Here is a 57,671-nt window from a genome sequence, read left to right on the forward strand (position 1 = left end):
CCCAAAGCGCGTGAATCGAGCCAGGCAGGTAGAACAGAATGCACAGCAGGATGTTCAGGAAGAACTGCACGCCAATCCCAACCGTCAGAAGCACTGCAATCGGCGGGAGAAAAATGGCAAGGAGAATACGGATAAGGCTCGACACGGTGCTTCCCTGATCAATGGAGTGCTTTTGCACTTCGATGAACCGTAACAGCCGCGCTTAAGTTCCAGCGAGCTCCACTCCAATGGAGTGTTCTTCCGCGAACAAACTCGATCCTTGGCCCAAGATGAGGCCCCTCGTCGAGCCGTGAGGCATCCATGTTGATCGAGGCTATCCACTATCTGACGACGCCGGCATCGCGCGCGCAGCGGAGGCTCGGATATCTGAGTGAGAGCGTTCGGCTGCTGTCACGTTCGCGCCGTTGCCGTCTGGCGTGGGCGGATCACCTTGCGGCGGCCCGATCCGCTATCATGCAGTCTTGTGCGGATCTCGTCCGCCGTCGCACCGCCGTGATCTTAGGCTCGGGCCTTCTCGACGATGTACCCTTGTCGTATCTGGCCGAACGCTTCGAGCGTGTGATCCTGGTGGACATGATCCATCCCTGGCCAGCCCGATGGATGGCGCGCCGCCATGCGAATGTCAGCCTGCAGATCGTGGATCTCAGCGGATGCGCGAACTGGCTGAGAGGGGAGGGGGAGCGGCATGCCGATCCTCTTGCCGTATTCGACAGCGACGATATCGATCTCGTCGTCTCCGCCAATCTACTCTCACAACTGCCGATCCTGCCCGTGGACTGGTTCGAGTCCCGTGGCATTCCGCTTCCCCATGGGTTGGGAGCCGAGATCGTCGCCATGCATCTCCGGGGTTTGGCGGGTCTGTGGGCACATGTCTGCCTCATCACCGATACCGAGGAGCTGACAGAAGACCGCGACGGCCGCGTCATCGAGCGGTTCGATCTTCTCCACGGCGTCGCTTTACCGCCTTCCGATCATTCCTGGATTTGGGAGATAGCGCCATTCGGAGAGATTGGACGCCGCCGCAGGCAGCGCCATCACGTCCGTGCCTATTGCGATTGGCGTGGATGAAAGAGCAGCAAGACTTTTGTCTGCGGCAAGAAAAAAGCCGCCCCACATGAGAGGGCGGCTTTTGTAAAACTTCATCCGATTGTCCGCGCCTGGAATAGGCGGCGGGTCCTTCGCGAACTATTCGACGGTGGAGGGTGTATCGTCGGCGTTCGTGCTGCCGCCCTCTGAGCCTTCCGGTCCCTCGAAGCGAGGACGACGGCGACGACGCGGCTTCGGTGCTGCCGGAGCTGAATCGTCCTTCGTCACCTCTCCGGCGAGATCGCGTTTCGGCTCCGCTTCGCCAGCGGGTTCGACAAAGCGTTCTGCCACCGGTGCAGCGGCCGGACGAGGAGCTGCCGTCAGGAAAGCCGGCAAGGCACTGACATCGTCTTCAGCGCGAAGATCGGGTTCCTCGCGGCGGCGGGAACGGCGAGGAGCCGTCTCCGAACGGCGGCTGTCACTGCGCGAGGATTCCGGGCGCGGGCTCTCCTGGCGCTGGTTTTCCTGACGCGGTGAATCCTGTCTCACAGGCTCGTTTCTAAGCGCAGGCTCCTGTCGAGGATTGTCCTGGCGATAGGCCTCCTGCCGGGGAGCTTCCTGGCGAGACACGTCCTGAGACACCTGGTCCGGCTTCGGCGCGGTGTCGTTGCCCTGGAACTCGCTGCGCTGGCTTTCGTAGCGGGAGCTGTCGTTGCGGTTCTGAGCGCGGTTGAAGTCCGTGCGCGGCTGATCCTGGCGGCCGTAATCCTGCCGCGTCTGCTCGTGCCGGGGATTATCCTGCCTCGGATTATCCTGCCTGGCATTCTCGCCACGGAAGGAATCCTGCCGGTTATACTCCTGGCGGCCACCGTCGCTACGGTGGCCCTCATAGCGCGAACCGTCTTGGCGCGAACCGTCTTGTCGGTTCCCGTCCTGCCGGCCGCCTTCCTGGCGCTGACCGTCCCGATTGTTCTCGAAACGTTGGGGGCGGTCGTTACGATTCTGGAAACGGTCGCGCCGCGGGCTTCGCTGGTCGGACTGGGAATCCTGGCGGTGATCGGGGCGGGAATCTTGCCGGGAATCCTGCCGCGAGTCTTGGCGTGGCGCTTCGTAGGACTGAGGCTGCGGCTGCTGCGCCGGATCGCCGTATTCCTCGCCGTAGCTGTTGCCGTAACCGTTGGCGGCGTAGCCCTGGCTCGCGCCCTGGCCCTCGTCTTCGCCATCCTCGTCGTCATCGTAGCCGTTGCGGGCGTAACCGCCATTCTGCTGGCGGTTCTGCTCCTGGGCACCGGAGATGATGCGGAAATAATGCTCGCCGTGCTGGAAGTAATTCTCGGCCGCCACCGGATCGCCGCTCGCTTGCGCATCACGCGCCAGCTGGGCGTATTTGTCCGCGATGTGCTGAGCCGTCCCGCGGATTTTTACATCCGGCCCGTTGGACTCGTAGGAACGCGTCAGCGGATTGGGACCTTTGGGGCGGTTGCGACCGCGCATCCGTCTATTCTGGTTTGGTCTCATCGGTCTCGATTGACCCTCGTTCAAATCGGAGCGTCTGATGATGCGGCGGGGCTACGAGCGAAGGAGAATGAACCCGCTCGGGCTCTTTCCTGTCCTCGTAAGATCCGGTCGATGGTTCCGCGATCGATTGTGCCGTGCTCGCCGTATGTCCGGCCAACCGATTCCCACGCTCACATCTCGGCGTCGATCGGATGTCTGGAACTCAGTTCATCAAGCTTCCACACGGAATCTCGTGCGTATCGGCTCGATGGTGGGGAGATCGTCTAAAAACATCGCGTGCTAGACGCCGCCGACATTTCTACCTCGATCCGCCTTAACGGACCGTTCGCGACCTGACTGTGACATTAGCGGCTCCCCAAGCCCACAACAAGCTTTTTTTCCGAGCCTTCTCGCGGTTTCCGGTGGTCAAAGGCCCGATAATGTGACGACGCGGGCGTGACCGGCCAGATCGTGCCGGATCGAACCTTGCGCGAAGCCCGCCTCATGGCCGATCCGGACGACGTCCTTCGCCTGATCGTAACCGACCTCGAACACCAGGGCCCCATTCGGCGCGAGCAGGCGCCGGCCATCCGACGCCCCGCTCACCTCCGCGGTGATCCTCCTGTAGGCGGACAAGCCATCCTCCCCGCCATCGAGGGCGCCAATGGGATCATGGTAGCGAACTTCGTGGGAGAGCGTCGGAATGGTGGCGCTCGGGACGTAGGGCGGGTTCGAGAGAATGACGTCGAACGGCTTGCCGAGAGCGGAGCACCAATCGCCGGCAAGGAAAGCGGCACGCCGTCCGACACCGTTCAACCGGGCGTTGCTGCGGGCGCAACCGAGCGCTTCGTGCGAACGGTCGACGCCCACTCCGAAGGCCTGTGTCCATTCGCTCAAGAGCGCGATCAGGATGCAGCCGGATCCGGTTCCGAGATCCAGGAGGCGTAGGGGCCGGTCGCGGGTGGCATCAAGCGACAGTGCGGCATCCACCATCGTCTCGGTATCGGGCCTGGGAACCAGGGTCGCGGCGTTCAGGATGAAGGGAAGACCCCAGAACTCCCACTCGCCGAGGATGCGGGCGACGGGCTCACCCGCGAGGCGCCGTTGCATCGCCTCGCCGAGCCGCTTGGCGCCCTGCTCGCCCAGAGTCTCCGCGCCGGAAAGGACGAGCTCGGTCTGAGTGATGCCAAGGACATGGAGGAGAAGGAATCGGGCATCGCTGGCACCGCCATCGATCCCGGCCTCGCGGAAAGCCGCCGTGATCCGGCTGAGCGCCTGCGAGCGAGACAGCCATGGGTCGATGCCTGTTCCATCCGCCCCGCCGCCCGTCACGCGAGAGTCACTCAGACCATCTTCCGTCACGCCATGCCTTCGGCGGCCATGAGTTCGACCTGGTGCTCGGTGATGAGGGCATCCACGAGTTCGTCCAGCGCTTCACCCGCGAGAACCTCTTCCAGTTTGTAGAGGGTGAGGTTGATGCGATGGTCGGTGACCCGCGCCTGCGGGAAATTGTAGGTGCGGATACGCTCCGAGCGATCTCCCGAACCGACCTGCGACTTGCGGTCTGCTGCGCGAACGGCGTCTTTTGCCGTCCGTTCGGCATCGTAGAGCTTGGACCGCAGGAGCGACATGGCGCGCGCGCGGTTCTTGTGCTGCGAGCGCTCTTCCTGGACGAAGATGACGATGCCGCTCGGCATATGGGTGATGCGGATCGCCGATTCCGTCTTGTTGACGTGCTGGCCGCCGGCACCCTGGGAGCGCATCGTGTCGATCTTCAGATCGGCATCGTTGACGACGATATCGACCTCCTCGGCCTCGGGCAGGACCGCCACGGTGGCGGCGGAGGTGTGGATGCGTCCCTGGGCCTCGGTATCGGGCACACGCTGGACCCGGTGGGCTCCGCTCTCGAATTTCAGCTTGGCGAAGACGCCCTTGCCCTTCACCTCGGCGATGACTTCGCGATAGCCGCCGACCGTGCCTTCGCTCTCGGAGATGACATCGACCTTCCAGCCCTTCAGATCCGCGTATTTCGCGTACATCCGGAACAGATCGCCGGCGAAGAGCGCGGCTTCGTCGCCACCGGTCCCGGCACGGATTTCGAGAATGGCGCTCTTCTCGTCGGCGGCGTCCTTGGGCAGCAGGATGACCTGGAGCGCCTTGTGTGCCGCCTCGAGCCCGGCTTCCGCATCGGGCTTTTCGGCGGCGGCGAGCGCACGCATCTCGGCATCGCCCCCCGGCTCGTCGATGAGGGCCTCGATTTCGGCGAGGTTCGTCGCGGCTGCGCGGTAAGCATGGATGGCCGCCACCACGCCGTCGAGTTCGGCGAGTTCCCGGGACAGCTGGACGAAGCTGTCGGAATCGGCCGAACCTGCGCTGAGCGTGGCGGTGACGATGTCATGCCGCGTCAGAATGGCGTCGAGACGGTCTGAAGGAATTGGGGTCATCGCCCGGAGGATACTCTCAACTGTGGAAAGGGAATGTCGAACGGACGTGCGAGAAGCTCAGCTGCCGGCGTAAGCGCCGTCACGCTCGCTAGATAGGCACGCCGTGGGCCTTGGCGAAGGCCGTTAGGACCGGCCGCAGGGAAGCGCTGTCGCTGGAACGCTCCATCTCGGCATCGATCACCGCCGCCACGGCCGACGCGTCGATTCCAAGAACCATGGCCTTCACCGGGCCGATGGCGGCGGGCGACATCGACAGGTTGCGGAAGCCGAGGCCGATCAGGGCCATCGCCTCCAAGGGCTTGCCGCCGATCTCGCCGCAGATGGTGACGGGGCAGCCGGCGGCAGCCGCCCGCTCGGCGATGAGGCGGAACGCACGCAGGGCCGGCACGCTGAGCGTGTCGAACCGGTCGGCGACGCGGCGGTTTTCGCGGTCCACCGCGAAGAGGAACTGCATCAGGTCGTTCGAGCCCACCGACAGGAAGTCGGCGACCTTGGCGATCTCGTCGATCTGGAAGAGGAGTGAGGGCACCTCGACCATCACGCCGAGGCGGCAATCGCTCGGAAGGATATGGCCGTGACGGCGCAGATGCGCCTTCTCCCGGTCGACGATGGCCTTGGCGCGGACGAACTCGTCCACTGTCGCCACCATCGGAAACATGATCTTGAGAGGCCGGCCGGACGCCGCCCGTAGCAGCGCGCGCAACTGCACCCGCAACAGGGCGGGGCGGTCGAGGCCGATGCGGATGGCGCGCCAGCCGAGAGCCGGGTTTTCCTCCTCGAGGGCCGGCATATAGGGCAGGATCTTGTCGCCGCCGATATCCAGGGTACGGATCGTCACGGGCAGGTCGCCGGTGGCGGCGAACACCGCTTCGTAGAGCGATTGCTGCTCGGCGGCCGAGGGCATCCGCTGCGCCACCATGAACTGCAATTCCGTGCGGAACAGGCCGATGCCCTCCGCGCCGGTCTCATGGAGATGGGTGAGGTCGACCAGCAGTCCGGCATTCAGCTGCAGGCCGATGGCGACCCCGTCCCTGGTGACGGCGGGGAGGTCGCGGAGCGCCCGGTACTGTTCCTGACGGCGCGCGCGCAGGCGGACCTGCTCGGCATAAGCCGCCTCGATCTCAGGCCCGGGACGGACCTGGATCTCGCCGGTGACACCATCGACGATGATGGCGTCGCCCGCATCGCAGAGGGCCGTGGCATTGGCGATCTCGCCCACCGCCGGGATGCCGAGCGCCCGTGCGACGATGGCGATGTGGCTCGTCGGGCCACCTTCCTCCAGCACCACGCCGCGCAGGGAGGCGCGGTCATAGTCGAGGAGGGCGGCCGGCCCCATGGAGCGGGCGACGAGAATCGCGTTTTCGGGAAGCTCGCGATGCGTGCCGTTGCTCTCCGTTCCGATCAGCGTGCGCAGAAGACGGTTGGCGAGATCGTCGAGGTCGTGCAGGCGGTCGCGCAGATACGGATCGCTCTGACGCATCATCCGGGCGCGGTTGTCCGACTGGACGCGCTCTACGGCGGCTTCCGCGGTCAGGCCGGAATGGACCGCCTCGCGCATCCGGCGCAGCCAGCCCTTGTCGTGCGCGAACATCCGCACCGTCTCCAGCACCTCACGCGATTCGCCGGTGCCGATGCTGTCGCCGCGTTCCACGAGGTCGTCGATGGCCGAGCGGACCTCGCCGATGGCCTCCTCCAGGCGCTCGACCTCGCGCTCCAGGTTTTCGGCGATGAGCTGTTTCACGATGATGCGCGGCTCATGCAGCACCACGTGGCCGAGGCCGATGCCATCGGCGAGCGCGACGCCGCGCTGGCTCACGGCGCGGCGCGCGGCCGAGCCCGCACCTGGGGCCAGGGATTGCAATTCACCCGAAGCGATCATCTCGGACAGCACCATCGCCGTCGTCTGGAGCGCCTCGATCTCTTCCTCCGAATAGACCCGGTAAGTGAGGTTCTGCACCACGAGGACGCCGAGCGTGTTCCCGGCCCGCAGCAGCGGCACGCCGAGGAAGGCGTGATAGGCCTCTTCCCCGGTCTCTGGGCGATACGAGAAGGCGGGGTGGGACTGGGCGTCCGAGAGCGAGAGCGGCTCGGCGGTCTTGGCGATGAGGCCGACAAGGCCTTCATCGGCCCGCATCCGGGTCAGGTGGACGGCCGAACGGTTCAGTCCCTCGGTGGCAAACAGTTCGAGGGTGTTGTCATCGCTCAGGACATAGACCGAGCAGACCTCGGCGATGACGTTCGCCGCGATGAGGGTGACGATGCGGTCGAGGCGAGCTTGTGGACTGACCGGCTCCGCCATCGCTTCGCGGAGGCGGCGCAGCAGCAGGCGCGGTCCTCCGGGCGCAGCAGGCATGGTCTCCTCGATCCGAATTCAGTCCCCGGCTCCGCACGCGCAAGTTTCATGCGCGGCGGAGAGGGCAGGCGCTCAAGCCTGATCGAGGCCGTATAGCGAGTGGAGCGTACGCACGGCAAGCTCCGTATAGGCCGCGTCGATCAGGACCGAGAACTTGATCTCCGATGTGGTGATCGCGCGGATGTTGATTCCCTTCTGCGCCAGGGCCCTGAATGCCTTGGCGGCGACACCCGCATGGCTGCGCATGCCAACGCCGATGGCCGAAACCTTGACGACATCGGTGGCGCCCTCGATCTGGGCGAACTCGATGATACCGCTCTGGGCATCGAGAATCGTGCGGGCGCGATCGTAATCGGCCGAGGGCACCGTGAAGGTCATGTCGGTGGTCGACTGGTCGCCGGACACGGTCTGGATGATCATGTCGACGTTGATGTTGGCATCCGCCAGCGGTCCGAAGATCGCGGCCGCGATCCCGGGGCTGTCCTTGACCCGGCGAAGGGTGATCTGCGCCTCGTCCTTCGAGAAGGCGATCCCGGTGATGATCTGCTGTTCCACGATGTCGTCCTCGTCGCAGATGAGGGTGCCTGTGCGGGCGTTGTCGGGTGGGTCGAAGCTGGAGCGCACCGTGGTCGGCACGCGATGGACCATGGCGAGTTCGACGGAGCGGACCTGGAGCACCTTGGCCCCGAGAGAGGCCATCTCCAGCATCTCTTCGAAGGTCACGCGTTCCATGCGCTTGGCCTTCTGCACCACGCGCGGGTCGGTGGTGTAGACGCCGTCGACGTCGGTATAGATGTCGCAACGCTCCGCGCCGATGGCGGCGGCGATGGCGACCGCGCTGGTATCCGAGCCGCCCCGGCCGAGCGTCGTCACGCGGCCGGTCTCGGTATGGATGCCCTGGAAGCCGGCGATCACGGCGACTTCGCCGCGTTGGAAGCCGGCCTCGAGATTCTTGGGGTCGATGGCGGTGATACGGGCCGAGCCGTGGGCGTCCGAGGTCTCGATCGGGATCTGCCAGCCCTGCCAGGACCGGGCCTTGATCCCGTTCTTCTGAAGCGCCGCGGCGAGGAGACCAGCGGTGACGAGCTCCCCCGAAGCGACGATGGCGTCGTATTCCGCCTCGTCGTAGAGCGGGTTGGCGTCCTTGACCCAGGCCACGAGTTCGTTGGTCTTGCCGGACATGGCCGAGACCACGACGGCGACGTCGTAGCCGGCCTCGATCTCGCGCGCCACGTGGAGCGCCACGTTGCGGATACGGTCCACGGTCGCCACCGATGTGCCGCCGAACTTCATCACCAAACGGGGCATGTCGGGTCCGCGTCGATCCATTCCAGGCTGGCCGCCCGCTGCGGGCACGACGCCGGCGGCAATCGCCGCAGTCGTGTCCCGCCGCTATACCGGCCGGTGCCTGGGCGGGTACAAGGGCCCTTCGGACGTGTCAACAATCGGGCATGCGGGCGGGATGGCCCGCATCCGAGTCGGAAGGTCAGGCGAATGAATCCAGCGGCACCCTCTTCCATCGACGCCGAGGAAGTCGCGCGCTTCGAAGGGATCGCCGCGACCTGGTGGGCCGAGGACGGGCCGATGAAGGTGCTTCACCGCTTCAACCCCGTGCGCCTCGCCTATATCCGCGACGCGATCTGCAGAACCTTCGGCCGAGACCCGCGCGCGCCCTATCCGCTGAAGGGGCTGACCATCGTCGATGTCGGCTGCGGCGGCGGCGTCCTGTCCGAGCCCCTGGCGCGGCTCGGCGCCAGCGTCACCGGGCTCGATCCGGCCCCCACCAACATCGCCGTGGCGCGATCCCATGCGGAGGCCGAGGGCGTGGCGGTGGATTACCGCTCACAGACCATCGAGGAGGTGGTGGCGGCGGGCGAGCGGTTCGATGTCGTCCTGATCATGGAGGTGGTGGAGCACGTGGTCGACATGCCGGCCTTCGTCGCCAGTGCCTGCCATGCCGTGAAGCCGGGCGGTCTCCTGTTCGCCGCCACCCTCAACCGCACGATGCGCTCCTTCGCGCTGGCCATCGTCGGAGCGGAATACGTCCTCGGCTGGCTGCCGCGGGGAACCCATGACTGGAACAAGTTCGTGAAGCCGGAGGAATTGTCCCGCGCCATCGCGCGCGGCGGCCTCGCCGTCACCGATACGACCGGTGTCGTGTTCAATCCCCTCGACGGGAGTTGGCGACCGGCCCGCGACACGGCAGTGAACTACATGGTCGCGGCCGCCCGTCCGGCCTGAACCGGGTGCGCCCCTCCTCGTTGACGACGCGAATCGACGAGGAGACATTATGCTGGAAAAGCTTCCGCACGCGGTCGGCGCGGCCCTGTCGGGCTTGAAGGCCGGCCTCGGCAAGACTGCCTATCATCAGGATTTCGGGCCCTTGCCCGAGACGAGCTCGCTGACGAGTCCCGCCTTCGGCGATGGGGAAAGCCTGCCGGCGCGCTTCACCGCCGATGGGCCGGGTGTTTCGCCGCCGCTGTCATGGAGCGGCCTGCCGGCCGGTACGAGCCGTGTGGTGCTTCTGGTCGAGGATGCCGGCAGCCCGACTCCGAAACCCCTCGTCCATCTCATCGCCTGGAATCTCGCCCTGAGCGAAAGCCTTCCCGAAGGCGCTCTCGCCAGTGCCGCCGGCGAGGGGGCGCAGCATGACCTTGGGCAGAACAGCTTCTTCAAGGATCAATGGCTTCCGCCGGACCCGCCCACCGGACACGGCCCGCATGCCTACCTGTTCCAGATCTACGCCCTGAAGGCTCCGCTCGACCTGCCTGCGAGTCCGGGACGCGCCGCGCTCATTGGGGCCATGGCGGGTCGGGTTTTGGCCAAGGGCTGCCTGACCGGGCTCTACGAGCGCCGCTGACGGCGAACGCTTGCGCTGCTGCTGCCAATCGGTGCAAGCGCGCTCAAGCAAAAGGCGCTGCGGCTCAAGGGAGGATCGGCATGAAGGCTTTGCTCTGCACCAGGCTCGGCGGCCCCGAGGATCTCGCGGTCGGCGAGGTGGCCGATCCGGTCGCCGGTCCCGGCGAGGCCGTGGTGCGGGTGACGCTGGCGGCGCTCAATTTCTTCGATACGCTGATCATTGCCGGGCGCTACCAGGTGAAGCCCGATCTTCCGTTCTCGCCCGGCGGCGAAGCGGTCGGCATCATCGAGGCCCTCGGGGAGGGCGTCGAGGGTTTCAGGATCGGCGACCGCGTCATCGTCCACCGCACCTACGGCACCTGCGCCGAGCGCATCGCGGTGGGCACCCGGCATCTCACCGCCGTCCCCGATGCGGTGAGCGACGAGCAGGCCGCCGGCCTCACCATCACCTACGGCACCTCGCTCCACGCCCTGCGGGATCGCGCGCGGCTCCAGCCCGGCGAGACCTTGGCGGTCCTCGGTGCCTCGGGCGGCGTCGGTCTCGCCGCGGTGGAGCTCGGCGTGATCATGGGGGCCAAGGTGATCGCCTGCGCCTCCTCGCCTGAGAAACTCGCGGTGGCGCAGGCGCACGGCGCCGAGATGAGCCTCGATTACAGCGCGGACAATCTGCGCGAGGGGTTGAAGAAGCTCACCGAGGGACGGGGCGTCGATGTGATCTACGATCCGATCGGTGGCGAATACGCCGAGCCTGCGCTACGCTCGCTCGGCTGGAAGGGACGCTACCTCGTCGTCGGATTCGCGGCCGGCGACATCCCACGCATCCCCCTCAACCTCGCCCTCCTGAAGGGCATCGATATCCAGGGCGTGCATTGGGGCGTGTTCGTGGAGCGCGAGCCCGAGGCTCACCGGGCGAACCAGGAACAGCTCCTCGCCTGGGTGGCGGAGGGGCGCCTAAAGGCCAAGATCCACGGCACCTATCCGATGAGCGAGTACGAGAACGCGCTCGGCATCCTCAAGCGCCGCGAGGCCGTGGGCAAGATCCTGCTGCGGCCCTGAGGGGGCAAGCCCTCCTCCCCAGCGGATCTCGTGCCTGCTCAAGATCCGTCGAGCTTGTGGGGAGGAGTTGGAGGTGGGGGTGGTGGGGTGACCCTCAGCTTGCGGAGGCTGGCGGAGCCACCCCCACTCCTGACCTCTCCCCACAAGGAGGAGAGGGACGCGCTCTGCCTGCAAAAGCAGATGGGTGAATCCGGTAGCCGCCAGCGGGGAGAGGGGATGCGCACCGCCCCTCAATGGAAATCCCGACTGCGGTAGACGCGCCGGTCGGGCGGGGCCCCGAAATCCGTGGTTTCCGGCGGGAGGGTGAGGCCGCCCTCCCGTAGGGTCCGCAATTCCTCCGTCAGGTCGCGAAACTGCTCGGCCAGGAGATGGACCACCAGCCCTGAGCGCTGGATGCGGCCGCGCACGGCAAGGAAGCGCGCGCTCATGGCGATGCGCCGGTTGGCGTCGAACACCTTCTTCCAGACGATGACGTTGCAGATGCCGGTCTCGTCCTCCAGCGTCAGGAACACCACGCCCTTGGCGGTGCCGGGGCGCTGCCGGGTGAGGACGAGGCCCGCCACCGTGACGCGGGCATTCTGCGCCCATGAAGGGTCGTGGTGGGCCGCCGCCGGGATCGCGCCGATGCGGGCGAGGCGCGCACGGAAGAACGCCACCGGATGGCCTTTGAGCGAGAGGCCGGTGGAGACGTAATCCTCCGCCACATGCTCGGAGAGTGCCATGGCGGGCAGCTCCACCGCGGGCTCGGCCCGGAACAGCCCATCGTCGGCATGGAAGGCGAAGAGCGGCATCGGTGCATCGAGGAGATGGGTGCGCCGGTCGGTGGGGACGCCCCGCCCGGCGCTGGCCCGCATCGACGTTCCTTCCAGCGCTCGCACCGCCCAGAGCGCGGCGCGGCGGTCGAGGTCGAGGGAGCGGAAGGCATCCGCTTCCGCCAGGCGCTCGAGGGCGTTGCGGGGCAGCGTCAGGGCGGCCTGGAGGCCCTCGACGCTGGCATAGCCGTTGCCGCGCAGGGCCACGAGCCGGGCCATGGCGGCTTTCGGCAGGCCGCTCACCTGCCGCAGGCCGATGCGGACGGCGAAGCGGCGCTCCGGCCCACGCTGCTCCGAGGCCGGTTCCAGGGTGCAGTCCCATTCGCTGGCATTGACGTCGGGCCCGCGTACCTCGACCCCATGGGCGCGGGCATCCCGCACCAGCTGGGCCGGCTGGTAGAATCCCATGGGCTGCGAGTTCAGGATCGCGGCCAGGAAAACGTCCGGGTGCCGGCATTTCATCCAGGCCGAGGCGTAGACCAGCAGGGCGAAGCTCGCCGCGTGGCTCTCGGGAAAGCCGTAGGTTGAGAATCCCTCGATTTGCTTGAAGCAGCGCTCGGCGAAATCGCGTGGATAGCCGCGCCCGACCATGCCCTCGATGAACTTGGTCCTGAAATTCACGATCAGCCCGTTGTGCCGGAAGGTCGCCATGGCCCGGCGCAAGCCGTCGGCTTCAGACGGCGTGAATCCGGCCGCCGTGATCGCGATCTGCATGGCGTGTTCCTGGAACAGCGGCACGCCGAAGGTCCGCTTCAACACCTCCTCGAGTTCGTCCTTCCGTCCATGCTCGGGAGAGGGGGATGGGAAGACCACTTCCTCCTCCCCAGAGCGGCGCCGCAGGTAGGGATGGACCATGTCGCCCTGGATCGGGCCGGGGCGCACGATGGCGACCTGCACCACGAGATCGTAGAATTCCTTCGGCTTCAGGCGCGGCAGCATCGACATCTGCGCCCGGCTCTCGACCTGGAACACGCCGACGGAATCGGCCTTCGAGAGCATCGCGTAGACGTCCGGCTGCTCCGGCGGGATGTCGGCCAGGGTCTCGTAGGCAATGCCGAAATCCTCGCGCAGGAAGTCGAGGCCGCGTTTGAGACAGGTCAGCATGCCGAGCGCCAACACGTCGACCTTGAGAAGGCCGATCGTGTCGATGTCGTCCTTGTCCCATTCGATGAAGGTGCGGTCCGGCATCGCCGCATTGCCGATCGGCACGGTCTCGTCGAGACGCCCCCGCGTCAGCACGAAGCCGCCCACATGCTGGGACAGGTGGCGCGGGAAGCCGATGAGCTGGATCGCGAGGTCCACCGCCTGCCGGATCGCCGGGTTGGCGGGGTCGAGCCCGGCTTGCGCGATATGCTGGTCGGGCAGGCCGTCTCCCCATGAGCCCCACACCGTATCGGCCATCATGCCGGTGATGTCGGGGGTGAGGCCCAGCACCTTGCCGACCTCGCGGATCGCGCTGCGGGGCCGGTAATGGATCACCGTCGCGCAGATGGCCGCGCGCTCCCGCCCGTAGCGATCGTAGAGGTGCTGGATCACCTCCTCACGGCGCTCGTGCTCGAAATCGACGTCGATATCGGGCGGTTCGTCGCGGCTTTCGGAAATGAAGCGGGCGAAGAGCAGCCGGATCTTGGTCGGGTCCACCGAGGTGATGCCGAGGCAGTAGCAGACCACGGAATTGGCCGCCGAGCCGCGGCCCTGGCACAGGATTCCCCGGTTCCGGGCAAATTCGACGATGTCGTGGATGGTGAGGAAGTAACGGGCGTAATCGAGCTGGCGGATCAGGTCGAATTCGTGGGCGAGGGCCGTCTCGACCATCTTGGGAATGCCATCCGGATAGCGCAGCCGGGCCCGTTGCCGGGTCATGTATTCGAGATGCCCCTGGGCCGTCCTGCCGGGGGGGACGGTCTCGTCGGGATACTCGTATTTCAGCTCCTCCAGCGAGAACTCGCAGGCTTGCGCGATCTCGACACTGCGCGCGATCGCCTCCGGGTGGTCCGCGAAGAGCCGGGCCATCTCCTCCGGTGGCTTCAGATGGCGCTCGGCATTGGCTTCCAGGCGGTAGCCGGCCTCGACCAGGGTGCAGCCCTCGCGGATGCAGGTGGCGACATCCTGCAGGGGGCGCCGGTCGGGATGGTGGTAGAGCGCATCCGACACCGCCACCATCGGCGCGCCGAGGCGTTTCCCGAACCCGGCCAGCCGGCCGAGGCGGCGGCGCTCGTCGCCACGGTAGCGGTGGCTGACGCCGAGGAAGACGCGGCCCGGCGCCGCCTCCGCCAGATCGGCGAGGTGACGGGCGAAGGCCTCGTCCGCCATGTCCGGCGGCGAGCCGTCTTCCGAAGGCAGAAAATCCTCGGGAGGCAGAAAATCCTCCGGAGAAATGGCGATGAAGATCTGGCCCCTTGCCGCCGTGAGTACCTCCGCGATGCCGAAGCGGCATTCGCCCTTCTCCGAACGGCGGTTGCCATCCGTGAGCAACCGGCAGAGCCGGCCATAGGCATCCCGGTCCATGGGGTAGGCGACCGCCTCAAAACCTTCCTCGGTGACGAGACGGACGCCCGGCAGATACCGGACCGTCGCTTCGCCCGCCTTCTTCCGGCGCTTGGCCTCGGCATGGCCGCGCACCACGCCCGACAGCGTGTTGCGGTCGGCGATGCCGATGGCGTGGAACCCGAATTCGGCACCCTGCGCCACCATTTCCTGCGGATGCGAGGCTCCGCGCAGGAACGAGAAATTCGTGGTCACCGCCAATTCGGCATAGGGCGGGGTCATGCGCAGAAAGATGGGCCGTTCGCGCAATCCCCTCTCCCCGCGAGCGGGGAGAGGGCCGCGACGACCCCGTTGTCGGCGCGGCGAGGCGGCAGCCGAGGGTGAGGGGGCGCGTCCGAAGGAGCCTCATCCGAAGAGACCCCCTCACCCTCGCTCCGGCTTCGCCTCCGCTCATCGCAGTCACGGCAAGGTGCCTGCGATCCTCTCCCCGCCCGGCGGGGAGAGGGGAGGGCGCTCATCTCGGCACTCACGCGAACAATCCCTGCACGAACCAGCGTGCGGCCTGCTGCACCGTGTGGAAGCCTTCCCGGTAGACCCAGAGCCTCCGGCCGGATTCGTCCTCGACCACGTAATAGTCCCGGGCCGGTGCGGGGGCGTGCCACCAGGCGTCGGCGATGCGCTCCGGTCCTTCGGCATGGGCGATTCGGTGCAGACGTCGGCGCCAGCGGAAACGCTGGGGCGGCCCGTCGGGAGCCAGCGAGAACACCTCGTCGGCCATTTCGCTGCGAGGGAAGAGGACGAGGGGGCGGGACGGCACGGGGCCGCCCGGGCGCGCATTCCCCCGCCCGGCCCAGTCGAGGGCCACATGGTTCACCCGCCACGGTTCCAGAGCGTCGGCGCGTTCGGGGATATGGCTCGCTCGCGGGCTCACCCGGATCACCCTGGCCCTGATGCGCTGGCGCAGGGCATCGGCAAGGCGGGCGGTTCCGTTGCCTTCCGCGCGTCGATCGAGGCCCGTATCCGCGAGGGAGTCCTGGCGCGCTTCCAGCCGGCCGATGCCGGTCACGTCGAGCCGCACGGTCTCGAAGCCGAAGCCGGCATCGAGGGCCGGGCCGAGCCGGTCGAGGCGCAGGTCCAGCAGCCGACCGATCTGGATGGGGCACAGGGTCGGTTCCGACAGGCCGAGATCGAGGGTCTTCTCGATGCCGTCGACCCGATGCAGGCTCAAGCGCAGGGATTGCGCGCCCATGCCCGATGCGGCGAGACGGGGAGCGATCTCCCGCATCAGCCGGATGGCGGTGGCGACGATGCCGGTCTGATGTCCGATCGGGTCGAGGAAGCCCTGGCTCGCGCCGAAGGCGGCAGGCTCGGCCAGGGAGACCAGCGGTTCGGGCCTCCTCCCCAATGCCTGATCGAGGCGCAGGAGCAGGGTCTCGCCGAAGCGTCGGGCGAGGGGAGGGCGGGGCGCGTCGGCCAACGCTCCGATCCGGCGCAGGCCGAGGCGACGCAGCGAGTCCGAGATGGACGACTCGATCCGCAATGCGGCGACGGAAAGCTCGCGCAGGGACGGTGCATTGTCTCCGGGCGGCACGATGACGGGCCTCGCCGAACCGCCGTGGCGGGCATGGGCGAAAGCGCAGGCGGGCGTGTCGGCCAGGGCCAGCCGGGCGGGAATCGCATTGGCCGACAGGCGACCGGAAAGGTCGGCCATCAGGCCTTCCTCTCCGCCGAACAGATGGCTCGCCCCCTCCACGTCGAGGAAGAAGCCGGCAGCACCCTCTGCCGGTCCGAACGGCGCGACCACGGGCGTGTAGCGACGGGCCCAGAGGCAGAGCCGTGCGAGGGCGGCGGCATCGGCCTCCGGGTCGGCGGGGTGGACGGCGATGCCGGGGCCGATCCTCGCTCGGGCTCGCGCCAGGGGCTCTCCCGGGCGCAGGCCCAGGGCCCAGGCGGCGGCATCCACCGCCGTGATGCGCAGGCCTCCCGGGCCGATGGCGGCCACGACGGAGGGCGCGACCGCTTTTGGCGCCGCGTGTTCAAGCCGTGTTCGAGCGCGCCTGAGGCGCGTCAGCGGCCACTGCTCCAGCCAGACCGAAACGATGCGCGGCATGATCCCACTCCAGAAGCCAATCCCCGGTCCGTCCGTTGCGGCAGCGGTCGAGCCGTGCCCGCCAGCAGGGCCGCTCGATGCAGCCGAAGCGGTCCCGCAGGGCCGCCCCCGACCCGATCCGCCAGCGGGTCGCGGCCATGTTCGGGTTTTCCGCCTGCGGCGGCCGCAGGACGAGGAGGAGGCGGGAGGCCGCCTCGCCCGCCAGATGCAGCCGCCGGCTCTGTTTCAGCGGCAGGCCGGCATCCACCAGCCCTGCCACTGCCCTCAGGCCCTGAGACCGCAGGGCTTCCTCCACGGCGCGGTAGGCATCCGCGTCGTTCTCCACCTCCAGGATCAGCAGGCGGCCCGGATCGAGGCCGAGCCCGGCGAGGCCATGGCCGTAGGGCGTCGGATGGCCCTTGCCGATGACGAGGAGCGCCTCTCCCTCCACCCGCGCCAGGTGACGCGCCACGAGGGCGAGGGTGAAGCCCAGGGCCGCCGCCTCGTCGCCCTCGGCTTCCGGCGCGATCTCGTGCGGTCGCCCGAGAGTGAGGCCGTTGCCGGGAAGCCCCGAATCGATATGCGCGATTCCCAGGGGCAACGACTCGACGCGGAGGGCGTCGGAATGTCCTCCCCCGTGATCGCGCAGGGCGGCCATCGCAACCCTCCGGCGCCGCGCGAACTCGTCCGTGTTCGTCTCGCCCTCATCGCGCATTGTCCGTTGAGCCAAAGCCATCCTGTCCGCACCGTCGCCGGACGATAAGAACAAAACAAGAACACACTCAACAGGTTTCAGGGGTCTGAAAAATTTCCCAACGCAAACAGTCGTTTCCCCTGTGGACGGCTGTGGATGAGTGTGGACGGCCGAGAATCGGCAAGGCGTTCGAGCCCCTCGTTGTGGACTTGACCCCATGGCCGGACCCGGCATTGTCCCTCCGCCGTGCCGGACCCCCGGCGCATCAGCCGGGAGAGAATGCCCATGCGCCTCGACCAAGCCGCCCAGTGCCAGGCCCTTCATCGCCCGACCGGAAACAGCCAGAAGGCCGGTTCCCTGTTCGGTAAATCGCTGATCGGCCTGATGTTGCTCGTGGGCTCCTTCTCCGGGGCCGCCTTCGCGCAGGCGCCAGGCCAGGTCAGCCCCGGCCAGCCGGGCCGTGGGATGAGCGCCGCCCCGGCGACCGATGCCGCAGCGGCTCCGGGGCCCAGGGCCAGGACCAGGCGGGTCGTGACGCCGTCGCAGCCGATCCAGGTTTACGATGCGCGGATCGAGGGGGGAGACCTGCGGATCTCAGGCAGCGTGCGCAAGGCCGGCACCGTCGTCATTCTCGACGAAGACATCTCGGTGATGGCCGATTCGCGCGGGCGTTTCCTGTTCCGCCTTCCCTACCGGCCGCCTACCTGCGTCGCGGCGCTGAAGGCCGGTGAGGACGAGAGGGAGGCGGTGGTGGCCAATTGCGCGCCCACGGGCGAGCCCGGCCCCAAGGGCGATGCGGGCCCCGCAGGTGAAACCGGGCCGCAGGGCATGGCAGGGCTTGTCGGACCGCAGGGGATTGCGGGCCCCGCGGGCGAGGCTGGGCCGAAAGGGGAGACGGGACCGAAGGGCGAGGCCGGGCTCAAGGGGGAGACTGGCCCCCAGGGACCGATCGGTCCCAAGGGCGATATGGGTCCCAAGGGCGATGTCGGTCCCAAGGGTGAGGTTGGGCCAAAAGGCGATGTCGGCCCCAAGGGGGAAACGGGTCCCAGGGGGCCTGCCGGTCCTCAGGGCGAGCCGGGAGCGGCCGGCATCACGGCCAGCGCCGCCAACTCTAGCTTGCGTCCCGTCCGCAACGAGACGTGCTCGACAAGCGGCTGCGAGTTGAGCTGTGCCAGTGGCGAGGCCTTCGTCTCGGCCTATTGCCTGTCCTCGGGTAGCCCGTCCTTCGCCAATGGCGGCGCCAGCGCGTCCTGCCCGTCCGATGCCAAGGGCATGGTCGGGTTCTGCACGCGTCTATAGTTCCGGATCGGCCTCATCGAGCCAGTCCATCATTCCGGCGGCCGCCGCACGGCCGCTGGAAAAGGCTCCCTGCAGCAGGTAGCCGCCGGTGGGGGCTTCCCAATCCAGCATCTCGCCGGCGACGAAGACCCCCGGCCGCGCTTTCAGCATGAAGCGGTGATCGACGGCCTCGAAGGCGACGCCCCCCGCCGTGGAGATCGCCCGGTCGATCGGACGGGGAGCGAGCAGGCGCAAGGGAGCCGCCTTGATCAAGGCCGTGAGATCGCCCGCCGCAGACGGAAGCGCGCGGCCGGCCGCCTCGCGCAGCATTCCCGCCGCCACGGGGTCGAGCCCCGCATCCTTGCGCAGACGCGTGGCGAGGGACGCCCCCGGCTTGTACGTCGCGAGGCGTCGCATCAGCGCATCTTCGCTGAGGTCCGGCCGCAGATCGAGCACGAGACGAGCTTCGCCGCGTTCCTCGATCGCGTCGCGGATGAGGCGTGAGAGGGCATAGACCGCCCCGCCCTCGATCCCGTCCGCAGTGATCATGGCCTCGCCGCGCACGGTCTCGCCGCCGAGCCTGAGCACGACGCGCTTCAGAGGGGTCCCGGCGAAGCGTTCGCGGAACACGTCCGACCACGGCACGCCGAAGCCGACATTGGCGGGTTTGAGCGGCGAGACGGCGATGCCTGCCCCGGTGAGAAGCGGGACCCAGGTCCCATCCGAGCCGAGCCGTGGCCAGCTCGCTCCGCCAAGCGCCATCAGGGTCGCCTGGGGGGCCACCGTGACGCGTCCGTCCGGGGTCTCGAAAGCCAGGCTTCCATCCGCCTCCCAACCCAGGAAGAAATGCCGTGTGAGGATGCGGACGCGGGACGCATCGAGCCGCCCCAGCCATGCCCGCAGGAGCGGGGAGGCCTTGAAGCTTTTCGGGAATACACGGCCGCTCGACCCGACGAAGGTCGGCTGGCCGAGCCCCTCGCACCAGTCCCGCAAGGCTTGCGGAGGAAACGCGTCGACCGCCTTCGCGAAAGACGGATTCGCTGGGTGGTAGCGGCGGTGGAACGCCTCCAGCGGCTCGCTATGCGTGAGGTTGAGGCCGCCCCGCCCGGCGATGAGGAACTTGCGCCCCACCGAGGGCATCCGCTCGTAGATCGTGACGCGGTGACCGGCCTCGGCCAGAATCTCGGCGGCAGCGAGCCCGGCCGGGCCTCCGCCGATCACCGCGATGTCTCGTGACGTCAATCCTGTCATGGACGTTGGGAGGCCGTGGCGGAGCCCGACTGTCAAGGGCGGAGGTCGGTTTGTTGGCTCAGCCTGCCTCGGCTGCGACCAGGGCGAAGGTGAGGACATCCACTGAAGCCGCTCCTCCCCGCAAGAGCACCCGCGATGCGGCATTGGCGGTGGAGCCGGTGGTCGTGACATCGTCGATGAGTAGGATTCTTCGCCCCTGGAGCCTGGGCTTCGCCGATGCGGGGACCCGGAACGCGCCCTGGAGATTCGTCGCCCGCGCCGCGCGGCTGAGCCCGACCTGCGAGCGCGTCGCCTTCACCCGGGCGAGAAGCGAGGTCTCGCAGGGCAGGGACGCAATGCGGCCGATACCGCGGCCGAGGAGGGCGGCCTGGTTGAAACGACGGCGCCACAGCCGGGTCCAGTGCAGCGGCACGGGAATGAGGCAATCGGCCTCCCGCAGCAATTCGGCGCCCGCCGATGCCATCATCCGCGCCATGGGGGCGGCGAGATCGAGCCGGTCCTCGTATTTCAGGCGGTGGACGAGATCGCGCGCCACATCGTCGTAAAGCGCGACGGCCCTGGCCCGCCCGAAGACGGGGGGATCGGCGATGGCGCGCGGGGACAAGAGAGGGCCGAGCCCCAGATCGACGGGAAACGGCGTGCCCAGGCGCGGGCAATAGGGCTGTTCGATGAGGCGCAGGCTCGACCAGCAGCGGGGGCACAAAGCATGCGGGTCGGCGGTGGCGGCGCCGCAGCCGGCGCAGGTCGGCGGGTAGATCAGGCCGAGGGCGCCCGCCGAGATCGAACGGACACCCCGCCTGAGAAGCTGAGCGGCGGACACCATACTGCGTGCTTAGGTCCAGTTCGTCGCTTCGCGAAGACCTTACGCAACATTGTCCCGGCGAAGCGACGTCCGGAAAGCGGCGCCCTACTGTGCCGCGGGCTGCTGGCCCTGATTCTGCTGCTTGTCCTTCTTGTTGGCCCTGTGGTGTCCGATGGCGCAGCCGGCTGCCGCCCCCATCTTGCCGTGTCCGGCCATATGGCCGGCGACGCCGCCCACGAGCGCGCCCTTGATGCAGCCCTTGGCTTCGGCGGCCCCACTCAGCGAGAGTGTCGCGAGGGTGGACAAGGCGATTCCCGTCAGAAGTCGAATCATGAATCCGGTCTCCGGTTTCCGTTATGATGCGCCAACCTCCCGCCGCTCTGCCCCGTTCCGGCTGGCAGGATCACGTTTTCGCGCCAGCTATAGGAGCGAGATGACCAGCCCACCGCCACTCTTCGATACGGCCCTTGCCCGTCTCCGCCTCTCGCGCGCCATCCGTGCGGGCTATGCCGATTTCCTGTTGGCGCGACTCGCCGAGGATCTCGACGATCGTCTCGCTGCGGTGCTGCGCCTCTTTCCCGAGGCGCTCGACCTCGGGACGCCGAGTTCCGCCCCCGCCCGCCATCTTTTGCGGTCCGGCCGCGTCGGCGCCGTCACCCGTGTGGCGCCACTGGCAGAGGCCGCCGATGGTCTCGCCCTCGCCATCGGCGATCCGGAAGCGCTGCCGCTGGCGGCTTCCCGTTTCGATCTCGCCCTGTCGCTGCTGGCCCTGCAGCACGTCAACGATCTGCCGGGTGCGCTGGCCCAGCTGCGGCGGGTGCTGAAGCCCGACGGGCTGTTCGTCGGCTGTCTTCTCGGCGGCCGCACCCTCACCGAACTGCGCCAGTCCTTCGGACAGGCCGAGGTCGAGATCGAAGGCGGAATCAGCCCGCGCGTGGCGCCCTTCGCCGAGGTGCGCGAGATGGGCAGCCTGCTCCAGCGCGCCGGCTTCGCCTTGCCGGTGACGGATGTCGACACGATCACCGTGCGCTACGCCGATCCCTTCGCCCTGATGCGTGACCTGCGCGCCATGGGCCTCACCAACGTGCTCATCGACCGCCGCCGCACGCCCCTGCGCCGCGACACCCTCATGCGGATGGCCGCGATCTATGCAGAGCGGTTCGCCGATCCCGACGGGCGTCTGAGGGCGACGTTCGAAATCCTGTGGCTTTCCGGCTGGGCGCCGCATGAGAGCCAGCAGAAGCCGCTGAAGCCCGGCAGCGCCAAGTCCCGTCTCGCCGACGCCCTGGGCGTTCCCGAGATCACGCCCGGCACAACCAGCGATCCTTGAGGAGACGATGATGAAACAGCCCGGCCCGGACCATCCCATCACCATCGAGACGAGCCCTCTGCGCGTCCGCGTCATCCTAGACGGAACCGTGATCGCGGAATCGGGAGCTGCCCTCGTCCTCCACGAGGCGAGCTACGGGCCGGTCTATTACCTGCCCCGCGCCGATGCGCGCCGGGAGCATTTCACCCGCTCGGCGCGCAGGAGCCACTGCCCCTACAAGGGCGAGGCCAGCTACTACACGCTGACGGTCGGCGACACGGTTCGGGCCGACGCGGTCTGGAGCTACGAGACTCCGTTTCCCGCCGTTGCCGAAATCAAGGATCATCTCGCCTTCTATCCGGACAGGGTCGACGCCATCGAGGTGGGCTGAGTTCCGTCATACGCGGGATTGTCCGGCCTTCTCCCAGAAGGCCGATTTCCGCCCGTGTGCCTTGCGCAGGGCATCCCGATAGGCGGCGTGGTCCGGCCTGAGGTCGCCCGGTTCGAGCCGCTGCGCCAGGGCATCGAGGGCCAGGAGGTGGCGTGCGCCGTAACCGTAGGCGCTGGAGCGGCCCTTGCTCAGCATGTCGTCGATCATGCAGCGGTAGAGCAGGCTCGCCGCCTTCGGGCTCGCCTCTTCTAGAGCCTCCGCCGCGGGAGCGAGGATCTCATAGCGGTTGCCATCCCATGTTCCGGCCTTGTCGATGACGAGGCGGGCGGCGCGGTCGCGCTTTGGCCAATGCACGAGGAAATGCAGGGCGCGGTAGGGATCGTCGTGAGACGCCGCATGGTCGAAGGCGCGCTCCAGCGCCTCTTCGTCCTCGAAATCGGGAAGCTTGGCGACGTAGTCTTGCAGCATCTCGCGGTCGAGACGGGCTTCGAAACAGGCCCAGCGCTTTGCCTGGGCCTCGTCCCTGCGACCGAGAGCGTCGAGGATGCGGATTTCGAGGGAGGCCCGCTCACGCTGGGGCGCGTCCGGGTCGAAGCTTCCCGTCAGCATCTGCTCGCGGGTGACGACGACGATTCCGCGCTTCTGGGGCCGTCCGATCCAGTCGAGGGCCTCGGCGGCGCGGTTCGCCGAGAGCAGACGCTCCGCTACGGCCATCGTGTTGGGATGGTCGGGGGACATCGCCTGTTCCAGGGCGATGAAAGCCTCGACGTCGCCGCGCCGGTCGGCGAGGGCCTGGCGCATCCGCAGCAGGCGCATGCGCTCCATCTTCCGGTCCCAGCCCTGCGTGCTGAAGGCGGCCGAGCGGGTTGCCGGCTTGCCCGATCCCTTCGGTTCCGGCGGTGTCGCCGATGCGAGGGCCGCGTCGACCGGCTCCAAAGCGGTATCGGGCAGGCCCTCCACCACCGTGAGCAGCAGGGCATCGAGGATGCCGAACCCGTCCGTCTCGAGGAGCGGCACTAGTTTCACGGCCAATTGGGCGGCCTCGGCCGGAGGGAGCCGAAGCGCCAGATCGGCGGCGGCATGCGTCGCCCGTTCGTAGACGCCCACCACCTGGCCGCTGGAATCGTCGACGCGCTCGAGCACGCCCTGCGCCCCGCCGAGGAAACGGATCAACCGATTCAGGGCGGCGTCCACGTCGAGGGGAGCCAGTTCCGAGACGATGGTGGAGATCGTGGCGTCGAGATCGGCGGCGAAGCTGCGCCGTTTCTGCCAGTCGATGTAACCGTGGGCCCGTTCGAGGGCAGTCAACCGTCTGTCGATCAGGGCGGCGACGGCATCGGGCCCCTGCAATCCGGCGATCGCGGCGGTGACGAGCTTCTTGAAGGCGGGATTGCGCGCGGTCTCGTCGAGGACGAGGCCGATCAATCGGTCGAGCCCCAGCGGCGCCAAGGTCTCGGGCGACGGCGTGGTCTTGCGCGTGACGCGCTTCGGCTTCTCCGGCGCGACCGCGCTCGGCTTGGGGGCCGTCTTTACCGCTGCCTTGCGAGCCATGCTTTCCGTCTCCCGCCTCCGACGGACAACCTGTGGCGGCAGGGTGCAGCCATCAAGGTCCGAGGAGATCGACCAGGAACGGGATCAGCGGCGCATCGGCGGGCGGCATCGGCTGGTCCTTGAGTTCGCGCGGGCGCACCCATTTCAGCGCCTGCCCCTCCATGGAACGGGCCATGCCCTCCCAGCGGCGGCAGACATAGAGCGGCATCAGCAGGTGAAAGTCGGGATAGGCGTGGCTGGCGAAGGTGAGGGGGGCGAGGCAGGCCTCTTTCACCTCGATCCCGATCTCCTCGCGCAATTCGCGGATCAGGGTTTCCTCCGGCCGCTCGCCCGGCTCGACCTTGCCGCCGGGGAATTCCCAGAGACCGGCGAGCTGCTTGCCCTCCGGGCGCTGGGCCAGGAGGACGCGGCCATCCGTATCCACAAGGGCGACCGCCACCACGAGGAGGATGCGGAACGGAGGCGGCGTCACGGCGGAGTCTTGTGTCACGGCAGGATCGCGAAGCTGGCCGAGACCTCGGCACTCGTCTCGATCGTGCCCGCCGCGAGCGGCACCGTCACGCCGGAGCGTTTGGACCGCATCGGGGCCGCCGCCATCGCCATCGGCATCCCGCCGCCCTGGGGCGTCGTCTGGATCAGCAGGGGCGCTCCGAGCTTCACGCCGGCGGCCTCGGCGAGGCGTCCCGCCTGCGCCATCGCATCCTTCATGGCCGCTACCTGCACGGAGGCCTCCGCCGCATTCGGATCCTTCAGGCCGAACGCCACGCCCTCGATCCGGTTGGCGCCCGCGTCCAAAGCCTTGCGCATCAGCTCGCCGAGCTTGCCCATATCGGCCAGGCGCACCCGCACGCTATTGGCGGCGCGGTAGCCGTCCGGCTTCTCGGTGGTGCTGCCGTCGGGTTGGCGTACCTCCCGCGTCGCCTGCGTGAGGGTGACCGCCGTCGTGCCGATATCGCTCTCGCCGACGCCGAACCCGGCCGACAGCGTGATGAGCGCGCGGGCGACACTGCTCGCTCCGTCGAGGGCGGCAGCGGGCGTCGCGCCCTTGGCTTCGATCCCGATCTCAACCGAGGCGAAATCCGGTGGCGTCTCGGCACGGGCGCGGCCGGTGACGACGATGCGGCTCTCACGCTTGTCGTGCTCGTCCGCCCATGCGGGAAGCGCCAGGGCGGCGAGCAGAACGGATGCGACGGCGATCTGGAACCGGCGCGGAGCGTGCTCGGACGAGCGCCTCATGAACGGTAATCCCCGTTGATCTCGATATAGCCCTTGGTCAGGTCACAGGTCCAAACCCGCGCCGTGCCATTGCCCAGGCCGAGATCGACCGTCACGGCGACGTCCGATTCGCGCATGACGGCGCTCGCTGCCGCCTCGCTGTAATCCGGGTCGCGGGCGCCCTCGCGGGCGACGCGGACGTCGCCGAACCAGATCGCGAGGCGATCGCGGTCGGCGGGCTCCCCGGCCTTGCCCACCGCCATGACGACGCGGCCCCAATTGGCATCCTCCCCGGCAATGGCCGTCTTCACCAGGGGCGAATTGGCGATGGACATGGCGATGCGGTGGGCCGAGGCATCGTCCGTCGCGCCCTTCACGTTGACGGTGACGAACTTGCGCGCGCCCTCGCCATCCTTGGCGACGAGCTGCGCCAGCTCGATGAGCAGATCGTCCAGCGCCGCGCGGAAGCCCGACAGGCGGGCGTCGCCCGGATCGGTCACGGGAGCGTTGCCGGCGGCTCCGGTGGCGAACAGCATCAGCGTGTCGGAGGTGGAGGTATCGCCATCCACCGTCACGCAGTTGAAACTCGTCTGCGTGCCGGCGCTCAGAAGGGTCTGGAGCACGACCTGCGGCAGGGCCGCGTCGGTGAAGACGAAGCTCAGCATCGTCGCCATGTCGGGCGCGATCATGCCCGCGCCCTTGGCGATGCCGTTGATCGTCACCGTTGTCCCGTCGATCGTCGCTGTGCGCGTGCCAAGTTTGGGGAAAGTGTCGGTGGTCATGATCGCCTGCGCCGCCGCCGCCCAGGCCGCTGGGCCGGTCTCGGTCCGGGCCGCGCAATTGCTCAGCACACCTTCGAACTTGGTCGCGTCGAGGGGCTCGCCGATGACGCCGGTGGAGGCGATGAAGACCTCGTCGGGCCGGCATCCCGCCGCCTCGGCACCGATCTTCGCGGTGAGTTCCACGGCGTCCCGTCCACGCGCTCCGGTGAAGGCGTTGGCATTGCCGGAATTGACGATGAGGGCGCGGGCGCCTTCCCTCGCCAGGGCTTCGCGGCACCAATCCACCGGTGCGGAGGGGCATTTCGAGCGGGTGAACACGCCCGCCGCCTGTGTCCCCGGCTGCAACGCCAGATAGAGCACGTCGGTGCGCCCGGAATAGCGGATGCCCGCCTGCGCGGTGGCGATGCCGACGCCGGCGATGGGCGGCAGGTCCGGCACGGATTTCGGTGCGAGGGGCGAGACGGGGGGAGTTTTGGCGGATGACATCAGTCGGTCGGGCTCCGGCAATCCGCCGCTATCGATTCTCTGGCGGCGCGGCGGTGTTGCATCGCCCACCGCCGCCACGTCAACACCGGCGGGCGCTTTCGAGGGAACAGTCAAGCTCCTCGGGGATTTCCTGTATCCGACGCGACGGACATCTGCGGACGCCTTGTCCTGCAGTGCAAACGTGTCCTACGATGACGCGTCGCACAGAAGATACGTGCTGGAACCGGCTTGAGCCGATCCAGGCGCGCCCAGGCGGAAACGAGGAGTTTCGACCATGGAACCGACGGCTTCCACCGGTGGAGCCTACGGCGTTCAGGTTCTGATCGCTGGACGACAGAAGCACTGGCGCGACGAGGTGGCATCGCAGATCCGGCGTGCCGGATACGCCGCCACGACCGTCGATTCCGGCGTCGATGCGATGACGGTTCTGGCCCTCGGCCTCCCGGTCGACGTGCTCGTCACCGATATCAGCCTCAAGGGCGAGTTGTGTTCGACCAAGCTTGTCCTCGAAGCGCGCGCCCTTCGGCCCGACCTGCGGATCGTCTTCGCCAACGAAGCGCCGCGCGACCCTCTGCCCGAGGTGATCGAGGACGGCCATGACGACGTCTACGTGACGAACGAGGTCAGAAACGACGCGGTCGCCAGCACCGTACGCGAGGCTCTCGGAAACCGAGATTGATCTTCAAGGTTCTTCCGATCGGGTAACGAGAAGGGCGGCCGAGACATCACTGTCCCGGCCGCCCTTCTCGTTACATCGCCACGGCTCCAAGGCACGCTATGTCGGCGCGCCTTGGCGTCAGGGAGCCGTCTTGGTTTCCGCCGGCTTGGCGTCGGGCGCCCTCGTCTCCGTCGACTTGGTGTCGCCGGAATTGGGCTTGGCCTGACCGAGATAGACATATTCCGGCGCGGCGCGGAGCTGGTCCTTGTTGGTGTCGATCGTCGCCTTCATCGCCTTGTCGTCGACTCGGGCGAGCTTCAGGGCGCTCGGATCCACCGCCACGTATTTCGTGCCGATGCCGAGGAATCCGCCGACGCCGACGACCCAGGCTTTGATCGTGCTGCTCTCGTCGAGAACGATGTCGGCGATCTCGCCGATCGTCTCGTTGGCGCCGTTCTGGATGGTCAGGCCAATCAGCTTGGAGGTGACCCGGTCGGACGGCGCCTGTGCGACGAAGGTCGGACGCAGGTCGTTGTTGAGAGTGGCGGGGGCCGCCGGAGCCGGAGCCGAGCCCGCATTCTGCGGATCCGCCGTCTGAGCACCGGCAATCGACGCTCCAGCGAAGACGAGGGGCGTTGCGAGGGTCGCTGCAAGCAACAGGATGCGCATAGGGGCGTGTCTTTCCGCTCTGGGTTCGGTGGTCGAACTCGGTCCTCGCTCAAGCTGAGCCCTTGCGAAAGGTTCCACCCGCGATGCACCCGATAGTGGACAGTCCGGATCGTCGGACTAGTTTCCGTCAGGGCGAAAGCGGGCCGATTCCAGCCTCTGTCCGCCCAGGGAGCGACCCCCGATGACCCTACTTCGCCGACAGGCCCTGTTTCTTCTCGGCAGCGTCATCGCAACCGGTGCGCGCGCCGCGACCAGCGAGGGCAATGCGAGGGCCTTCGCCTTCGAGAAACCGGAAGGCGGGCTGATCGCTCTCAAGGATTTTGCGGACAAGCCGATCCTCATCGTCAACACCGCCACCGCCTGCGGCTTTGCCGGGCAGTTCTCCGGGCTTCAGGCTCTGTGGACGCGCTTCGGCGGGCGCGGCCTCACGGTGATCGCCGTGCCGTCGCCGGATTTCGGCAACCAGGAGCCTCTCGATGGCATTGCCATCGCCGAGGCGGCCCGCCGGAATCACGGCGTCACCTTTCCCGTCGCCGCCAAGACCCATGTGCGCGGGCCGCAGGCCCATCCGTTCTATCGCTGGGCCGCCGCCGAGAAGCCCGGTTCCACGCCGAACTGGAACTTCCACAAATACCTCGTCGGCCGCGATGGCGGCCTCGTCGGCGCCTATCCCTCGTCGGTGGAACCCAACGATCCGCGCATCGTCACCGCCATCGCCGGCGAGCTGAGCCAGAGCTGACGCCCCATGGGCGCGTCACCGAGGGATGTCGCGGGGTGGGCGAAGCGGCTCGACCCGCCGCGGGCGTGCGGCTTGTCGTCTCGTGCCTCCGCGCGACGAGCGTTCGTAGACCCCATCGGAACGTGAAGGAGCCGCGGACGGATAGTTCGACGCGAAGGGGTTGGCCGGTACGCGCTCGGGGCTTCCGAACAGGCTTCCGCCGGATTGCGCCCAGGCCGATGGGCCGGCCAAGATCGTCAGGAGGAAGGCTGCAGTCAGGTTCAGGCGCATCGCCGATTTCCTTTTCAGTCGGTCTTTGATGCCATAGCCCGGCTTCCCACATCCGGCGAGGCATCGTCCGATGCGCCGTCCTCCTGCGGCTCGAAAGGAAGAAACAGATGGACCCTCATGAATTCGAGCATGACGGCGCGCGTTTCGAGGTGCGCTTCGAGCGTGTCGCCGAGGGCTGGCTCGGCCATATCCACCGTGAGGGGGACGACGTCACGCATATCATGGCCTTCCCCGATGGCGCCGGCTACGATTCCGGCGATGTGCGCGGTTCGTTGATCGCTGGTTGCGAGGCGGCCGTTTCTCGCATCACGCAGGCTCCAGCCACCCGTCACTGAGTCGCGACGGAAGCTGGGGACGGAACTTGGGGACGGAACCTGGGACAGCCCCGCTCCGTTCGCCATGCCAAGCACTTGGCGCCAAAACGTCGGCGCCTCGAGGAGTAACCAGCATGTCCGAGATCACCTATCGCATCGTCGAGCACGATGGCGGCTTCGCCTACAAGGTCGGCGACGTCTTCTCCGAGACCTTCCCGAGCCACGACGAAGCGCTGCAGGCCGCCCAGGCCGCCGCTGCCGAACAGCAGGTGCCGGGCTCCACCGAGGGTATCCGCTACCAGGACGGCAAGGGCGACTGGCACGACGAAACAGCTCAGGGCAACGACCGTCCCACGGCGAAGGTCGTCGATTAATTCACGCTCAGTTCCCGCCGGTCTCGTCCTGTCGTGGGACGGGACCGGTACGGATTTCCGGTCGGCTCGCTCTGAGACCGCTGCCTCAGCCCTGACAGAGATGCTTGCCGCTCAGCCGGTTTTGGCGACCGGCTGTCTTTCGGTGGCGCTCCACTGCGCGGCCGCCACGTATCTCGTCGGGCCTCCTTCGCCGTTGCCGTTCTTACCGCTGTGGCAGGTTCGATTCCGGCCGGTGCCTTTTGCCTCGTAGAGAGCCATGTCGGCCGCTTCGACCAGCGCTACGGCCGTGGCGGCGGGGCCGCAGCTCGTCGCCACGCCGATGCTGACGCTGACGAAGCCGAGGTGATCGTTCCGGTTTCCGTGAATCAGGCCCTTCTCCGCGATGCTGCGGCGGAACCGTTCCGCGACCCCATAGGCCTCGTCGGGATCGCTGGTGTGCATCAGGACTGCGAATTCCTCGCCACCATAGCGGCTGACGAACGCACCCGACCCCGCAGCCGTCTTCGCCAGCAGGGCGGACACTTCACGCAGGCACGTATCGCCGGCGCCGTGGCCGTAATGGTCGTTGAACAGCTTGAAATAATCGACGTCGATCAGCATCACGGCGAAATGCCGGCCTCCGAGGCTCGCTTCCCAGAACTCGGAGAGCTCGCGCGCAAAAGCGCGCCGATTGGCGATGCCGGTAAGCGGATCGGTGGTGGAGAGATGGGCGAGGGTCGTGTTGTCTTCGGCCAGGCGCTTGGCGCGCAAGCTTTCCCGCAGGTTGACCAGGTAGTCACGCCGGTTCGCGGCTTCGATCTTGTAGGTGGCGACGAGGCTGAAGAGGATGCCCGTCATCATGTCGAGGCCGAGGACGCCGCCCACCGGCGCTGCGATGTCCGGCTTCAGATACAGTCCCGCCGCCACCGCGATGGCCGTGATACCCGACAGGAAGCAGGCCCAGAAGAACCGCAGCGGCAGGGTGATGTTGGCGAAGAGGACGCTGAGCCAGATCGTCGCCGTTGTCAGCGAGACCAGCGGACCCGTTCCCATCCAGAAAATCAGGATGGGGATACCGGTGGCCGCAAGCATGCCGATACCGCTGATGGCTTCCCGAACCGGTCCGGTGACTCGTCCTACCGCCCAGATGATCAGAAGAGCCAGCGGCGTCATCGCCAGAGCCCGCAACCCGACATTGAGAAGGGCGAGGTCCGGCGTCGTCACGAAACCCGCGACGTTGTAGACGTGGAAGACCACCATGCCGAGGACGATCGTGTAACGGATGTCCCGGACGCGCTTCTCGCGCGTGTCGTACTCGAAACGCGCTTCGAGCTCGGATTCGAAGGCGAGTTTGAGGGTCCTGGCACGCAACTGCCGATCGATGGCGCTAAGCAGGCGCATGTCTTTACCGGCACCGGGAAAATCGGGTGCCAGAGTTCCGCCCGCACTAAGCCGGCGTACCGGTCTTTCACTCACGCGATCCGCCCACGGCTCAAAGTCGTTCGCCCCGAATTCATTGTCGTCCAAGCCTCAGACAGCACCGTCTTCAACCTCGACATTGCCGTTCGGTCGCATCGTCACGTCGATAATAACGCCAATACGCATTATGATCCCTAACAGTGCTGAACCCCCTTGAAAAAGATCGTTCAAATTCGAACCATCTTGCATGCAATCCCGGGGAAATTTCCACATTGCCGGAAGCCGGATGCGCAAGGGGCATTTGCGCTTTGCACCCGACCTCGTGCATCTCGCTAGGAGTCCCCTGCCGGCCGATGGCGCCAGGTGGGGTCGTCACGTTCGGAGATAGCCTTGCCGCCTCGTCAGACCGACCATGAGATCGATCCGCTCTTCGTCGAGCGTCGCTCGCCCCGCGCCTTCACCGGCGAGGCCGTGCCGGAAGCGGAATTGCTGCGGATGTTCGAGGCCGCCCGATGGGCGCCGTCCGCGTATAACTCGCAGCCCTGGCGCTTCCTCTACGCCCTGCGCGACACGCCCGATTGGCAGGTTTTCTTCGACCTGATCGTGCCCGGCAACCAGAAATGGGTGAAGGATACCGGCGCCATCGTGATCCTGGTGTCGAATACGCAAATGAAGGTCGGCGACGAGCTCAAGCCGTCCTGGAGCCATTCCCTCGATGCCGGCGCGGCATCCGCGAACTTCCAGCTCCAGGCGATCCGCCAGGGCTGGCACGCGCACGGAATGACCGGGTTCGACCGGGAGCGTACGATCACCGCCCTCAACGTGCCGGAGACCTACCGGGTCGAGGCGGCCTACGGCGTCGGCCGTATGATCGAAGCGGGCAATCTCACGGAGGAGCAGACGGCGAAGGAGAGCCCGACCGGCCGTCGTCCGATCACGGATTTCGTGTTCGCCGGCGGATTCAAACCCACTGCGGCGTGAGGTCTTCGCCGTGCTGAAACCGGCTTCCGATTACGATGCCCTGGTGTCGGGCTTCGCCTGGGACATCCCCGAGCGGTTCAATATCGGCGTCGATGTCTGCGACCGCTGGGCCGGGATCGAGCCGGGACGCGCGGCGATCCACGATGTCTCGTCGTCGGGGGCGGTGACGACGACGACATTCGGAGGCTTGCGCGAGGCGTCGAACCGCCTCGCGCAAGCCCTCGTCGGGCTCGGCCTGCGCCTCGGCGACCGCATCGGTGTGCTTCTGCCACAATCGGCCGCCGTCGTGGTCGCCCATGCCGCCGCCTACAAGCTCGGCGCCATCGCCCTGCCGCTGGCGGGCCTGTTCGGCCCGGAGGCGCTGGAATACCGCCTGTCGGATTCCGGCGCCTCCGCGCTCATCACCGATGCGGCCGGACTGGCGAAGATCGAGGGCATCCGCCACGCCCTCCCGGCTCTGGCCCATCTCATCTGCCTCGACGGTGCCGTCGGCGGAGCTCTGGCCTATTCCGATCTGATCGCTTCAGCCCAAAACGACTTCAGCGCCATCGATAGCCGGGCCGACGATCCGGCACTGATGATCTACACGTCCGGCACGACCGGTCTCGCCAAGGGGGCGCTCCACGCCCATCGCGTGCTCCTCGGCCATCTGCCGGGCTTTGCCATGATGCACGACTTCCCCCCCAAACCCGGCGACCTGATGTGGACGCCGTCCGATTGGGCCTGGGCGGGCGGTCTCCTCAACGCGGTCCTGCCGAGCCTGCATCACGGCGTGCCGGTGGTGGCGCGGGCCGCCGCGCGCTTCGCGCCGGAGACGGCCCTGGCGCTCATCGCCGAACTCGGCATCACCACAACCTTTTTGCCGCCCACCGCCCTCCGGATGCTGCGCGGCGTGCCCGACCCGCGCGGACGCTTCGACTTCTCCCGCCTGCGCAACATCGCCTCGGCCGGCGAGGCGCTGGGGCCCGAGACCTTCGAATGGGTCCGTGGCGAACTCGGCCTCACCATCGGCGAGGCCTATGGCCAGACCGAGTGCAACCTCGTCCTCGCCTCCTGCAAGACGGCCGGCATCGCGCGCGCCGGCTCCACCGGCAGGCCGGTGCCCGGCCACCGGGTGATGATCCAGCGCGCCGACGGCAGCGAGACGGCCATCGACGAGCCCGGCGAGATCTGCGTCGCCCGGCCCGACCCGGTGATGTTCCTCGGCTACTGGAATCAGCCCGAAGCCACCGCCGCGAAGTTTCGCGGGGAGTGGATGCTCACCGGGGACACCGCCCGGCGGGATGCGGACGGCTACGTCCATTTCATCGGCCGCGAGGACGACCTCATCACCTCGGCGGCCTACCGCATCGGCCCGGTGGAGATCGAGGATTGCCTCCTGCGCCATCCGGCCGTCGCCTCCGCGGCGGCGGTGGGCAAGCCGGACCCGCTCCGCACCGAAATCGTCAAGGCCTTCGTGGTCCTGCGTGAAGGGTTCGTCGCGAGCGACGCCCTGGCCGACGAGATCAGGGCCTTCGTCCGCTCGCGTCTCTCGGCCCACGAATATCCGCGCGAGATCGCGTTCCGCGACTCCCTGCCGATGACGACCTCGGGCAAGATCATCCGGCGGCAGTTGCGCGACGAGGGCTGAGGTTCATCGACCGCGCGCAGGAGGGACCGGCGCGGTCGCTTCGACCGTCGGCGGCGCGATCACGCCCGGCGCGGGCAGGCCGAGGAGGAAGGCGAGATCGGGCGCGGCGTCCTCCGCGAGAAGATCGGCCAGCGTGTACCGGTCCAGCACCTCGAGGAAGGCGGCGAGGGCCTCGCCCAGCGCCTTCCGGAGTCGACAGGACGGGGTGATCGCGCAGGCTCCGTTCGCGAAGCATTCGACGAGGGCCAGATCCTCTTCCGTCTGCCGCACCACGGCGCCGACCACGATCTCGGCTGCGGGACGGGCGAGCCGCAGGCCGCCGCCGCGACCGCGCGTGGTCTGGACGAGGCTGATCCGGCCGAGCTGATGCACCACCTTCGTCAGATGGCTTTCCGAGATCCCGTAGGCGCGTGCGATCTCGGCGATCGAACTCACCCGGCTCTCGTTCAGCCCGAGATAGATCAAGGTGCGCAGGGCGTAGTCGGTGTAGCGGGTGAGGCGCATTCCACCCTCCTACAGGGTTTTAAAGATACATTCCGCTTGCATCTTCTAAAACACATCGGCGATAAGGTTCATATGAAATGAACCTTTGGAGCCTGTCCTTGTCCCAGCCCCTGACGCCCGCCACCATCGCCCTCATCAAGGCCACCGTTCCGGCCCTCGAAGCCCATGGGCTCACCATCACGAAGCGGATGTACGAGCGCCTGTTCAGGGACGAGGCGATGCGCGACCTGTTCAACCAGTCGCATCACGGCGAGACCGGTTCGCAGCCGAAGGCGCTGGCCCTGGCGGTGCTCGCCTATGCGCGCCACATCGACGATCTCGGCGCGCTGAGTGGCGCGGTCGAGCGGATCGCCCAGAAGCATGTCGCCCTGAACATCCTGCCGGAACATTATCCCTTCGTCGCGGACGCGCTCCTCGGTGCGATCCAGGACGTGCTCGGTGATGCCGCCACGGCGGAGATCTGCGCCGCATGGGGGGAGGCCTACTGGTTCCTGGCGAATATCCTGATCGGCCGCGAGGCGGAGATCGCGCGCGACCTCGCACACAAGCCCGGCGGCTGGAACGGATGGCGCGACTTCGTCGTCGAATCGGTGACCGAGGAGAGCGAGACGATCCGCTCCTTCGTGCTGGCGCCGCGCGATGGCGGGCCGGTCCTGCGTCACGAGCCCGGCCAGTATCTCGGTATGCTCATCGACCTGCCCGGCCAGGGTGTGCTCAAGCGCAACTACTCGATCTCCTGTGCGCCGAACGACCGGGCCTACCGCATCACGGTCAAGCGTGAGGGGCGGCCGGGCGAACCGGCCGGGATCGTCTCCAACTGGCTGCATGCGGTGGCCAAGCCGGGCACTGCCCTGCGCTTGGCGCCTCCCGCCGGCGATTTCTTCCTCCACCGTTCGACGACCGCCCCCGTCGTCCTCGTCAGCGGTGGTGTCGGCCTCACGCCGATGCTGAGTATGCTGGAAACGCTGGTCGAAACAGGGGCCGACCGGCCGGTCTGGTACGTCCACGGCTCCATCAGCGGGCGTTTCCATGCGATGCGCGAGCATGTCCGTGGCTTGGCGGCCCGAGCGCCGAACATCGAGGTCCGGACGTTCTACGCCGTGCCGGAGGACGGAGACCGGCAGGGCATCGATTACGATGCCGACGGCCTGATCACGGCGGATTGGCTGGCGCGTGAGACTCCGCTCACCGAGGCGACCTACTACCTGTGCGGACCCAAGCCGTTCCTCGCCTCCCTCGTCCACGGTCTCGCCCGGCACGGCGTTCCGGCCGAGCGAGTGCGGTTCGAGTTCTTCGGCCCCGCCGACGAACTCGTGGAGGAGCCCCGTCAGGCAGCCTGAGATGAGGCAGGCCTCATGGCGAATCAGGGGCTGGGCGGGGCGGCCCCGTCCCTGGCTTCCTGCAATCGGCGAACCCATTGCCAGAACGGGTCGTCGCTTGCCTTCGCGAAACTGTCCGGCGGTGTCGGCACGATCTCCGAGACCGTTCTGGGTATCGTCACGCCGTAGGTCGTCGTCAGCCAATCCCGGAAAGGAGGATTGTCGGCCTCCATCTCGTAATCCGGTTCGTCCTCCGGCTCCGCCTTGGGATGCGCGAGTCCGGTCCCCAACTCGTTGTGCCCGATGGCCAGAAGCCGCAGGAAATCGAGCGGGGTCCGTCCGAGCACGCAGAGGCCGTCGCCTTCGGAACCGAGATGGACGATGCGCTGATATCCCTCGTCATCGAGCCAGAAAGCCGCGTAGGAACCGTCCGCACCGGTCCGTGCGAAGGGGATCAGGCGCGCGGCAGTGTCCGGGTTTCCGAACCAGCCCTCGGCATAGGAGCGGGCCTCGTCCTCACGCTCGACCCGGAACAGAACGACCGCGCCGCGGTAAGGCGCCTCCAGCGGCTGAAGCGTCCCAAACATATCTCCGGGCACACGCTGGCTTTCGTGGAGAAGGCCCCGCTCCTCGATCCAGTCGAACAGCGAGGCGATCTCCGGCGGCAGCGTGAAGCTGGCCGGCAGGCGCGCGCGCATCTCGTCGGTGAAGCGTCCCATCCGCTCTTTCCTTCCCATCCCGCTATCCCAATCCCAAACCGGCGTAGCCTGGAACACGTATAAAGACATCTTTATGTCTTGATTGCTTCGCGCCGGTTCGCCTGCTATAGGCCTCGCCATAACGAAGCGAGAGACGGAGAAGCGACCCCATGGCCCAGGATTACATCGTCAAGGACATCGGTCTGGCCGATTATGGCCGCAAGGAAATTTCTATCGCCGAGACCGAGATGCCGGGCCTGATGGCGACGCGCGAAGAATACGGTCCGTCGCAGCCGCTGAAGGGCGCGAAGATCGCCGGCTCGCTGCACATGACGATCCAGACGGCCGTGCTGATCGAGACCCTGAAGGCGCTCGGCGCCGACATCCGCTGGGTCTCGTGCAACATCTACTCGACGCAGGACCATGCCGCCGCCGCCATCGCGGCCGCCGGCATCCCGGTCTTCGCCATCAAGGGCGAGACGCTCACCGAGTATTGGGATTACACCTCCAAGCTGTTCGACTGGCATGACGGCTCGATGCCGAACATGATCCTCGACGATGGCGGCGATGCTACGATGTTCGTGCATCTCGGCCTCCGCGCCGAGAACGGCGACACCGCCTTCCTCGACAAGCCCGAGTCGGAAGAGGAAGAGATCTTCTTCGCGCTCCTGAAGAAGAAGCTCGCCGAGAAGCCGAAGGGCTGGTTCGCCGGCCTCGCGGATTCGATCAAGGGCGTCTCGGAAGAGACCACCACGGGCGTGCACCGCCTCTACAATCTCGCCAAGGAGGGCAAGCTGCTCTTCCCGGCGATCAACGTGAACGACGCCGTCACCAAGTCGAAGTTCGACAATCTCTATGGCTGCCGCGAATCGCTGGTCGACGGCATCCGCCGCGGCACCGACGTGATGATGGCCGGCAAGGTCGCCATGGTCGCGGGCTTCGGCGATGTCGGCAAGGGCTCGGCCTCTTCGCTGCGCCATGCCGGCTGCCGCGTGCTGGTCTCGGAGGTCGATCCGATCTGCGCCCTCCAGGCCGCCATGGAAGGCTATGAGGTCGTGACGATGGAAGATGCCGCGCCCCGCGCCGACATCTTCGTGACGGCGACCGGCAACAAGGACATCATCACCCTCGACCACATGCGGGCGATGAAGGACCGGGCGATCGTCTGCAACATTGGCCATTTCGACAACGAGATTCAGGTCGCCGGCCTGAAGAACATGCAATGGTCGAACATCAAGCCGCAGGTGGACGAGATCACCTTCCCCGACGGCCACCGCATCATCCTCCTGTCGGAGGGACGCCTGGTGAATCTCGGTAACGCCACGGGCCATCCGTCCTTCGTGATGTCCGCCTCGTTCACGAACCAGACGCTGGCCCAGATCGAGCTCTGGACCAACCCCGGCAAGTACGAGAAACAGGTCTACACCCTGCCGAAGGCCCTCGACGAGAAGGTCGCCATGCTCCACCTCGAGAAGATCGGCGTGAAGCTTTCGAAGCTCCGCCCCGACCAGGCCGCCTATATCGGCGTCTCCGAGAACGGCCCGTTCAAGCCCGACCATTACCGCTACTGACACCGCTTCCGGGAACCGGCGCTGCCGGGCCCTTGTGAACGACATCGAAGAAAGCCCGGCCTCGCGCCGGGCTTTTTTTTCGCCACAGCGGCCATGGCGCACCCGTGGCACAAGTGTGTCCTTTCTGCGCCGATGGCCGGGCAACCGATCGGCGACATGGTGAAGATAAGCTTAACCCTCTTCCGGCAGGATTCCGGCTCGCGCTAGTGTGGGGTGATTCCTCATCTGGAGGTAACCCCGCAGCCGCCTTTCGGGCGTCTGGCGGGATGGGCGCAACTGCGCCTCAGCGACGGTTCGTAGGGGCGGTACGTGTCATGAGGGTCGATGAAACGGCACGCCTGAACGGGCGTGTCGGCGCTGCCGTCGTCTCTGTCGCTGCCGGTGTTGCGGCGGGCGTCATGGTGGCCGGTCACGCCATGGCGGCGTCCGGCGAGGGCGCGGCCATGCCGTCGCCCACCGCCGCGACGCTCGGAGCCGGCTATGTCGGCGACCAATCCTCGTGGGTGATCGGCCTACCCTTGCACATGCACAATGCCACCGGCCTCGCGATCCTCATCGGCCTGATCATCTTCGCGACCATCCTGTCCCTGCTGCACCTGCGCGAGCGCGGACGCTGGACCCGGCGTGAGCGCGAACTCATCGCCGATCTCGACACCCTGCGCAGCTCCGAAGACCGGGCCGAGATGCTGCTCGGTGCCGAGCGGCAGGTCATCGTCACCTGGTCGGGGCGTGGCGAGCCCGTCATCGAGGGCGACCTCACCCTCGCCTTCGACGGCAACCGCGTGAAACCGGGTCCCGCCGGGCTGATCCTCGCTTTCGGAACATGGCTTCTGCCGGCGGATGCGGGCGCCATCGAAGCGTCTCTCGACGCTCTGCGCGAACGCGGCGCAGGATTCCGCATGACCGTCCGCGCCCAATCCGGACGGATCGTCGACGCGCACGGGCAGGCCCTGGCCGGTCGCGCCCTGCTGCGCCTGCGCGAGACCACCGAGGAGCATCGCGAACTCGCCGAATTGCGCGAAACGCTCGACGAGACCAAGCGCGGTCTCTCCGCCCTCGCGAACCTGCTCGACGCGATTCCCCAGCCGGTCTGGCGGCGCAACCGAGACGGCGGCCTTGCCTGGGTCAACACCGCTTATGTCGCCGCCGTCGAAGCCGGCAGCCGCGAGGCGGCGGTCGCCGAGGGGATCGAATTGCTCGACCGTCAGGCGCGGGATCTCATCGCCCGCGGTGAGGGCGACCGCACCGCGTCCGGGGGCAGGGCGGCAAAGCGACTCTCGGCGGTGGTGGCCGGCGGGCGCCGCATCCTCGACGTCACCGAGGCGGCCATCGATTCAGGCCGCGTCGGAATCGCCGTGGATGTCTCAGAACTCGAGAGCGTCCGCGCCGACCTGCAGCGCCAGATGGATGCCAATGTCCGCACCCTCGACCAGCTCCCCACCGCCGTGGCGATGTTCGATGCGCGCCAGCGGCTGATCTTCCACAACGCCGCCTATCGCCAGCTCTGGAGCCTCGATCAGGCGTTCCTCGATTCCGGCCCTCTCGACGGCGAGATCCTCGACCATCTGCGCGCGGCCCGGAAACTGCCCGAACAGGCGGATTTCAGAGCCTGGAAGGCCGACGTGCTCGCCGCCTACCGCGCTGTCGAAGCCAGTGAGACCTGGTGGCATCCGCCGGACGGACGTTCGCTGCGCGTCGTCGCCGACCCGAACCCTCAGGGTGGCCTGACCTACCTGTTCGATGACGTCTCCGAGAACGTGAAGCTCGAATCCCGCTACAACGCCCTGATGCGTGTCCAGGCCGAGACGCTGGACACGCTGAAAGAACCGGTGGCGGTGTTCGGCGCCGATGGACGCCTGACTTTCGCCAATCGCGCCTTCTCGACATTGTGGCGCCTGGATCAGGAGACCCTGGGCGAGCGTCCGCGCGTGGATGCGGTGATCGAGGTCTGCCGGAGGCTCTCGCCGGACGAGGAGCCCTGGCTCGACATCCGTGGCGCCATCACCGGCCTCGAGAGCCGGGCGGGCCTCACCTGTCGTCTGGAGATCGTGGATGGCACGGTGCTGGATTGCGCCGCACAGCCCCTGCCGGAGGGAGCGACGCTGCTCACGCTCATCGACGTCACGGCCAGCGTGAACGTGGAACGGGCACTGACCGACAAGAACGATGCCCTGGAACGGGCCTCTCAGCTCCGCGACACCTTCGTCCACCACGTCTCCTACGAGCTGCGTTCGCCGCTCACCAACATCATCGGCTTTACTCAGCTTCTCGGCGACGAGACCGTGGGCGCGCTCAACGAGCGCCAGCGCGAGTATTCTGACCACATCATGCGCTCGTCGGGTGCGTTGCTCGTGATGATCAACGACATTCTCGATCTCGCCTCCATCGATGCCGGCTCGCTCGAACTCGCCCGCGAAGTCATCGACGTCCGGGCGACCGTAGAGGCGGCCACTCGCGGCCTGGAGGATCGCCTCGCCGAATCCGCCATCAGCCTCGATCTCGACATGCCCGACGACATCGGCAGTTTCGTCGCCGACGGAAAGCGCGTGCGGCAGATTCTGTTCAACCTGCTCTCGAACGCCGTCGGTTTCTCCTCCCCCGGCCAACTGGTTCGGGTCACCGCCCGCCGGACTGAGTCGGAACTCACGCTCACCGTGCGCGACGAGGGCCGCGGGATGCCGGAAGACGTCGCCGCGCGGGTGTTCGACCGGTTCGAGAGCCGTACGCTGGGAACCCGTCATCGCGGAGTCGGCCTCGGCCTCTCCATCGTGCGCTCCTTCGTCGAGCTCCACGGCGGCCGGGTGGAGCTCGCCTCCAAGCCCGGCGGCGGCACCCGCGTGACCTGCACGTTTCCCGTGGACAATCCGGAGCCCAAGCGCGCGGCGGCGGAGTAGCCGCATCCGCGTCATCCCTCGTAAAAACGCGGCCGCGCGGATTGCGCCGCTGGCCCGGACGCGTCGCACCCCTTAGGGTACGTGACGATTTTGTTTAAGGATGCCCGCGTTAGATGAGCTGCCCGCCTTGCGTCCCGGCCATTCCATGGTCCGGCGTCGAGGCGGTCTAGCGAATGGCGCGGACGGAGGATGTGGCGGTGAGTGAGGACGGTTCGGGCGAGACCCGGCGCGAGACCAAACCCGCCTGGGCCTTTGTCCTCCCCGACGAGGGCGCGACGGAAGATCTCGGCCGCTTCCTCGCCGAATTCCTGCAGCCGGGCGACATCGTCGCGCTGTCCGGAGGGCTCGGTGGCGGCAAGACCACCCTGGCGCGGGCGTTGATCCGCGAGCTCACGGGCGATCCGGAACTCGAAGTGCCGAGCCCGACCTTCACCCTGATCCAGCCTTACGAAGCGAAGAATGGCCGGCAGATCGTCCATGCGGACCTCTATCGCTTGCGCGGTCCGGACGAGTTGGTGGAGCTCGGCTTCGACGAGATGACCGATACGGCGATCACCCTGGTGGAATGGCCCGAGCGCCTCGGTCAGCGCGATGGCCCGATCCTGACCGTGGACCTGTCGCTGCGGCCGGAATTCGGCGAGGGGTCGCGTTTGGCCCGCATCGACGGCCAGGGCGAGATGCGCGCCCGCATGAAGCGCGCCCGCGCCCTGCGCGCCTTGCTCGACCGCAGTGGCTGGGACGAGGCGGAACGCATCCTCATGCAGGGTGATGCGTCCTCCCGGCTCTATGAGCGTCTGGTGAAGCCGGACGGGACCAAGGCCGTGCTGATGATTTCCCCGGCCCGGCCCGATGGCCCGCCGGTGCGCAACGGCAAGCCCTACAGCGCCATCGTCAAGCTCGCCGAGAGCGTCCATGCCTTTGTCGGCGTCGACCGTGGCCTTCGCGCCCTCGGCTTCTCGGCGCCCCGCATCTACGGCGAGGATCTCGACGAAGGCCTGCTCATCATCGAGGATCTCGGCTCGGAACCGGTGGTGGATGCCAACGGGCCGCGCCCCGAGCGTTACGCCGAGGCGGTGCGCCTCCTGGCCAAGCTCCATGCCACCGAGCTTCCCGGGGTTCTCCCCGTCGCCGACGGCATCGACCACGTCCTGCCGCCCTACGATCTCGAAGCCCTGCTGTTCGAGACCGAACTCCTGCCGGACTGGTACTGCCCCTCGGTGCGGGGTGCCTCGCTGCCCACGCCCGCCCGCTCCGAATTCGTGGCGCTCTGGGCCGAGGTCCTGCGCGGGGTCGAGCCGGAGCGTCCGACCTGGACCCTGCGCGACTATCATTCGCCGAACCTGATCTGGCTGCCCGACCGCGAGGGGCTGGAGCGCATCGGCGTCATCGACTTCCAGGATGCGGTCCTCGGCCACCCGGCCTACGATCTCGCCTCGCTGCTGCAGGATGCCCGCGTCGACGCCACGGCGGATTTCGAGCTGCGCCTGCTCGGCCTCTATGTGCGCGAGCGGCGCAACCGCGAGCCCGATTTCGACATGCAGGGCTTCGCGCGAGCCTATGCGGTGATGGCGGCGCAGCGCGCCACCAAGATCCTCGGCATCTTCGCCCGCCTCGACAAGCGGGACGGCAAGCCGGCCTATCTCGCGCATCTGCCGCGGATCGAGGGCTATCTCGCCCGCAATCTCGCCCATCCGGCGCTCACCCGCCTGCGCCTCTGGCACCAGGAGCACCTGCCGCATCTCGTGAGCGAGGCGGCTCCGGACGAAGGCGAGGCCTGACGTAGCTCCCGCCCGATAGCCGGGGGGCGGGGCCGCGCTTTCGGGCTTGACCCGGGGAGCGAGTTCCCCACGATGCCGCCGCACCCGCTGGTGCTTCGCGATCATCGCCCCGGATGTCTCATCCGGGACGATGCCACAGCCCTCGCGCCCGAGACGCCGACGGAATGTCCGACAGCCCCGTGCCCGCCATCCATCAGGCCTTCGTCCTCGCCGCTGGCCTCGGCAAACGCATGCGTCCGATCACAGCGACGGTGCCCAAACCGCTGGTCGAAGTGGCCGGCCGTGCCCTGCTCGATCACGCGTTGGACAGGGCGGCGGAAGCCGGCATCATGGATGCGGTGGTCAACGTCCACTACCTCGCCGACCTGCTCGAAGGGCACCTGGCCCGCCGCCGCACCGCTCCGGCGATCCGGATCTCCGACGAGCGCGAGGCGCTGCTCGAGACCGGAGGCGGCGTGAAGAAGGCGCTGCCGCTACTCGGCGCCGCTCCCTTCGTCGTGCTCAATTCGGATTCGTTCTGGCTCGAAGGGCCCAAGCCCAATCTCGGCCGTCTCCTCGAAACCTGGGAGCCGGAGCGGATGGACATCCTGCTCCTCGTCGCGCCGACGGCGACGAGCCTCGGCTACGAGGGCAAGGGTGATTTCGTGATGAATGCCGGCGGCGCGCTCCAGCGTCGCGGCGAGCGCGAGGTGGCGCCCTTCATCTATGCCGGTGTCGCCATCCTCAAGCCGGAGCTCTTCGCCGACACGCCGGAAGGTTCGTTCTCCCTCAACCTGCTGTTCGACCGCGCCATCGAGCGGGAGCGGCTGTTCGGCCTGCGCCTCGACGGCCAATGGCTCCATGTCGGAACCCCGGAGGCGATCGAGGCCGCCGAGGCGCAGGTGAAGGCGAGCGCGCAGGTACAGTGACGCGAACCGATCGGACCGACGGAATGACAGAGTCCCACGTCTTCACGATCCCGCCCGGCGCCCCTTTCCTGCCGACCCTCGCCGAGGCGCTGATCTCCGGTCAGCTGGTGGGGAATGTCTCCGGCGATCCGTTCGCGCTGGCCAGCGTCACCCTCTATCTCCCCACGCGACGCGCCACGCGGGCGCTCTCCGCGATCCTGGCGGAGCGGGTCGGCAGCGCGCTCCTCCCGCGCCTGATCCCGTTGGGCGAGGCGGATGAGGCCGAACTCGATGTCGCCGCGAACCCCTTGCTGGAAGACGGCGCCGACCAGCTCGCCCCGGCGATGCCGCCCCTGGAACGCCGGCTGATTCTCGCCCGCCTCGTCCAGGCCTGGGCCGAGACCATCGATCGCAAGCTTCTCCCCATGGGCGACGATGTCCCCTTCGTCGTCCCCTCCTCGCCGGCGGATGCGGTCTATCTCGCCTCGGATCTCGAAAAGCTGATGGACGCCCTCACCGTGGAGGGTGTGCCCTGGACCGAGATCGCCGGGGCGGTGGAGGCCGAGTACTCGCAGTATTTCGGCCTGACCCTGGATTTCGTGCGGATCGCCGCCGAGAACTGGCCCAAGATCCTGCACGACCGCGCCTTGAGCGATCCGGTGGCCCGCTCGCGCACCCTCATCCTCGCGGAGGCGACGCGGCTGCGGCGCGACAAGCCCGCGGATCCGGTCATCATCGCGGGCTCCACAGGGTCGGTGCCGGCGACAGCCAAGCTGATCGCCGCCGTCGCCGCCCTGCCGAGGGGTGCGGTGGTATTGCCCGGTCTTGATCTCGATCTCGACGAGTCCGGCTGGGACGCCATCGAAACGGGGGAGGGGGCGGAGCGTGAGATCGCCCACGGCCATCCGCAGGCCATCCTGCATCGCCTCCTCGGCCCCGGCTGCCTCGATCTCGACCGTGGCGCGATCGCCTCTCTCGGACAAGCGACGCCACAAGGCCGAGCACGGACGGCCCTGCTGTCCCAGGCCTTGCGCCCGGCCGAGACCACCGACGCCTGGTCGGACCTCACCGCCGATGAGCGGCGCGAGACCGCCGAGACCGGTATGGCGGGTATCTCGGTGATCGAGGCCGCCGACGAGCGCGAGGAAGCCCTGGCCGCCGCCATCGCGCTGCGCGAGACGCTGGAGACGCCCGGCGCCACCGCCGCCCTCGTCACCCCCGACCGCAACCTCGCCATACGGGTGGCGGCCGAACTCGCGCGCTGGGGGATCGTCGCCGAGGATTCGGCCGGCGAGGCGCTCTCCGTCAGCCCGGCCGGGCGCCTGGCGCGCATGGCGGCCGAGATGGCGGCGGATTTGAAGCCGCATCGGGTGATCTCACTCCTGGCGCATCCGCTGGTCCACCTGTCGATGACGCGGGACGAGGTCCGGCGCGGCGCGGCCGCCCTCGAGATCGGAGCCCTGCGAGGGCCGGCACCGGCTCCGGGATTCGACGGCTTGCGTCGTGTGCTCGCCGACCGGCGAAAGGCGACGGGACGCATCCCCCGCGCCCAGCGCCGCCTCACCGACATCGATTGGGACCTGGCGGCCCAAATCATTGATGGCCTCGAACAGGCGTTCGACGGATTCCTTCGCTCCGAAGAGGAGGGGAGCACCGATCTGGTGGCCCTGGGGCGCAGCCATGCGGCGGTGTTCGAACGCCTGATCGCCCGGCCCGAGGGCGAGGACCCTGTGGAGGACAACTCGCTCTGTGTCCTCGATACCCTATTCGACGACCTGTCCACCTCGGAGCCCGGCCTCCTGCCGGGAATGCCCCTCGACTATCCGGCTTTCTTCACGGCGTTGGCGCGCGAGCGGGTGGTGGCCTGTGGCGGAGAGCGCCCCCATCCGCGCTTGCGCATCCTCGGCCTCCTCGAAGCCCGACTGCTCGATGCCGACCGCATCGTCCTCGGCGGGCTCGACGAGGGCGTCTGGCCGATGAAGACCGTCACCGATGCGTTCCTCAACCGGCCCATGCGCGAGCGCATCGGCCTCAATCCGCCCGAGCGGCGGATCGGGCAGACCGCCCATGATTTCGTGCAGGCGCTCGGCTGCCATGATGCCGTCATCACCCGCTCGGCCAAGCGCGAAGGGGCGCCGACGGTGCCGTCGCGCTTCATCCAACGGCTTCAAGCCTTCGCCGGCGAGGCCTGCTGGGACCGTGCCCGCGAGAACGGCCGGCGCTTCCTCGGCTATGCCGGAGCGCTCGACCGTGGGGAGGGGCCGGTTCCTCCACGCCTGACCCAGCCGAAGCCGAAGCCCGACCCGGCCCTGTTCCCCCGGAGCCTCAGCGTCACCGAGGTCGAGACCCTGGTGCGCGACCCCTACATCATCTTCGCCCGGCACGTGCTCGGGCTCGATCCGCTGGAACCCGTTGCCGGCCGCCCCGGCGCCAGCGAGCGCGGAACGCTGATCCACGCGGTGCTCGGCGATTTCGCGCAGACCTATCCCGACATCCTGCCGGAGGACGCGGCCGAGCGTCTGCGCGCCCTCGCCGACGACGAATTCGCCGAGATTCGGCAGGACTTCCCGGAACTCTACGCCGAATGGTGGCCGCGCTACGAGCGCCTCGCCGCCGAGTTCCTGGACTGGGAGACCGAGCGCCGTCCGGCCCTGGACCGGGTGCGGGCCGAAATGTTCGGCCGTTGGGCGCTCCCCATGGGCAAGGACACGTTCACGCTTCGCGGGCGGGCCGACCGGATCGAGCAGCGTCGCGATGGAACCGCCTGCATCGTCGATTTCAAGACCGGACAGCCGCCGAGCAACAAAGAGGTCTTCGCCGGTTTCTCACCCCAGCTCACCCTGGAAGCGGCGATGCTGAAGGCCGGCGCGTTCGACGGCGTGACGCGGACCCGAGAGACGCCGGACCTGCTCTACGTCCATGCCACCGGCGGCCGGAAGCCGTTCGAGCCGCTCGCCGTCAAGCCGCCGCGCGGCGACCCGCGCACCATGGACGCCATCGTCGAGGAGCATGAGCGGCGGTTTCGCGGTCTCGTCGCCCGCTTCATGGCGGGGGAGGCCGCCTATGTCTCACGGCCCTACCCGAAATATGCCAGGTCCTACGGCGATTACGACCACCTCGCCCGCGTGCTGGAATGGTCGCTGGCGGGGGAGGGCGAGGGGTGAGGACGTCCTTCCCTCCCGAGAATGCGGACCCGAGACGATGGAGGGTGCTTTGATGTCCCGCCCGAGGAAATCCGCGAATCGCGGGGAGTGCGCCTAAGCGCGAATCTGTTCCGCCCCATGGTTCGGGCAGATATTCGCCTCCACGGTGATGTGCGAGAGGCCTTCCAGATCGGCGAGCTTCGCCTTGTACGCCGCCGGTTCCTGCGGGTGGTCGGACACCAGCGAGACGATCAGCCCGGTATGGCCAGGGCCGAGGCGCCAGAGGTGGAGGTCGGTGATCGTGTCGCCATTCGTCTCCAGCCGCGTCCGCACGGAGTGGGCGAGATTCCGGTCCGGCACCGCATCGAGCAATGTCGCGCCGGCGGAGCGGATCAGGCTCCAGGACCATGCGACGATCACCGCCGCGCCGACCAGGCCCATGGCCGGATCGAGCCAGGCGATTCCGAGATAGCGGCCCGCCAGCAGGGCGGCGATGGCCAGCACCGATGTCAGCGCATCGGCCAGGACATGGACATAGGCCGCCCGTAAGTTTGTATCCCCGTGATCGGCATGGCCGTGCCCCTCGTGATGGGCGTGGCCGTGATCGTGGTGATGTCCGTGGTCGTGCCCGTCGCCGTGAAGCAGCCAGGCGCTGGCGAGGTTCACGAGGAGGCCGAGGATCGCGATCGGCAAGGCTTCGCCGAAGGCGATAGCCTGAGGATTGCCGAGGCGCGTGAGACTCTCGTAGCCGATGGCCAGCGCGATCATGGCGAGGATGATCGCACTGGCGAAGGCGGACAAATCCCCGAGCTTGGCGGTGCCGAAGGCGAAGCGCGGGTCGTCGGCATGAAGACGGGCGAAGCGATAGGCCAGGGCGGCGATACCGAGCGCCGCCGCGTGGGTGGACATGTGCCAGCCATCGGCGGTGAGGGCCATCGAGCCGAAGATCGTCCCGCCCACGATCTCGGCGACCATCATCGCCAAGGTGAGGCCGACGACGAGAACGGTCCGGCGCTCGTTGCGCGCATGCGATGTCCCGAGGAAATCGTGGCGGTGCCGCCAGGTCTCGATGCTGTGGCTGTGCATGAACGGGGTGCCCTGAAAGAATCGTCCCGCCGAACATAGGGTGCTTTGGCGGGGCGATCATCCTTCTCTATGAAGAGACGGAGCCAAGCCCGGAGCAGACAGGTTGCCCTTCGTCGTCGACGATCTCACCAAGGCGAGCCAGCGCCGCGCCGCCGATCCCCTGGCCTCGGCCTGGGTCTCCGCCAATGCGGGGGCGGGAAAGACCAAGGTTCTCACCGACCGCGTCGTGAGACTCCTGCTGAACGGCGCGCCGCCGGCACGCATCCTGTGTCTCACCTTCACCAAGGCCGCCGCCGCGAACATGTCGATCCGGGTGTTCCGCACCCTCGGGCGCTGGGTCACCCTCGACGATGCCGCCCTGACGGCCGAACTCACCGAACTGACCTGCAAACCGCCCGCCCGCCGTCTGCTGCAAGTGGCGCGGCGCCTGTTCGCCCGTGCCGTCGAAACGCCGGGCGGCCTCAAGATCGAGACCCTGCACGCCCTGTGCGAGCGTCTGCTGCACATGTTCCCGTTCGAGGCCAACGTCCCCGCCCGTTTCCAGGTGCTGGACGAGAACCAGGCCTCCGACATGTTCGCTGCCGAGACCGACAGGGTGCTCGCCCTGGCGATGACGGCGAGGAACCCCGAACTCCGTGCGGCCTGGGACCGCGTCGGGCCGGAGGCCACGGGCGACACCCTGCGCTCGGTCCTGCGCGCGGCGATGCGGGCGCGCTCCCTGTTCGACGGATCCGACGGGCTCGCCGCGCCGGTCGCAGCCTTGTCCGAGGCCCTGGGCCTCCGCGCCGCCGACACCGCGGAAGCGATCCTGGAACGGATGCTCACCGGAGGGCTCGACCAGTGGAGCGAGCTGGCGCAGCGCCTGCGCACGGGAAAATCCACCGATGAGGGGCTGGCCGACAAGCTCGTGGCCGCCGAGGCGGCGAAGGACCCCACTGAGAAGCTCGATCTCTACCGTTCGGTCTTCTTCACCGAGAAGGGGACGCCCAAAGCCGACAAGAGCCTCGGCACCAAGGATGTCCCCGCCGAGGTCAAGGAGGCCCTTCTCGCCGAGCGTGACAGGCTCGACCCGCTCTTCGATACGCTCCGCGCGGCGCGGGCGCTGGAGCGGACACAGGCCCTGTTCGTCCTGGCCTCGGAGATCCACCGCCGGGTGGAGAGCCAGAAGGCGCGGCTCGGCGCCCTCGATTTCGACGACCTCATCCACAAGGCCCTCGATCTGCTCTCGCGGGTCGATGCGACCTGGGTCCTGTACAAGCTCGATCGCGGCATCGATCACGTCCTCGTGGACGAGGCGCAGGACACCAACCCGCGCCAATGGGATATCCTGCGCCGCATCACCGCCGATTTCGCCAGCGGCGAGGGAGCCCGCGAGGTTCTTCGCACCCGTTTCGCGGTGGGTGACCCCAAGCAATCGATCTACAGTTTCCAGGGCGCCGAACCGCGCGAGTTCTCGACCGTGCATCGCGAATGGCGGACGGCCTCCGAGCAGGCCGGTCTGCCCTTCGAGGACGTGACGCTGAACCTGTCGTTCCGCTCGACGAAGGGCATCCTCCGCGCGGTGGACGCCACCTTCGCCGTGCCCGAGCATTACCAGGGCCTGTCCTTCGACGATGCCGCCGTGGGCACCACGCATGAGACGGCCCGGCGGGAGGCGCCGGGGGTGGTGGAGATCTGGCCCGTCGAAGTGCCCGCCGAGGAAGAGGAGCCCGATGCCTGGGCGGCACCGGTGGACGCGCCAGAGGCCAACGCGCCGTCCATCGTCACCGCCCGCCGGGTGGCGCGGGCGGTGAAGGCCTGGACCACGACCGGGGACGAGGGCGGCCGCGTCTGGCGTCCCGGGGACGTGCTCATCCTGGTGCGCAAGCGCTCAGCGGCGTTCGAGGAGGTGATCCGCGCCCTGAAGCTCTGCGGTGTGCCCGTGGCGGGCCAGGACCGCCTGGACATCACCGCCCATATCGCGGTGAACGACCTCGTCTCCATCGGCCGGGCGGGGCTGCTGCCGGCCGACGATCTCACCCTGGCCGGCGCCCTGAAGACGCCGCTGGTCGGGCTCGACGACGACGACCTCGTTCGCATCGCCACCGGCCGCGAGGAGGCGGAGACGCTCGAGGATGCCCTGGCCCGCCACGCCGAAGCGGGCGATCCGGCCGCGAGACGCGGGCATGCGGCCCTCACATTGTGGATCGACCTGGCGGCCCGGCACGGGCCGTTCGGGTTCTACGCGAGCCTGCTCGGGCCGCATGAAGGGCGGATGCGGCTGGTATCCCGCCTCGGTGGCGAGGCAGGGGATGCCATCGACGTGTTCCTGATGAAGGCGGCCGAGGCCGAGCAGGCCTCCGAGGCTCCGTCCCTCGATTGCTTCCTCACCCGTTACGACATCACTCCGGGGCGCGGCGTCAACGGCCTCACCGTCAAGCGCGACCTCGAATCCGGTCGCAACGAGGTCCGGGTGATGACGATTCACGGCGCCAAGGGGCTCGAAGCACCCGTCGTGGTGATGATCGACGGATGCGAGCCGCTCGGGCGCAACGATCCGCAACTCCTCGCCATGCCGGGCGTGCGCGGCCAAGCCCTGCCGCCGGTCTGGGCCGGGTCGAAGTCGCAGGATACGCAGGCCGTCGCCGCCGCCCGGGCGGAGCATCAGGCCCGTGCCCGCGAGGAGCACAACCGTCTCCTCTATGTGGCCCTGACCCGCGCCGCGGACCGCCTCACCATCGCGCCCTATCGCGGCCACGAGGAGCAGGGCGAGAATGCCTGGTGCGAGATGGTGCGGAAGGGGTTGGAACAGGTCCTGGGGGCAGGCGAATCCATCGAGACCAGCTACGGCCCCGCGCACCTCTGGCGCGAGGGCACAGCGGAACCCGTCGCCGCCCGGTCCTCTGCGGGTGACGAGGCGATCTCGTCGATTCCCCCATGGTTGCGACAAGTGGCGCGCAGCGAGGTCGAGGTCGCGCCACCGCTCAATCCCTCCGGCGCGCTCGGAGCGGCGGATGGGCAGCGCACGCTGCCGCGTCGGCAGGCGAACCCGCATGCCCGCCGCCGCGGTATCCTCATTCACTCGCTGATCGAACACCTTCCCCGCCTCGATCGGCATCAGCGCGCGAGTGCTGCCTCCGCCTTCGTCAAGGCTCGGGCGCCGTCCCTCTCGGTGGCGGAACAGGAAAGGTTGGTGACGGACGTCCTGCGACTGGTGGAGGATCCTGCCTTGGAGGCACTCTTCGCCAGCGATGCGAGGGCTGAAGTCGCGGTCTCGGGACGCGTCAGCGTCGGCGGCGAAGAGCGGGCGGTCTTCGGACGGATCGACCGCCTGAGCATCCGCCCCGACAGGATCGTGCTCGCGGATTTCAAGACGAGCCGGCCCCCGCCTGATCGCGCCCCGGTTCCGGGCGACGAGGCGGCGCAGGTCGCGCTCTATGTGGCACTCCTACGGGACATCTATCCAGGACGTCCCGTCGAGGCGCTGCTGGTCTGGACCTCGGGGCCGGTCATCCGCCATCTCGGCGAGCCCACCATTTCGGCGGCGCTCGCCTCGCTGTCGAATCGTCCGGCTCAGCCCGGCATCAAGGCGTGAGCTTGAGGATCTGTCCGTCCGGGCCGTCCGTCACGGCATAGACCGACCCATCGCTGGCGACCTTCACGTCGCGGATACGGTGATCGAGGGGGATGCGCTCCTCGGTCACCACCTTGTCGCCGTCGAGCTTCAAGGCGACGATGCCGCCGCTCACCAAGCCGCCGACGAGGAAGGCATCCTTCCAGGCCGGGAACAGGGTGCCGTTATAGAGTGCCATCCCGGACGGGCCGATGACCGGATCCCAGTAATAGACCGGCTGGACGGTGCCGCCCGCCTGGGTCTTACCTTCGCCGATCTTCTCGCCGCTATACTCGATGCCGTAGGTCACTTCCGGCCAGCCGTAATTCAATCCGGGCCGGGGACGATTGAGCTCGTCGCCGCCGCGCGGCCCGTGTTCGACGGTCCAGAGGCGTCCCTGCCCATCCAGGGCCGCGGACTGCACGTTGCGGTGCCCGTAGGACCAGATTTCGGGCTTGGCCTTCTCACCACCCGTGAACGGGTTGTCCTTCGGCGCATTGCCGTCGGTGTCGATACGGAAGACCTTGCCGAGGCCGCTAGTGAGGTCCTGGGCCTGGACGCGCGGTCCCTTGTCCGACCGCTCGCCGACGGTGACGAACAGCTTGCCGTCCGGCGCGAAGACGAGGCGGGAGCCGAAATGCTTGTCGCCCTCATAGGACGGCGTCTGGCGGAAGATGACCTTCAGGTCGTCGAGACGGCCGCCATCTTTCTCCTCGATCAGCTTGGCGCGGGCCACCGTCGTTCCGTTGCCCTTATCGCGCGGCTCGGAATAGCTGAAATAGATGAGACGGTCGGAGACGAAGCTCGGGCTCAGCGCCACGTCGAGGAGACCGCCCTGGCCTCGCGCGTCCACCTTCGGAACGCCGGCGATGGGCTGGCCGAGCGTGCCGTCCTTGGCGACGATGCGCAGCTTGCCGGCCTTCTCCGTGACCAGCATGCGGCCATCCGGCAGGAACTCCATGGCCCAGGCGCTGTCGAGGCCCTTGGCGACGACGGCGCTCTGCACCTTGGTGGCCTCGAGGGGCTTCGGCGCACGGGTCTGATTGGGAAGCAGGGGCTTGTAGGTGGTGTTGGCGGGTTCCGTTTCGGCGGGCTCTCCCCCCTTGGCCTCGTGCTGGGGCGCCGCGAAGGACTCGCCTCCGATCCTCGGCTGAGGCGTTCCGGAATTGCCATCCTGGGCGAACGCACCGGTGCCGAGGCTCAGGGCGGCGAAGGAGGCAAGCAAGGTCGGAGAGATGCGCGTCACGTGGTGATATCCTCCATGGCCGGCTTTCAGGAAACCAGCTCTTGGCCTGTTGCGAAGCTCGATCGCCGGACGGCGGCCGAACTCATCTCGCACCGGCTTCATCGGGGCGTGCGTGATGGAACGCTCGCCTCAAGGATCGCCGATCACAGGGGGAGATGGGGCGAGGCGATGGCTTTGGCGAGGGGCAACGTGATTCATGCGCCCCACATCCCGCCGGGTCGAACATCGGTGGATGATGCATGCGGGAATCGGACGGCTGTCCCGCCTTGGGCATCTTACGCCTTGACCGTCCCGGTTCACGTCGCCAACTCTCGTTCTCAAGCTGGCGCAGGCAATGTCGCGCCGCCCGTGGAATGTGAAAGGGATCGTGATGGCGACGGTAAAAGTGACCGACGCGAGCTTCGAGCAGGACGTTCTCAAGTCCGTCGAGCCCGTGGTCGTGGATTTCTGGGCGGAATGGTGCGGCCCTTGCCGTCAGATCGGCCCGGCTCTCGAAGAAATCTCCGCTGACATGCAAGGCCGGGTGAAGATCGCCAAGGTCAATGTCGACGAGAATCCCGGCATTGCCGCCAAATATGGCATCCGCTCGATTCCGACACTTCTCATCTTCAAGGGCGGTGAGCTCGCGAGCCAGAAGGTCGGCGCGGCTCCAAAGGGCGATCTGTCCCGCTGGATCCAGGCCAGCGCCTGAGCGCACTCGCTAAGCTTTCGAGGAAAAGCCCGGCCGTTCATGGCCGGGCTTTTTTTATGTCCGGTGGAGCGCACCGGCTGGTGCCTGCCGTGGTTCGGAAACGAAAAAACCCGGCCATAAAGGCCGGGCTTCTCCGTTTCGAGACCTGTGTCGACGTTGCGACGTATCGGCTTAGTACGAGCCGAACTTGTAGTTCAGACCGGCGCGGACGACGGCGAACTCGGTCTCACGAGCCGAGGGGCTGAGCGCCAGCACGTTCGTAGCCGGGTTGTAGACGGAGCGGGCGCCGCGGCCATCCTGCTCGAGGTTCACGTAGAGACCTTCGACCTTCAGCGTCACGGCCGAAGAGCGGAAGAAGTTCAGGAACGAGTCGGTGGGGAGAGCGTACTCGATACCACCACCAGCGGTGTAGCCGGTGCGGAAGTCGTCGCCGCCAGCGCCGCCGTCGCCGTAGGCGAAGCCGCCGGTGCCGTAGAACAGGACGCGGTCGAAGGCGTAACCGACGCGGCCGCGAACGGTACCGAAGAAGTTCATCTCGCTACCGGGGGTCCGGACAGCGGCGCCATCAGCAGCACCCGGGGTGCCGGTGAAGTTTACAGCCGTACCGGGGAACAGACGCGAACGGTTGCTGAAATCGGTGTACTGAGCGTCAGCTTCGAGACCGACGACCAGGCCCGAGCCCGGGGTGAACTGGTAGTTGTAGCCGACCTGACCACCGCCAACGAAACCTTCGCTGTTGTTGCCGTTGCCGACCGACAGAACACCATTGGTGGTGCCCGAGTTCAGCACGGAGCCGGCCGGGAGGTTGTAGCGGTTGCTGTCGCTACCGGCGTCGAAGCCGTAACCGGCGTTGATACCGAAGTAGAAGCCGGTCCAGGTGAACACCGGCACCGGCACGAAGACCGGCGGTGCAGCGCGACGCGGAAGGTCGGCGGCGGTGGCCGCAGCCGTGAGGGCCGTGAAGGCCGCGAAAGAGGTAAGAAGCTTTTTCATCGTTGATCCCCAGCGAGTTGCCCGATCCACAATCAAACTAGTCGATTTTGGGCAGCTGAGATGTAGCGCAGGAGCCACACCCAATGCCCGATGCCACAAGTGTGGCTGCTTCGGTGAAAAGCGGGGATCGTTTCGGGGCTTCGGCGCCAGACAATAAGGACAGACGTTGTCTCCGTCACGCCGCATCGGCGCCCGAGACTCTCGATCGCGGCGGTTGTCCAAGAAAAACGGTGTTTTAACCCTGTCGGAAGCTGGCGACGATCCCGCCGGAGGGTTCGCCAGACTTCGCAATCGCAATGAACGCCCGAGCCGGCGACGAATCCGCCGGCGCGATCAGGTCGGGGGCGTACCGTTGGCGGTCAGGACGTTGCCCGCGAGATAAAGCGAGCCGCAGATGAGGATGCGCGGCGGCTGCTCGAAGGCGAAGTCGGCGAGGCTTTCCAGGGCGGCCTCGACGCTGGAGGCCACATAGGCGGTGAGGCCGACATCGGCGGCGATCTGCGCCACCTCCTCGGCGGGGCGTGCCGCCATCTGACCTCCGATCGGGACCGCGATCAGACCACGCGCCAGCCCGACGAAGTTACGCAGGAATCCCTCCGCGTCCTTCGTGCCGAGCAGGCCTGCCACCAGGACCAGCGGCACGTCGCTGCGCTCGCCGAGATCTGCCATCGCTGTCGCGAGAATGCGGCCGCCGTCGATATTGTGGCCGCCGTCGAGCCAGAGTTCCGCGCCGGCCGGTGCCATGTCGGCGAGGCGGCCGCGGTTGAGGCGCTGCAAGCGTCCTGGCCACTCGACTTTGTTCAGACCGGTCTCGATGGCCTCGACGCCGATATCGCCGAATCCCGCGGCGCGCAGGGCGGCGATCGCCGTGGCGGCGTTGGTGAATTGGTGACGTCCGTTGAGCCGGGGCTGCGGCAGGTCGAACAGGTCGAGCTCGTCCTGGTAGACGATCCGACCGCGCTCGGCATGGACGGAGAAATCCTGGTTGCCGACCCGGATCGGCGTGGCGCCGATTTCTTCGGCGAAGCGGCAGAGGACCGAATCCGCTTCCTTGTAATCCTGGGCGGCGATGATCGCCGGGCAGCCGCGTTTGAAGATGCCCGCCTTCTCCGTCGCCACCGCCTCGACGGTATCGCCGAGATATTCCGCATGGTCGCGACCGATCGGGGTGACGACGGCCGCTGCCGGACGATCGATCACGTTGGTGGCGTCGACACGCCCGCCGAGGCCCACTTCGAGCAGGAGCACGTCCGCCGGAGCTTCCGAGAACAGGAGGAGGGCCGCGGCCGTGGTGATCTCGAACACCGTGATCGGTTCGCCGGCATTCGCGGCCTCGCAGCGTGCCAGGGCGTCGGCCAGCTGGTCCTCGGGCACGTAGCTGCCGCCGCCCACTGCGCCGATGCGGATACGCTCGTGGAATCGCACGAGATGCGGTGAGGTATAGACATGCGCGGCGAGACCGCCGGCTTCGAGGATCGCCCGCATGAAAGCGATGGTCGATCCCTTGCCGTTGGTGCCGGCCACATGAATGACCGGAGGCAGCTTGCGCTCAGGGTGTCCGAGCCGTTCGAGCAGGCGCTCGATCCGCCCGAGGGACAGATCGATCGTACGCGGATGAAGGGCCAGGAAGCGCGCCATCAGCGCGTCGGAAGAATCCATGGATCGGCTCGCCGTATCGCGCGTGGGCTCAAGCCGGTTCGGCAACGGCGCCCGCGCGCGCCGGTGTCGCCGCGGGCTGGTTCATCAGCAAACCGCAGAGCCGTGAGATCGTATCCTTCAGGGCATGCCGATGCACGACCTGATCGACCATTCCATGTTCCTGCAAATACTCGGCACGCTGGAAACCGTCGGGCAGTTTCTCTCGAATCGTCTGTTCGATGACGCGAGGCCCGGCAAAGCAGATCAGGGCGCCGGGTTCGGCGAGATGGACATCGCCGAGCATGGCATAGGAGGCGGTGACGCCCCCCGTGGTCGGGTTGGTGAGTACGACGATATAGGGAAGCTTCGCCCCCTTCAGCCGACGGACCGCCACCGTGGTGCGGGGCATCTGCATGAGCGAAAGGATGCCTTCCTGCATGCGCGCGCCGCCGGAGGCCGAAAACAGAATGTAGGGCGTGCGCTTGTCGAGGGCCGTCTCGGCGCCCCGCACGAAGGCTTCGCCCGCCGCCATGCCGAGGGAGCCGGCCATGAAGGCGAAGTCCTGCACGGCCAATGTCATCGGCAGGCCCGAGACCCGGCCGAAGCCGATCTTGAAGGCGTCCGGCATCCCGGTCTTCGCGCGGGCATCCTTCAGGCGGTCGGCGTAGCGCTTCTCGTCGCGGAACTTCAGCGGGTCCGTCGCCACTTCCGGCAGCGGCACGTCGATCCAGGTGCCCTCGTCGAACATCATCTTGAGGCGCGCTTGCGCGCTCATCTTCAGATGGTGCTCGGAGCCCGGGATGACCCAATGGTTCCCCTCGACTTCCTTATGGAACACCATCTGCCCGCTATCGGGGCATTTGACCCACAGGTTCTCTGGGGTCTCGCGCTTGAACAGGGTCTTGATCTTGGGGCGCACGACCTCCGAGATCCAGTTCATGGGTTCAACCATCGTCGACTGACCATTCTTGAGGGAAGGGGTCTCGGATGAGCCGGAGACCGGCTCGCGGAATTATCGGTCCGGGGCAGCGCTCAGGCGGAACGCCCGCGCACGCCCTCGGCCAGTTCGCGCACGAGGGCGCTCACCGCTCCGGCGGCGTCCCGGCCATCCACGACGGCCCGGTGGACCACATCGACCAGAGCCGACCCGACGACCACCCCGTCCGCGCCCTTGGCGATCTCGGCCGCTTGCACGCCCGTCCGAACACCGAAGCCGACCACGACGGGCAACTCCGTATGATTGCGGATACGGCCCACCGCCTCGGCCACCCGGCCGAAATCCGGTGTCGCCGTGCCGGTGATTCCGTTGATCGACACGTAATAGACGAAGCCGGCCGTGTTCGCGAGGACGGCGGGAAGGCGGCGCTCATCCGTGGTGGGCGTCGCCAGCCGAATGAAGGCCAGGCCCTTCGCCAGAGCCGGCAGACAGAGCTCGTCATCCTCTTCGGGAGGAAGGTCGACGACGATCAGCCCGTCGAGGCCCGCAGCGACCGCATCGTCGAGAAAGCGGTCGACGCCGTAGGCGTGGATCGGGTTGTAGTATCCCATCAGGATGACCGGCGTGGCGGTGTTGCCTTCGCGGAAACGACGGACGAGGCCGAGGGTCTTGACCAGGTCCTGTCCACCCTTCAGGGCGCGCAAGGCCGCCGCCTGGATGGCCGGACCATCGGCCATCGGATCGGTGAAGGGGAGCCCGAACTCGACGATGTCGGCGCCGGCCTCCGGCAGCGCCTGAAGCACCTTCAAGGAGGTCTCGGCATCGGGATCGCCCGCCATCACGTAGGTCACCAAGGCGGCGCGCTTCTCCGCGCGGCAGCGGGCGAAGGTGGCCTCGATACGGGTCGGCATGGAGCCGGAGGCGTCCGGGTGCGAAGAAGTCTCTGACAGCGAAAGGGTCATGGTGCCTGCGTCTCGCGGGCTACCCTCGGGGGAGGGGCGGCCCAGGAACAAGCCGTCGCGCCTACACCATCGCGGCCTGCCCGTGAAGCGCGACGCGTCGAGCCGGCCGGCATCCGATGCGTCCACGACGTCGCCGATGCGGATCGGGCGATGCTCCGTTTCGCGGCAAGAAAGCCTTAAGCTCCTTTCGAAAGCCGTCCTTCAATCTCACATGCGATCAAGGGGGTATGCGAGGGACCGGAATGGAGCGAGAGCGGGACGGTGGGCAACGATGCCCCGCTGCACCATGTCCGGGCCGGCGGCGATCCGCCCACGCT

At 67.6% G+C, this 57,671-nt stretch carries 47 protein-coding genes; 21 read left to right on the top strand and 26 right to left on the bottom strand.

The genetic code is table 11. The annotated features are described in order from the left end of the window. Positions 1–145: YqaE/Pmp3 family membrane protein (locus IPV08_RS19770; protein WP_207413169.1), on the bottom strand; the 145-nt coding region annotated here is incomplete at its 3' end. 155 nt (positions 146–300) lie between these two features. On the opposite strand from IPV08_RS19770, the gene IPV08_RS19775 reads away from it, so the two are divergent. Then, positions 301–1,068, top strand: coding sequence for a hypothetical protein (locus tag IPV08_RS19775; RefSeq protein ID WP_207413135.1), 768 nt, complete (start codon positions 301–303; stop codon positions 1,066–1,068). A 117-nt stretch (positions 1,069–1,185) separates the two neighbouring features. Here IPV08_RS19775 and IPV08_RS19780 read toward each other — a convergent pair whose 3' ends face one another. From IPV08_RS19780 to IPV08_RS19800, 5 genes are all read right to left on the bottom strand, one after another. Further along, on the bottom strand, positions 1,186–2,520 hold the full coding sequence (locus IPV08_RS19780) for a DUF4167 domain-containing protein (RefSeq protein WP_207413136.1): 1,335 nt from the start codon (positions 2,518–2,520) through the stop codon (positions 1,186–1,188). Positions 2,521–2,949: 429 nt separating this feature from the next. Continuing rightward, positions 2,950–3,855, bottom strand: coding sequence for a peptide chain release factor N(5)-glutamine methyltransferase (gene prmC / locus IPV08_RS19785; protein WP_207413170.1), 906 nt, complete (start codon positions 3,853–3,855; stop codon positions 2,950–2,952). 26 nt (positions 3,856–3,881) lie between these two features. After that, complete coding sequence (gene prfA, locus IPV08_RS19790) at positions 3,882–4,967, bottom strand: peptide chain release factor 1 (RefSeq protein ID WP_207413137.1); 1,086 nt, start codon at positions 4,965–4,967, stop codon at positions 3,882–3,884. Positions 4,968–5,055: 88 nt separating this feature from the next. Continuing rightward, a complete protein-coding gene (gene ptsP, locus IPV08_RS19795; protein ID WP_056429002.1) occupies positions 5,056–7,320 on the bottom strand; it encodes a phosphoenolpyruvate--protein phosphotransferase in 2,265 nt (754 codons plus the stop codon). 72 nt (positions 7,321–7,392) lie between these two features. Next, entirely contained in the window at positions 7,393–8,628 is a 1,236-nt protein-coding gene (locus tag IPV08_RS19800) for an aspartate kinase (RefSeq protein ID WP_207413138.1), read from the bottom strand. 186 nt (positions 8,629–8,814) lie between these two features. On the opposite strand from IPV08_RS19800, the gene ubiG reads away from it, so the two are divergent. The 3 genes from ubiG to IPV08_RS19815 all read left to right on the top strand — a co-directional run bounded on the left by ubiG (position 8,815) and on the right by IPV08_RS19815 (position 11,235). Next, positions 8,815–9,561 carry a bifunctional 2-polyprenyl-6-hydroxyphenol methylase/3-demethylubiquinol 3-O-methyltransferase UbiG gene (gene ubiG / locus IPV08_RS19805; protein WP_207413139.1) on the top strand — a complete coding sequence of 249 codons (747 nt, stop codon included), beginning with the start codon at positions 8,815–8,817 and terminating at the stop codon, positions 9,559–9,561. Positions 9,562–9,610: 49 nt separating this feature from the next. After that, positions 9,611–10,180, top strand: coding sequence for a YbhB/YbcL family Raf kinase inhibitor-like protein (locus IPV08_RS19810; RefSeq protein ID WP_207413140.1), 570 nt, complete (start codon positions 9,611–9,613; stop codon positions 10,178–10,180). Positions 10,181–10,260: 80 nt separating this feature from the next. Beyond that, a complete protein-coding gene (locus tag IPV08_RS19815) occupies positions 10,261–11,235 on the top strand; it encodes an NADPH:quinone oxidoreductase family protein (RefSeq protein WP_207413141.1) in 975 nt (324 codons plus the stop codon). Positions 11,236–11,465: 230 nt separating this feature from the next. Here IPV08_RS19815 and IPV08_RS19820 read toward each other — a convergent pair whose 3' ends face one another. The 3 genes from IPV08_RS19820 to IPV08_RS19830 form a co-directional block, all read right to left on the bottom strand. Next, positions 11,466–14,816, bottom strand: a complete 3,351-nt coding sequence (locus tag IPV08_RS19820) for an error-prone DNA polymerase (protein WP_207413171.1) — start codon at positions 14,814–14,816, stop codon at positions 11,466–11,468. A gap of 244 nt (positions 14,817–15,060) precedes the next feature. Next, complete coding sequence (locus IPV08_RS19825) at positions 15,061–16,644, bottom strand: DNA polymerase Y family protein (RefSeq protein WP_207413142.1); 1,584 nt, start codon at positions 16,642–16,644, stop codon at positions 15,061–15,063. After that, positions 16,571–17,281: an ImuA protein gene (locus IPV08_RS19830; protein WP_246748078.1), complete on the bottom strand. Its 711-nt coding sequence runs from the start codon at positions 17,279–17,281 to the stop codon at positions 16,571–16,573. The genes IPV08_RS19825 and IPV08_RS19830 overlap by 74 nt, the downstream gene beginning before the upstream one ends. A 321-nt stretch (positions 17,282–17,602) precedes the next feature. Here IPV08_RS19830 and IPV08_RS19835 point away from each other — a divergent pair, with 321 nt between their 5' ends. Continuing rightward, positions 17,603–18,616: a collagen-like protein gene (locus IPV08_RS19835; protein WP_246748080.1), complete on the top strand. Its 1,014-nt coding sequence runs from the start codon at positions 17,603–17,605 to the stop codon at positions 18,614–18,616. On the opposite strand, the gene IPV08_RS19840 is transcribed toward IPV08_RS19835, so the two are convergent. The 3 genes from IPV08_RS19840 to IPV08_RS19850 all read right to left on the bottom strand — a co-directional run bounded on the left by IPV08_RS19840 (position 18,611) and on the right by IPV08_RS19850 (position 20,981). Then, the gene (locus IPV08_RS19840; protein WP_207413143.1) at positions 18,611–19,846 is read right to left on the bottom strand and encodes a TIGR03862 family flavoprotein; all 1,236 of its coding nucleotides are present in this window, start codon (positions 19,844–19,846) and stop codon (positions 18,611–18,613) included. The two genes, IPV08_RS19835 and IPV08_RS19840, sit on opposite strands and share 6 nt — an antisense overlap. Positions 19,847–19,904: 58 nt before the next feature. Beyond that, positions 19,905–20,669, bottom strand: coding sequence for a ComF family protein (locus IPV08_RS19845; protein ID WP_207413144.1), 765 nt, complete (start codon positions 20,667–20,669; stop codon positions 19,905–19,907). A gap of 84 nt (positions 20,670–20,753) precedes the next feature. After that, positions 20,754–20,981: a hypothetical protein gene (locus IPV08_RS19850; protein WP_056429032.1), complete on the bottom strand. Its 228-nt coding sequence runs from the start codon at positions 20,979–20,981 to the stop codon at positions 20,754–20,756. Between the two features lie 100 nt (positions 20,982–21,081). Between IPV08_RS19850 and IPV08_RS19855 the strand changes: the two genes are divergently transcribed. Both IPV08_RS19855 and IPV08_RS19860 read left to right on the top strand, forming a co-directional pair. Further along, positions 21,082–21,978, top strand: a complete 897-nt coding sequence (locus IPV08_RS19855) for a methyltransferase domain-containing protein (protein ID WP_207413145.1) — start codon at positions 21,082–21,084, stop codon at positions 21,976–21,978. Between the two features lie 10 nt (positions 21,979–21,988). Next, positions 21,989–22,348 carry a DUF427 domain-containing protein gene (locus IPV08_RS19860; protein ID WP_207413146.1) on the top strand — a complete coding sequence of 120 codons (360 nt, stop codon included), beginning with the start codon at positions 21,989–21,991 and terminating at the stop codon, positions 22,346–22,348. Positions 22,349–22,354: 6 nt separating this feature from the next. Here IPV08_RS19860 and IPV08_RS19865 read toward each other — a convergent pair whose 3' ends face one another. Genes IPV08_RS19865 through argJ form a run of 4 tightly spaced genes read right to left on the bottom strand, consistent with a single transcriptional unit; the run spans position 22,355 to position 26,382 of the window. After that, complete coding sequence (locus IPV08_RS19865) at positions 22,355–23,899, bottom strand: DUF6880 family protein (protein WP_207413147.1); 1,545 nt, start codon at positions 23,897–23,899, stop codon at positions 22,355–22,357. Between the two features lie 52 nt (positions 23,900–23,951). Next, entirely contained in the window at positions 23,952–24,389 is a 438-nt protein-coding gene (gene mutT, locus IPV08_RS19870; protein ID WP_244478083.1) for an 8-oxo-dGTP diphosphatase MutT, read from the bottom strand. Further along, entirely contained in the window at positions 24,386–25,135 is a 750-nt protein-coding gene (locus IPV08_RS19875) for an SIMPL domain-containing protein (protein WP_207413148.1), read from the bottom strand. The genes mutT and IPV08_RS19875 overlap by 4 nt, the downstream gene beginning before the upstream one ends. Then, positions 25,132–26,382: a bifunctional glutamate N-acetyltransferase/amino-acid acetyltransferase ArgJ gene (gene argJ, locus IPV08_RS19880; RefSeq protein WP_207413149.1), complete on the bottom strand. Its 1,251-nt coding sequence runs from the start codon at positions 26,380–26,382 to the stop codon at positions 25,132–25,134. Before argJ ends, IPV08_RS19875 begins: the two co-directional genes overlap by 4 nt. 274 nt (positions 26,383–26,656) lie before the next feature. Between argJ and IPV08_RS19885 the strand changes: the two genes are divergently transcribed. Continuing rightward, positions 26,657–27,061: a hypothetical protein gene (locus IPV08_RS19885; protein ID WP_056429052.1), complete on the top strand. Its 405-nt coding sequence runs from the start codon at positions 26,657–26,659 to the stop codon at positions 27,059–27,061. A 117-nt stretch (positions 27,062–27,178) separates the two neighbouring features. Here IPV08_RS19885 and IPV08_RS19890 read toward each other — a convergent pair whose 3' ends face one another. Next, on the bottom strand, positions 27,179–27,709 hold the full coding sequence (locus tag IPV08_RS19890) for a PRC-barrel domain-containing protein (RefSeq protein WP_056429055.1): 531 nt from the start codon (positions 27,707–27,709) through the stop codon (positions 27,179–27,181). Positions 27,710–27,890: 181 nt separating this feature from the next. Between IPV08_RS19890 and IPV08_RS19895 the strand changes: the two genes are divergently transcribed. The 3 genes from IPV08_RS19895 to IPV08_RS19905 all read left to right on the top strand — a co-directional run bounded on the left by IPV08_RS19895 (position 27,891) and on the right by IPV08_RS19905 (position 29,406). Continuing rightward, positions 27,891–28,448: a glutathione peroxidase gene (locus IPV08_RS19895; RefSeq protein ID WP_207413150.1), complete on the top strand. Its 558-nt coding sequence runs from the start codon at positions 27,891–27,893 to the stop codon at positions 28,446–28,448. A 377-nt stretch (positions 28,449–28,825) separates the two neighbouring features. Further along, positions 28,826–29,053, top strand: coding sequence for a hypothetical protein (locus tag IPV08_RS19900; RefSeq protein WP_207413151.1), 228 nt, complete (start codon positions 28,826–28,828; stop codon positions 29,051–29,053). 113 nt (positions 29,054–29,166) lie between these two features. Continuing rightward, entirely contained in the window at positions 29,167–29,406 is a 240-nt protein-coding gene (locus IPV08_RS19905) for a hypothetical protein (RefSeq protein ID WP_018042095.1), read from the top strand. Between the two features lie 111 nt (positions 29,407–29,517). On the opposite strand, the gene IPV08_RS19910 is transcribed toward IPV08_RS19905, so the two are convergent. Then, complete coding sequence (locus IPV08_RS19910; RefSeq protein WP_207413152.1) at positions 29,518–30,786, bottom strand: GGDEF domain-containing protein; 1,269 nt, start codon at positions 30,784–30,786, stop codon at positions 29,518–29,520. 402 nt (positions 30,787–31,188) lie between these two features. Between IPV08_RS19910 and IPV08_RS19915 the strand changes: the two genes are divergently transcribed. Both IPV08_RS19915 and IPV08_RS19920 read left to right on the top strand, forming a co-directional pair. Next, positions 31,189–31,785: a nitroreductase family protein gene (locus IPV08_RS19915; RefSeq protein ID WP_207413174.1), complete on the top strand. Its 597-nt coding sequence runs from the start codon at positions 31,189–31,191 to the stop codon at positions 31,783–31,785. Between the two features lie 10 nt (positions 31,786–31,795). Then, positions 31,796–33,415: an AMP-binding protein gene (locus IPV08_RS19920; protein ID WP_207413153.1), complete on the top strand. Its 1,620-nt coding sequence runs from the start codon at positions 31,796–31,798 to the stop codon at positions 33,413–33,415. Positions 33,416–33,418: 3 nt separating this feature from the next. On the opposite strand, the gene IPV08_RS19925 is transcribed toward IPV08_RS19920, so the two are convergent. After that, positions 33,419–33,919 carry an Rrf2 family transcriptional regulator gene (locus IPV08_RS19925; protein ID WP_207413154.1) on the bottom strand — a complete coding sequence of 167 codons (501 nt, stop codon included), beginning with the start codon at positions 33,917–33,919 and terminating at the stop codon, positions 33,419–33,421. Between the two features lie 98 nt (positions 33,920–34,017). On the opposite strand from IPV08_RS19925, the gene hmpA reads away from it, so the two are divergent. Next, positions 34,018–35,259 (top strand): NO-inducible flavohemoprotein, encoded by a 1,242-nt coding sequence (gene hmpA / locus IPV08_RS19930; protein WP_207413155.1) that lies wholly within the window; start codon positions 34,018–34,020, stop codon positions 35,257–35,259. A 23-nt stretch (positions 35,260–35,282) separates the two neighbouring features. Here hmpA and IPV08_RS19935 read toward each other — a convergent pair whose 3' ends face one another. Continuing rightward, the gene (locus tag IPV08_RS19935) at positions 35,283–35,957 is read right to left on the bottom strand and encodes a hypothetical protein (RefSeq protein WP_207413156.1); all 675 of its coding nucleotides are present in this window, start codon (positions 35,955–35,957) and stop codon (positions 35,283–35,285) included. A 149-nt stretch (positions 35,958–36,106) separates the two neighbouring features. Here IPV08_RS19935 and ahcY point away from each other — a divergent pair, with 149 nt between their 5' ends. The 5 genes from ahcY (at position 36,107) to addB (ending at position 46,230) form a co-directional block, all read left to right on the top strand. Next, complete coding sequence (ahcY, locus tag IPV08_RS19940; RefSeq protein WP_207413157.1) at positions 36,107–37,507, top strand: adenosylhomocysteinase; 1,401 nt, start codon at positions 36,107–36,109, stop codon at positions 37,505–37,507. 314 nt (positions 37,508–37,821) lie between these two features. Next, a complete protein-coding gene (locus IPV08_RS19945; protein ID WP_056429083.1) occupies positions 37,822–40,401 on the top strand; it encodes a PAS domain-containing sensor histidine kinase in 2,580 nt (859 codons plus the stop codon). A gap of 173 nt (positions 40,402–40,574) precedes the next feature. After that, a complete protein-coding gene (gene tsaE, locus IPV08_RS19950) occupies positions 40,575–42,179 on the top strand; it encodes a tRNA (adenosine(37)-N6)-threonylcarbamoyltransferase complex ATPase subunit type 1 TsaE (RefSeq protein ID WP_156467804.1) in 1,605 nt (534 codons plus the stop codon). Between the two features lie 164 nt (positions 42,180–42,343). Next, positions 42,344–43,087, top strand: coding sequence for a nucleotidyltransferase family protein (locus tag IPV08_RS19955; RefSeq protein WP_207413158.1), 744 nt, complete (start codon positions 42,344–42,346; stop codon positions 43,085–43,087). A 23-nt stretch (positions 43,088–43,110) separates the two neighbouring features. Beyond that, positions 43,111–46,230: a double-strand break repair protein AddB gene (gene addB, locus IPV08_RS19960; RefSeq protein ID WP_207413159.1), complete on the top strand. Its 3,120-nt coding sequence runs from the start codon at positions 43,111–43,113 to the stop codon at positions 46,228–46,230. 93 nt (positions 46,231–46,323) lie between these two features. Here the strand turns inward: addB and dmeF are convergent, their stop codons facing one another. After that, a complete protein-coding gene (gene dmeF / locus IPV08_RS19965; RefSeq protein WP_207413160.1) occupies positions 46,324–47,295 on the bottom strand; it encodes a CDF family Co(II)/Ni(II) efflux transporter DmeF in 972 nt (323 codons plus the stop codon). Between the two features lie 103 nt (positions 47,296–47,398). On the opposite strand from dmeF, the gene addA reads away from it, so the two are divergent. Then, positions 47,399–50,869, top strand: a complete 3,471-nt coding sequence (gene addA / locus IPV08_RS19970; protein ID WP_207413161.1) for a double-strand break repair helicase AddA — start codon at positions 47,399–47,401, stop codon at positions 50,867–50,869. Here addA and IPV08_RS19975 read toward each other — a convergent pair. Beyond that, positions 50,859–52,133, bottom strand: a complete 1,275-nt coding sequence (locus tag IPV08_RS19975; protein WP_056429141.1) for a PQQ-dependent sugar dehydrogenase — start codon at positions 52,131–52,133, stop codon at positions 50,859–50,861. The two genes, addA and IPV08_RS19975, sit on opposite strands and share 11 nt — an antisense overlap. A gap of 370 nt (positions 52,134–52,503) precedes the next feature. On the opposite strand from IPV08_RS19975, the gene trxA reads away from it, so the two are divergent. Beyond that, the gene (gene trxA, locus IPV08_RS19980) at positions 52,504–52,824 is read left to right on the top strand and encodes a thioredoxin (RefSeq protein ID WP_056429100.1); all 321 of its coding nucleotides are present in this window, start codon (positions 52,504–52,506) and stop codon (positions 52,822–52,824) included. Positions 52,825–52,995: 171 nt separating this feature from the next. Here trxA and IPV08_RS19985 read toward each other — a convergent pair whose 3' ends face one another. The 4 genes from IPV08_RS19985 to trpA form a co-directional block, all read right to left on the bottom strand. After that, positions 52,996–53,817 (bottom strand): porin family protein, encoded by an 822-nt coding sequence (locus tag IPV08_RS19985; protein WP_207413162.1) that lies wholly within the window; start codon positions 53,815–53,817, stop codon positions 52,996–52,998. A 333-nt stretch (positions 53,818–54,150) separates the two neighbouring features. Then, the gene (locus tag IPV08_RS19990; RefSeq protein ID WP_056429106.1) at positions 54,151–55,476 is read right to left on the bottom strand and encodes a folylpolyglutamate synthase/dihydrofolate synthase family protein; all 1,326 of its coding nucleotides are present in this window, start codon (positions 55,474–55,476) and stop codon (positions 54,151–54,153) included. Between the two features lie 28 nt (positions 55,477–55,504). Next, positions 55,505–56,407 carry an acetyl-CoA carboxylase, carboxyltransferase subunit beta gene (accD, locus tag IPV08_RS19995; protein ID WP_207413163.1) on the bottom strand — a complete coding sequence of 301 codons (903 nt, stop codon included), beginning with the start codon at positions 56,405–56,407 and terminating at the stop codon, positions 55,505–55,507. An 80-nt stretch (positions 56,408–56,487) separates the two neighbouring features. After that, on the bottom strand, positions 56,488–57,303 hold the full coding sequence (gene trpA / locus IPV08_RS20000) for a tryptophan synthase subunit alpha (RefSeq protein WP_207413164.1): 816 nt from the start codon (positions 57,301–57,303) through the stop codon (positions 56,488–56,490). Positions 57,304–57,671 lie beyond the last annotated feature (368 nt).

It is taken from the genome of Methylobacterium sp. SD274 (assembly GCF_017355285.1).
Lineage (GTDB): Bacteria > Pseudomonadota > Alphaproteobacteria > Rhizobiales > Beijerinckiaceae > Methylobacterium.

Coding starts and splice junctions, on each gene's coding strand:
- IPV08_RS19935 (WP_207413156.1), bottom strand. CDS start 35,957: ATGGGACGCTTCACCGACGAGATGCGCGCGCGCCTGCCGGCCAGCTTC.
- IPV08_RS19990 (WP_056429106.1), bottom strand. CDS start 55,476: ATGGATTCTTCCGACGCGCTGATGGCGCGCTTCCTGGCCCTTCATCCG.
- IPV08_RS19810 (WP_207413140.1), top strand. CDS start 9,611: ATGCTGGAAAAGCTTCCGCACGCGGTCGGCGCGGCCCTGTCGGGCTTG.
- IPV08_RS19815 (WP_207413141.1), top strand. CDS start 10,261: ATGAAGGCTTTGCTCTGCACCAGGCTCGGCGGCCCCGAGGATCTCGCG.
- IPV08_RS19855 (WP_207413145.1), top strand. CDS start 21,082: ATGACCAGCCCACCGCCACTCTTCGATACGGCCCTTGCCCGTCTCCGC.
- IPV08_RS19900 (WP_207413151.1), top strand. CDS start 28,826: ATGGACCCTCATGAATTCGAGCATGACGGCGCGCGTTTCGAGGTGCGC.
- IPV08_RS19895 (WP_207413150.1), top strand. CDS start 27,891: ATGACCCTACTTCGCCGACAGGCCCTGTTTCTTCTCGGCAGCGTCATC.
- IPV08_RS19945 (WP_056429083.1), top strand. CDS start 37,822: ATGAGGGTCGATGAAACGGCACGCCTGAACGGGCGTGTCGGCGCTGCC.
- IPV08_RS19775 (WP_207413135.1), top strand. CDS start 301: ATGTTGATCGAGGCTATCCACTATCTGACGACGCCGGCATCGCGCGCG.
- IPV08_RS19875 (WP_207413148.1), bottom strand. CDS start 25,135: ATGAGGCGCTCGTCCGAGCACGCTCCGCGCCGGTTCCAGATCGCCGTC.
- IPV08_RS19800 (WP_207413138.1), bottom strand. CDS start 8,628: ATGCCCCGTTTGGTGATGAAGTTCGGCGGCACATCGGTGGCGACCGTG.
- IPV08_RS19835 (WP_246748080.1), top strand. CDS start 17,603: ATGCGCCTCGACCAAGCCGCCCAGTGCCAGGCCCTTCATCGCCCGACC.
- prfA (WP_207413137.1), bottom strand. CDS start 4,967: ATGACCCCAATTCCTTCAGACCGTCTCGACGCCATTCTGACGCGGCAT.
- IPV08_RS19845 (WP_207413144.1), bottom strand. CDS start 20,669: ATGGTGTCCGCCGCTCAGCTTCTCAGGCGGGGTGTCCGTTCGATCTCG.
- ubiG (WP_207413139.1), top strand. CDS start 8,815: ATGAATCCAGCGGCACCCTCTTCCATCGACGCCGAGGAAGTCGCGCGC.
- trpA (WP_207413164.1), bottom strand. CDS start 57,303: ATGCCGACCCGTATCGAGGCCACCTTCGCCCGCTGCCGCGCGGAGAAG.
- IPV08_RS19890 (WP_056429055.1), bottom strand. CDS start 27,709: ATGCGCATCCTGTTGCTTGCAGCGACCCTCGCAACGCCCCTCGTCTTC.
- IPV08_RS19985 (WP_207413162.1), bottom strand. CDS start 53,817: ATGAAAAAGCTTCTTACCTCTTTCGCGGCCTTCACGGCCCTCACGGCT.
- ahcY (WP_207413157.1), top strand. CDS start 36,107: ATGGCCCAGGATTACATCGTCAAGGACATCGGTCTGGCCGATTATGGC.
- IPV08_RS19925 (WP_207413154.1), bottom strand. CDS start 33,919: ATGCGCCTCACCCGCTACACCGACTACGCCCTGCGCACCTTGATCTAT.
- ptsP (WP_056429002.1), bottom strand. CDS start 7,320: ATGCCTGCTGCGCCCGGAGGACCGCGCCTGCTGCTGCGCCGCCTCCGC.
- IPV08_RS19885 (WP_056429052.1), top strand. CDS start 26,657: ATGGAACCGACGGCTTCCACCGGTGGAGCCTACGGCGTTCAGGTTCTG.
- IPV08_RS19865 (WP_207413147.1), bottom strand. CDS start 23,899: ATGGCTCGCAAGGCAGCGGTAAAGACGGCCCCCAAGCCGAGCGCGGTC.
- tsaE (WP_156467804.1), top strand. CDS start 40,575: ATGGCGCGGACGGAGGATGTGGCGGTGAGTGAGGACGGTTCGGGCGAG.
- IPV08_RS19850 (WP_056429032.1), bottom strand. CDS start 20,981: ATGATTCGACTTCTGACGGGAATCGCCTTGTCCACCCTCGCGACACTC.
- IPV08_RS19840 (WP_207413143.1), bottom strand. CDS start 19,846: ATGACAGGATTGACGTCACGAGACATCGCGGTGATCGGCGGAGGCCCG.
- argJ (WP_207413149.1), bottom strand. CDS start 26,382: ATGTCATCCGCCAAAACTCCCCCCGTCTCGCCCCTCGCACCGAAATCC.
- IPV08_RS19955 (WP_207413158.1), top strand. CDS start 42,344: ATGTCCGACAGCCCCGTGCCCGCCATCCATCAGGCCTTCGTCCTCGCC.
- IPV08_RS19905 (WP_018042095.1), top strand. CDS start 29,167: ATGTCCGAGATCACCTATCGCATCGTCGAGCACGATGGCGGCTTCGCC.
- IPV08_RS19830 (WP_246748078.1), bottom strand. CDS start 17,281: ATGGCCGCCCTGCGCGATCACGGGGGAGGACATTCCGACGCCCTCCGC.
- IPV08_RS19910 (WP_207413152.1), bottom strand. CDS start 30,786: ATGCGCCTGCTTAGCGCCATCGATCGGCAGTTGCGTGCCAGGACCCTC.
- IPV08_RS19780 (WP_207413136.1), bottom strand. CDS start 2,520: ATGCGCGGTCGCAACCGCCCCAAAGGTCCCAATCCGCTGACGCGTTCC.
- IPV08_RS19820 (WP_207413171.1), bottom strand. CDS start 14,816: ATGACCCCGCCCTATGCCGAATTGGCGGTGACCACGAATTTCTCGTTC.
- IPV08_RS19825 (WP_207413142.1), bottom strand. CDS start 16,644: ATGCCGCGCATCGTTTCGGTCTGGCTGGAGCAGTGGCCGCTGACGCGC.
- addB (WP_207413159.1), top strand. CDS start 43,111: ATGACAGAGTCCCACGTCTTCACGATCCCGCCCGGCGCCCCTTTCCTG.
- accD (WP_207413163.1), bottom strand. CDS start 56,407: ATGGTTGAACCCATGAACTGGATCTCGGAGGTCGTGCGCCCCAAGATC.
- IPV08_RS19860 (WP_207413146.1), top strand. CDS start 21,989: ATGAAACAGCCCGGCCCGGACCATCCCATCACCATCGAGACGAGCCCT.
- trxA (WP_056429100.1), top strand. CDS start 52,504: ATGGCGACGGTAAAAGTGACCGACGCGAGCTTCGAGCAGGACGTTCTC.
- dmeF (WP_207413160.1), bottom strand. CDS start 47,295: ATGCACAGCCACAGCATCGAGACCTGGCGGCACCGCCACGATTTCCTC.